The organism is Pseudomonas syringae group sp. J254-4 (assembly GCF_032586855.1).
Lineage (GTDB): Bacteria > Pseudomonadota > Gammaproteobacteria > Pseudomonadales > Pseudomonadaceae > Aquipseudomonas > Aquipseudomonas amygdali.
This window is the reverse complement of record NZ_JAWHOO010000033.1, coordinates 1-55448: the sequence shown is the minus strand read 5'-3', so window position 1 is coordinate 55448 and position 55448 is coordinate 1. Positions and strand designations below refer to the sequence as shown.

The window sequence follows — 55448 nt, the reverse complement described above, 5'->3', positions numbered from 1 at the left end:
CCTTCCTGGGCCTGCAGCGTAAAAACAGGCAAGAAAGACAACGTAATCACCAGCAGGCTGAAAAACACAGCCGGCCCGATCTCGGCAGCGGCTTGAGCGATTACGTGCCAGTGAGCCTGGCCTTCCAGCGGCTCCCCAGGATGCTGCTGCTGCCACGCTTCGATGTGTTTGTGCGCATTTTCGATCATCACTACTGCAGCATCGACCATCGCTCCGATGGCGATCGCAATCCCCCCCAGTGACATGATGTTGGCATTGACGCCCTGGTAGTGCATCACAAGAAAGGCAACCAAGATGCCCAGGGGCAAGGTCACGATGGCCACCAGCGAGGAACGTACGTGCCAGAGGAAGACTAGGCAGATCAGCGCGACCACCCCAAATTCTTCAAGCAGCTTGAAACCCAGATTGCTGACGGCGCGATCGATAAGCTGTGAGCGGTCATAGGTCGTGACTATTTCAACCCCAGCCGGCAGGCTGCTGCGCAAGTTTTCTAGCTTCTCCCTAACGGCAATCAGGGTATCGCGTGCATTCTTGCCGGAGCGCAAAAGAATGACCCCGCCCACAACCTCACCTCTGCCGTCCAGCTCAGCAACGCCGCGCCGCATTTCAGGCCCAAGCTGGATATTGGCAACTTGCCCGAGCAACACCGGGATGCCATTGCGAGAGGTCCGAAGAGGAATGTTGTTGAAGTCCTCCAGGCTTTCCAGATAGCCGGACGCCCTGACCATGTACTCCCTTTCGGCCATCTCCAATACCGCACCACCCGCTTCCTGGTTGGCGCCCTGGATGGCCTGGGTCACTTCCTGTTGGGTTACTCCGTACGCTGCCAGCTTCAGGGGATCGAGTACCACCTGGTACTGTTTGACCATGCCGCCGATTGTCGCGACTTCAGCCACGTTAGGGAGGGACTTGAGCTCGTACCGAAGGAACCAGTCCTGGATCGACCGTAACTGAGCGAGGTCATGGCTACCCGAGCGGTCAACGAGCGCATATTGGTAAATCCAACCCACGCCCGTTGCATCAGGCCCCAGACTAGGCGTAACGCCTTTTGGCATGCGCGCCTGCGCTTGGCTGAGGTACTCCAACACCCTTGATCGCGCCCAGTACAGGTCAGTCCCGTCTTCAAAGAGCACATAGACAAACGAGTCGCCAAAGAACGAGTAACCTCGGACCGTCCTTGCGCCTGGCACCGAAAGCATCATCGTGGTCAGAGGGTAGGTCACCTGATTCTCCACAAGCTGTGGAGCCTGACCGGGATAGCTGGTTCGAATGATGACTTGGGTATCAGACAAATCAGGCAGCGCGTCCAGTGGTGTGTTGCGCACGGCCCAGAGCCCTGCGGCTACCACGACGAGCGTAGCTAGCAACACCAGGAATCGGTTGGCGATAGACCAGTAGATCAGCCGGCGAATCATTGGCCAGTCTCCTGCTTGGAGAGCTGTTCAACGATAAGCCCAGCGTCGCTTTGGGAAATTCCAATGGCGACGTGATCACCCACCTTGAGCCCTTTAGCCACGTCCGGCCTCGCCAGTGGGAAGGTCATGGTCATGCCGGGCATGCCAAGACTTTGGAACGGGCCATGGGCCAGTGTGACGGTCTCGCTGTCCAGGTCAATGATCTGACCCGTACTTGTGTGCCATTGCGCTCCCTCTGAGGGGCCCTCACGCGCGAGCAGGCCTTGGAGGCTCGCTTCCGAATCAAGCAGAAATTGCCCTGAACTGACTACCTCATCTCCTTCGGCCAGGCCCTTGACGATTTCTGCTTGTCCCCCAGATTCTTTGCCCAGTTCGACCACCTGCGGTCGATATCGCCCCTCGGGTAACGCAACCATGACGAAGGACCGCTTACCGCTGCGGATTACGGCTTCGCTCGGGGCTAGGAGTACAGAGGGCTGCTCTTCACCCTGCAGGCGAACCTGAGCGTACATGCCTGGACGAAGCTTCCCGTTTGCATTGGGTAGTTCAGCGCGCACCGTGACCGTCCGCGTTGCGCTGTCAGCGGAGGGCAACATGGCAATGATCTTTCCCTGTATAGCTTGGCCAGGCCAGGCGACGAAAAAGGCAGAAATGGGGTTGCCCACCGCCACACTGGATGTCAGAGCCTCAGGTACGGAGATGTCCAGCCATACCCTCGAAAGCCCATTGATCCGAGCCAGGTCCTGGCCTTTGGAGATAGCCATTCCGGCCTTGGCGTCGAGGGTCAGCAGCTCACCGGCGATGGGCATCACGATAGTTTGTACGGCAGCCGCTCGGCCGGTGCGGTCTACAGCTGCAATGGTGGATCCGGGCATTCCCAGCAAGCGAAGGCGTTCTTTCGCAGCGGCAGTGAGCTGAGAGTCTCCGGTCTGTTTTACAGCCAGGTATTCAAGCTGCGCAGCGGACCACTGAGGGATGAGCAGGTCTACAAGCGGTGTGCCGGCGGCTAATACGTCGCCCGGAGCCCGGCCGTAGACCTTATCAACGTAGGCGTCGGCACGGGCCTGGACCGTGGCCAGCTCCCGCTGGCTGTATCCCAAAGTGCCGGCGGCATCAATGCTTGATGGCAATGCCCCGCGTTGCACCCGCACGGTTCGAACACCCAGGCTTTGCACTGTTCCTGCCGCCAGTCCCAAGGATGTTGACGCTTGCTCATCGGCGTATTTTGGAACCAGGGCCATGTCCATGAACGGCGATCGACCGGGCTTATCAAAATGCTGGTCTGGCTTCATGGGGTCATACCAATACAGCGCGTTGCGCGCTTGGGTCGTGGTAGTGCCAGGTTCGACAGCTGTCGATTCGCTTGCCGTGCCGAGCCAAAAGCCAAGCAGAGCCCCCACGCCTACCAGGCAGGCGGCGGACAACGTACCCATCACGTATGAGCCCTTCATTGCGCGCCCTCCGCGTAGGCAAAGAAGAGTTTGGCGGTCAGAACCGACAGCTCTTCCTCCAACCCGACCTTGCGCAAAGTCGCTTCAATCAGCTGCCGGCGCGCAGAAACGACCGTGCCGATGTCAGCGCTGCCAGCCTTGTAAGCCACCATTTCCAAGGAGAACCTACGCTGGGCCAGCGGTATAGCGCTCTCGGTGCTTCGCCTGAGTACCGCACGTAAGCGATCCTGTTCAGCCAGCCCCGATTCCAACTCCATCTGGTGACTGCGTAACATCACTTCCTGTTCTTGCTCCATGCGCGAGAGGTTCTTTTCCCTTGATGTGATTCGCGGCCCTTGCCTTGCCCCGGTGAACAGTGGAAGGTCGAACGTCACCTGTAGGCTGACCATATCGCCGAATCGCTTGTCGCGGTTGCCATAACCAAGCTCCACGCCCCAGTCGGGCTTTTTCTCGGCGACTGCTTCGCCCAGCTCGGCCTTGGCCTCACCGACCCGAGCGGCGGCGGCCTGGATATCGGGATGATGGGCCAGACCATGCTGGCTATGAGTAGCTGACCACTCCAATACAGGCGCCGACCCAGCCAAGGGCTGGTCACCTTGCGCACCCAGGAACTGGCGCAATTGTGCCCTGGCGCCGGCTACACCACTGATCAGCTGATCGCGCCTGTCTTCAAGGTCCAACGTCTCTTGTTCGAGCGCCACGGCGTCAGCAGGCTTTGCTGTTCCCCCGGCAATCAGCGCAGGTACCGTGGAGCGTTGTAGGTTGAGCTGTTTCAACAGGTCATCAAAAGCGGAAAAGCGTTGCTGAGCATAAAAGAGCCTCAGCCAACTGGCGGCAACGTCCTGCTTGACCTTGATCAGAGCCTGGCGCTGCTCGGCTTGCGCAAGCTCAGCGAAGGCTTCAGCCGAATGGCGCCGTGCACGGCGCTTGTCGCTGTTAGGAACTTCTTGCATAACCCCGATCCGACGCATCGTCATTGAGTCGTCGTCCAATGAGTAGCGCTGCTGCCCTTCTACGGGCAAGTTATCGATGCCCAGAAAGAGCTTGGGATTAGGTAGCGCATCAGCGGGGCGAATGGCGGCATTTGCCGACGCGACCTGAGCGGCCCTGGCTAGATTTTCAGGGGCCATTGTCTCTGCCAGCTTCAGCGCATAATCGAAAGTAAGGGCGTCAGCCAGGGCCGGCTGGGCCGCAGTTACAAGTAGCAAGAGTGCAAGCGCGCTAGATATGCCAGCGGCAAAAGCGGGACGAACAGGCATGACCTGCCTCCATGCGAAACCAATGTATACGCAGACCCGGCGGTATTGCGCCGTTGGTAATGCGCTCGGACAAAGGAATTACACGAAGCGTGGTGGACGCCAAGGCGTAGCGAAGGCCTCTTGAGGCGCTGGCCTAGCTACGCAGGCGTGAACTGGCAGGGGGCCCGGCTTTGGGATTTGTAGGATGAACAGGCTGATCAGAGAGCTGGTTTTGCAATCCTGTCCCCATTTGCATGGCGCTGTCTGGCTATCCTTGACCTTTTTCTCCATATCCGCACACGGTGTCTGAGCGCGCTTTTGGACTACTTGCATTGGACATGGCTCCGCTGGCAGCGGCCCGCCACCCTGGCCATAAGCGGGGAGAAGAAGACTTAGAATAAGCGCAAGTACAAAAACCACGCGAGCCATAGGATTCCATGAAGCGGGCCAAACCATTGGCTGTCACCGAGGCTGATTATAGAGCGAAACGCTTGCTGGGCCAGCTATAGCGCGCCTTGCTTACAGCATTGTAATGGGGTCTAGGCAGCTTCGAAGATATCCTTGAAGTATTCCATTCCAGGTGACTATTCCAGCAGCCCCTTGCCAAAGGGCCTGGCTTCAATCAGGAGCAACGATGAAAAGAAAGACGATCATGACCTTGGCGGCCCTGCTTATCGCGAGTACCGCTCAGGCGGCGGAGACGCTTGAGGTCGATGTCCACCGTGATGCCAATTGCGGGTGCTGCAAAGGCTGGATCAAGCACCTGGAGGCTGAGCGCTTCACCGTAAATGACCAGGTGGAGCAAGACATGACTGCTGTGAAGGGGCAGCTTGGTGTGCCGCAGGGACTGCGCTCGTGCCATACCGCTGTCATCAACGGGCGCTTCGTGGAAGGGCATGTGCCGGCAGAACAGCTCAAAGCGCTGAACACGCGTACAGACCTAGTGGGGATTGCGGTCCCAGGCATGCCGCCGGGTTCTCCGGGCATGGAGCAGGGCACTGCCCGGCACGCTTACAAGGTCATCGGGGTAACTGTTGCCGGACAGCAGGAAACGGTCGCAGCGTACGATGCCAGGCCTTAAAGGGTTCCATACAAGCCACTCCGCAAGAGGAGTCGCCTGGCTCTTCTTAGCATCTGAGCCAGGCTTAATGCACAGCCAGTAGCGCAAACTATTGCATCGCCATCTCCACCTCCGGGCTGAGCGTACCCAGCCAGGCGATCAGCCCAAGAACAACCACCGCTGCAGCAAGCTCTGTGGCCATACTCCAACGCAAGGCCTTGGCGGCCCCGGTGTAGTCCCCGTGCCCAATGGAATGCTCAAGGTGAGGGCTGAGCCGAAAGCGGTTCAACGAGGCCAAACCAATCATTGCCGTAAACAGCACCAGTTTAGCCATCAGCAACCACCCGTACGTGGTATCAGCCAGGCTGTCCAACTGGGGGCCAACGATGAACAGGTAGTTGACTATCCCTGTGACCAGGATGGTCGCGACGATGACACCACCTGCTGATTCAAAGCCGGTTAGCGTCCGCGCCAGGATCTTCACAGAACCGTGGTTATCTACCTTTTTAGCTCGCAGCAGTAAGGCAAAGGCCACCAGAGCACCTACCCAGCCGCCTGCGGCAAACAAATGCACGATGTCGGTCGCAAAATGCCAGAAACGGCGACTTCCTTCATCCATAGCACCGTGGCCCGTCCAGGCCAGTGTGGCCAAGGCAACCCCGCTGAGTGCTGTGACCACCCAAAGACTGCCTGTCGGGCTGCGGCTGGTTAGCAGACCAGCGACCGCTATCATGGCAAGGGCCGCCATGCGTACGTTCCAGGAAAAACCCACCTCGGTTTCTGCCAGCATCATTTTGATATGAGGGAAAAGCTCCTCCCACTCAGTAGCACCACTCATTGCCTTAGTCATCTGCAACAGCGCGGCAAGGGACAGCAACGCTCCCAGCACGGCTGTCCCGGTGAGTAATAGCTTGAAGTTCAGCACCGCGCCTGACTGGCGCTCCGTTCCCCTCAAGCTGTACAGGCCGAAAAGGGCCAAGCCAAACAACACCATCAGGTCGGTATAAAGCGCAAAACGAAGCGCGATGCTGAGTGGATCGGCCATGCTTATTTCACCTTGAAGGTGACGTTGCCTGTAATGGGATGGGTATCGGACGAGACCGCGCGCCATTCCACCTTATAGCTGCCCGTCGTGAGCGGCGACGCTGGGGTAATGACCATCGTCTTAGGATCGCTGCCAGCGGCCACGCTTGCTTTTACCGACATAGGGGAATTAGGCATGCCAGGCATGTCCGTCATGATCAGCTTGGCACCGGAAAACTGGGTGACCAAGTTTTCCGAGAAATGAAGCTCGACCTTCTCCGGCGCAGCACCATCAGCCCCTTGCGCAGGCGTGGAAGACACAAGCTTCGGATGGGCTTGAGCCAGGGCGCTTGCCAGCATGCCGGCAGCAAGAAGGGTGGCGATACCTGTGGACTTCAAGAGAGACATAAAACGCTCCTCACAGCGGATGGCTGTTCGATTGGGGTAATTACTGGGTGAATGTAGCGGTTAGAACCACAGGCGCACGCCGAGAACCAGGCGGGCTTCACTACGATCCTCACCCTCGTCGCGGGCATAATCGGCCGTGTTCCCATATGACCGGTTCCAGGTCACACCAATGTAGGGGGCAAACTCGCGGCGGATTTCGTAGCGCAGTCGTACGCCGACTTCACTCTCGGCCAGACCCGCACCGGTACCCCTCTGTGGGTCATTCTTGCCGTAGAAATTGACCTCGGCAGTAGGCTGCAGGATGAGTCGATTGGTCAGAAGGATGTCGTAGTCACCTTCAAGGCGCATGGCTGTTTGGCCGCCTTCGCCAATAAAGACCGTAGCCTCGGCTTCGAAGTTGTACAGCGCCAGGCCTTGAAGACCAAAAGCGGCCCAGGTCTGCGGATCTCCTGGCTTGAAATCCTGGCGAACGCCTGTCACAACATCCCACCAGGGGCCAACAGCATGGCCCCAGAGGGCCTGAACTTCCGCTTCTTCGGTTTTGCCATTGAGCCGCTCACCTTCCGAGCGCACCCACAGTCTGTCGATGTCGCCACCAGCCCAACCGGTGAAATCCCAGTTCAGCGCGCTGCCGCCGTCAGCGTCCTGCCATTCAAGCTGATCGAACAGGAGCATGTAGTTGATCGACTCATCATGCACCGTGTGGCCCGCGTCCGATTTATAGACGGCGGCGCGGTCCGCTGCGTTAATCGCGGGGATGGGCGTACGGCTCTGAGTCGGAGCAGGCTTTTGGGGGGACGAGGCCATGCTCGTCATGGAGTCATCCATACCCTGCATCTGGCTGTGGTCCATACCCTGCATCTGGCTATGATCCATCCCCTGCATGGTGTCTTCCGCTGCCGCATAGGCAAATGGGGCCAGCATCAGGCTCGTTGTGATCGCCAGACGCTTCCCATTGCGGGCTAGTAATGTGTCCATACCTGTCATTCCTCTACCCGGACTTCACGGAACATGCCCATCTCCATGTGGAACAGGAGATGGCAGTGATAGGCCCAACGGCCAAGCGCATCCGCGGTGACTCGATAACTGCGTTTGGAGCCAGGAGGCATGTCAATCGTGTGCTTGCGCACCATGAAGTTGCCGTTCTCGTCCTCGAGGTCGCTCCACATCCCGTGCAGGTGAATGGGGTGGGTCATCATGGTGTCGTTTACCAGTACCACGCGCACTCGCTCGCCATATTTCAATCGCAGGGGCTCAGCATCAGCGAACTTGACCCCATTGAATGACCAGGCGAATTTTTCCATATGGCCTGTCAGGTGCAGCTCGATTGTTCGCCCGGGCTCTCGGCCGTCCGGGTCTTCAAAGGTGCTTCGCAAATCAGAATACGTAAGCACCCGACGACCGTTATTGCGCAGGCCTAATCCGGGATCATCCAATTTAGGCGTAGGACTCATGGCCTGCATGTCAACCAACGGGTTGTCCTTCTCGGTAGCCGGGTGGGCTTGCATCGGCATGTCACCCATGCCTGACATCCCCGCCATGCCGGCCATGTCTCCCATGGACCCGTGGTCCATGCCTGACATTTTGCTATGGTCCATGCCCTGCGTCTGCCCGCCGTCCATGCCCTGCATGGGTGCGCCAGACATACTGTCCATGCCCTTGTCCCCTGCGCCCATTGCGCCGTGGTCCATTCCCTCCATGCCTTGCATGCTGCCCATGTCGCCCATCGAACCGTGATCCATACCGCCCATACCCATGTCCGCCATGGTCACCAGTGGTCGAGGATCAAGGGGCGGTACGGGCGCTAAGAGGCCTTCACGAACCGCCAGGGTGCCGCGCGCGAAACCAGTACGGTCCATCGACTGAGCAAACAAGGTGTACGCCTGCTCGGTAGGCTCAACAATGACGTCATAGGTCTCGGCCACCGCGATGCGCAGCTCGTCAACGGTGACAGGCTTCACGTACTGTCCATCCGAGGCGACCACCGTCATTTTCAGGCCAGGGATACGCATGTCGAAATACGTCATGGAGGAACCATTGATAAAGCGAAGCCGAATCTTTTCACCTGGACGGAAAACGCCCGTCCAGTTCGTGTTCGGCGCGTGGCCATTCAGGAGATAGGTGTAGGTAGCCCCGCTCACATCGGCCAGGTCAGTGGGGTTCATCTTCATTTCAGCCCACATTTTTCGGTCAGCCATGGTCGCTGACCAGCCTTGCTTGTGGACGTCCTCGATAAAATCGCCAACCGTGCGCTTGTTGTAGTTGTAGTAATCCGATTGTTTTTTCAGCTTTCGCATCAACGAAGCGGGGTCTTCGTCAGTCCAATCGGTCAGCATCACTACATAGTCGCGGTCATACGCAAAAGGCTCGGGATCCTTGGCTTCAATCACTAATGGCCCATAAACGCCAGCCTGCTCTTGGAAACCGGAATGGCTGTGGTACCAGTAAGTGCCATTCTGCTTGACGTGGATTTTATAAACGTACATCCCGTCCGGCTCGATGCCGGCGAAGCTTAGTCCTGGTACACCATCCATATTGGGGGGCAAAATAATACCGTGCCAATGGATCGATGTGTGATCGCGCAGCTTGTTGCGCACCCTAAGGGTTACAGTATCGCCTTCTTTCCAGCGCAATAGGGGCCCCGGAAGCCCACCGTTAATAACCATTGCCGTACGCGGTTTGCCGGTGATGTTTACAGGCATCTCACCGATTGAAAGATCAAAATCAGTGCCGGTAAGCGTGTTCAGTTGACTAGGCCCTGAAAGCGCCCACGACGGGTTTCGCCAGAGACCCAGGCCACCTAGAACCCCCATGGCCGTCAGGCCCTTGACGAAAGTGCGTCGCGACGTTTTCGATTGCATATTTCTGCCTGATAGTTGGAAAAATCTACTGCGGTTGCGCTTGAAAACAATACTTGAACGAATTCGTCTCAAAGAGTGGCACAGCCTAACCAACACGGCGATTACATTTCTGTAAGCTTGCCAAGGAGGTTAGCAGTGCTTTGGCTTCGCTTCTGGACCTTCTTGCGCCACTTCAGTTGCCTCCTGCGAAGCGGCTTTTGCGTTGTAGGCTGACATAGCCGTTTCACGGGCTTCGGCCATGCGAGCAGACAAACGGTCACCCCCACCTTCGGCAAGTGCCAAGGAAGATGCGCCCAGCGCGAGGGTAACGAGAAGAATTTTGGCAGCGTTCATAAGTAAATCCTCAGTTTTAGGTACCCGGTAAAGGGTTGGCCCATTCAGGTGGAGCGCGTTTGGCGCTGAGGTAAATACTAAGGGCCTGTACCTTTCAGGTAGCTGAGGGGAAGATTACAGTTTGGACAGCTACTCTCGGCGCGCTTGGCAGACTGAAATGGATAGTCGCCTTCAACGGCTGCGCTTTTGTTCCCGTAAACCTTACAGAAATGTAATCGTGGTAAACCCTACCAGTGTCGTTTTCTGAGCTACCCTTCGGAAGACACAGGATTTTTTTACTGTTGAAGCCGGTAAAAACATCAATAAAATAACGTTCCCAAGAGGTCTACTATGCTTAATGAATATCTAAGGGGTGTCACTATTACAAGCATTCTTTTATTAGGTTCCGTCTCTTTGTCGTACGCTGACAACAATGATTCACATGCTGCGTTCAGTGAAAGAAACGGTACTAATAGCACGGCCCCATCTACGATGGGTGGAGATGCGTCCACCGCATACATGCAGGCGATGGAGAAGATGAACAAAGGGATGATGAGTGGTATGGCGTCTGACCCATCGAAAAGCTGGGCTCAGATGATGGTCGAGCATCATCAAGGCGCCATCGACATGTCCAAGATTGTGCTTAAAAACACTCAAGACCCTGCTATTAAACAGATGGCTGAAAAAAATATACAAGAGCAAAGTAAAAGTATTGCGGAACTAAAATCTTGGCTAAGCAAAAACTGATGCGACAGGTTTGTGTCTATCCAACCCCAACTGCACAATGACTGCACATGTAGCTGGTGCCACCGTCAACTTTAGTAAAATAAATGCACGTGTAGAGTTCCCATGAAATGAGCAGCAAGCTCCTAACCACCTTCGCAGCAAAAAACCGCCCCGTTAAGGCGGTTTTTTGCCCTGCTGCGCTGTAAGGAGGCTGACACGGTCATGCTGCGGGTAGGCAACCTACTCAATGCTGCCGCCTCTACTTCCACCTCCAGACACTGGCACATCATCATCCTGCCGCAGAAAATTGACGGTATACCAGGGCTGAGCTTCGCGGTCATCGAGCCGTCCGGCGTGTACGTGTGCCGGTTCAAGGTCCAACAGAATGGAACATACTGGTATCACAGCGACTCCGGGTTCTAGGAGCAGGTGTGTGTATAGCTCTGGTCATTGAGGCGAAAGAGCTCACGCCTTTCAAGTACGATCGTGTCTACACTCCACAAGCGCACAGTCGGTGACTTCGTCAAAGATGAGGCTGATGAAGCACGATCACGGCGATGGAACTGCCAATCGACGTCGCCCCTTCGGCAAATTCCACCCTTGAATCATTAGTAGAAAATCCCGTGGCGCCGTGCCGAGCGTGTTTGAAGACCCGGTGCCGAACCAACAGAACAGCGCTCCCGCAGTACTGGTAATTCGATGCACTGATAGAGAATTTCCGCTGCGGTGCAATAAGAAGAAAGTTGCGGTCAGAAGGGCTATCAACGTTGCGGAGCCGAGCGTAACCCGTACCGACTGCGAACCATGAAGTCCGACATGGTAGTGCCGGCTGCGCTGGGATTTCAGGTGGAAAAGCGGTGTGGCTAGCGGAGCCACAGCGATGCTATCTCGGCACCACTGGTGTCGAATTAGCTGGTTAATACTTCACCTTGTAGGTCGGTGAGTCCTCAGGCCTGTTCTCCCGGCGATCATAGATCTTGGTTGTGCTGATATTGGCGTGACCCAGCCAGGCCTGGACCTTGGCGATATCGGCTTCATGCTCCAGGGCGTTGGTGGCGGCGGTGGCTCGTAGTCCGTGGACTCCTAGACCGTCGACCTGAATCCCGGCTTTCTTCGCGTAAGCCGCCACCACCATATAGATGCCGTTGGCTGTGATGCCGGCACCGGTTAGCTTGCCGCGCAACGGTATGAACAGCGGTACCTTCCTGTCCGCCCAATGATGCCCTGAGCTTTCCAGGTACTGATGGATGCGCCCGGCCGCCACCGGGTGCAACGGCAGGTAGCGCACCTTGCCGCCTTTGCCGTGTACCTTGAGGTGTTGAATCCCGCGGCGGTCTTGGATGTCGCCGACCTGCAGCAGCGCCGCTTCTTCGCGGCGCAGTCCGTGATAGAGAAGAACAGCCATTAGCGCCCGGTCGCGCAGCCCTTTAAGGGTCGTTTCGTCCGGGGCCTCAAGCAGCGCTTTGGCCTGGTGATCGCCCAATGCCGGCGTCTTGCCTTCGTTGCTCTCGATCTTCGGTCGTTTCACTCCATGCACGGGATTGCCGCCGGCGATCGCATTGCTCTCCAGGAGGTGATCAAACAGGCTGGCCAGCGCCGCCAATTTGCGTCGAATCGTGGCGCCCGCCAGACCGCGATGCTCGAGCTGGGCGCGCCAGGCCAGAACATGCGATCGGGTCACCACGCGAAATTCATCAGCGGAGGCCAGCCCGACAAATCCGCAAAAATCTTCCAGGTCATTTTGGTAGGCACGTCGTGTTCGAGGGTTGTCGAGGTTGGCAAACCACTCGACCGCGGCCGGAACCTGGGCCAGCGTCTGAAATTCGACTGACGTGAGCCGACGCTGATCGTTCTGATGGGCTTTCGTCAGTTCCTGCATATCATTCTCATTATTGGCTCGCGTGAGATCACTGGCTGTGTATCTGGTCACAAAAGCAATGCCGATTAGGTCCGCCGTCGCCGAAACCGATAAACGGCAATAATTGGTGATAACCTATTTTATCACCACTTTGCGCTGTTGCTGTTCTTAGGTGCTCTGGTCCGGGGTAGATATTGATTTTGGGCCAACCTACGTCGTTTAGTCGTTACAAACGGAACTATGTAGGGCATCACCCCACCCGTCATTGCGGCACCTAACGCCACTCCGATGAAAATGCGTATTTCGGAAAATTCATCTGGCACCAAGCTGAGCAGCACAAGAGACGCAAGCGTGATGCCTAGCGAAATTTGCCAGACACGGTGATCAATCTTTACATCACGCAGATCGAATACTGCCGTTCGCACTGACTCGTCCTTAAAGTTCTGAGTGGCTACCACCGTTTCCAGGTCTACTACTGCTTCATCCCCGAATTCTGGATTTCCCAGTGGTGAAGTAATGCCTTTGGGCATAAAAAATGCGAGCTGCACCTGCTTGGGTTCAGGAAAATCACTTGGCCAAGGCACCGGCCCCTTCACGCCATAGGCTTTCATTAAAGGTAGTGTCCAGCTCGGGTTGGGTATGTTCTCAACCCAGCGCCCGTCCAGTACTGCCCATGTCGCAGAGAAGGCACTTACCCGTATGCGATAGATTGTGATTCGTGTGGGTTCCGGGTAAGTACGCTCGTAGACTCTGGCTGGTATCGATTCGACGCCTTCTTCGCGGAAAAAGTCGACACGGTTCTTGCCCTCGCCAGGCACGAAAAGACCAAGTGGCTTAACCCAGGCATAGGTCGCGTCGTCTACCTTACCGCTTACCATCGCGACGAAGTCAGACAAATGTTCGCGACATTTCTCTGCCTCTTTTTCATCTAGGCTCTTACGTCGCCACCGCCAACTGCACCCAAGTGTGTTTGCGGTAGGTACTGAGGCAAACTGATAGGCCGGGCTGCCGTCATCTGTGCGTTCGCAGGCGCGGTAAAACGGCAAAACACAGCTTACGAACGACATCGGTACGTGAGGACCATAAGCGCCATCATGTAGATCGCGAGCAAGCATACTGGCGCCGTGATCAGCAACTGCACGGTCGATTAGGAACTTGTTGTATACGATAGATTGCACTGCACGATTCAGCTCTTGTGAAACGGCAAGATCAAGTGTGGAATGCGTCTTAGCTGAGGGGGGCAACGATTTTTCAGTCATATCTATACCTGACTGGCTGTTGTAATAATAAGTATGATAATGACGCTGGCATCAACTGATAGTGCTTTGGAAGAAGTAAGCAAAAAGTTCTGATTGCGATTTGATATTGAGCTTACTGTAAAAGTTTCTTCGATGTACTTTCACTGTTTCCGGAGATACTGATAGCTTTCCAGCAATTTCGCTATTTGAAAAACCACTCAAAGCCAGTTTTAAAACTTCAATTTCACGACCCGTGAGTTGTGGAGCAAGCTCTATAATCTTGTCCTGCCATTGCTGTGGGCGAGAGCTTTCTTTCTCTTCAATATCAGAAGCTATACGTTGCTTCATCAAAGCCAACACCCATGGTTTGATTAAGTCGAATATAGCAATATGCTCCTGAGTAAACCGACTTTTGCTACCCATGGATAAGCAAAGTGTTTTTTCAGAATTTAGCTGAACGTTATACTGAACTTCATCAACTGATACAAATTGTTCAAAATAAAGATGGTAATACTCTGTTTCCAAAAAGTGAGTCGGTGCAATATCCAAGAGATGAAAGAAACCGCTTTGCTGATTTTCTCGATTAGCTATGTAGAAGGGGTCAAGCATGTATAGCCCTTTGACATATCGGTTGAGCAGCCCATCAATTTCTTCCTCGTCAGCGGTATCAGGATAGCAAATTGCCTGTACCCCTTCGCTGCCAAACATCAGCACAACCCAGTTGTCGACTGGTGCGTACTCCTTCAGCAATCTGACTAGCGAATTCCAAAACTCAGGCCGGTTGAGCTTCTCGATTAGTTTCGCTATCGATCTGTGCCAAATTTGGCCCTGGAGCTGGTTTGGCATCGTCTACCCCTATTGGGTTATTTAAAACCTGACTTGATACGTTTATATTGCGCCCTCATGGATTCGGTACCTACCAATGGAGACTGACCAATGGCATGGAGTAAGCCTATGAAAAGCGTTCGTATGTTGACCATCATTACTGCCTCTTTGTTCAGCGCTGGGCTAAATATTGCGGTTGCGAGCCCACCCAGTGTGCATCTATACAACTGGTATGCCTTCATTGCACCAGACACCCCTAAAGAATTCGAGCACGAAACCGGCAGCCAACTGCTCATTGATTCCTTTGACAGCGCCGAGATCATGCAGAGCAAGGTCATGGCTGGGCGCACAGGGTATGACGTAGTGGTAGCTACCTCAAACGTGTTGCCGAGCCTGATTACTGCAGGAGTGCTCCAACCTCTGGATCGCAGCCAGCTCGGCAACTGGTCGCACCTTGATTCCGAAATACTGGCGAAGGTTTCTATTAATGACCCTGGAAACCGGTACGCAGTACCCTACCTTTGGGGGACTACCGGAATCGGATATGATGTCGATAAGATAAAGTCCGCACTCGGTGATGACGCTCCGGTGGATAGTTGGGATTTGGTGTTCAAGGAAGAAAACATTAGTAAGCTCCAGCAGTGCGGTGTAGCAATGCTCGACTCTCCGAGTGAAATTATTTCGATTGCCTTGCACTACCTTGGTCTGCCTCACAACAGCAAAAACCCAGACGACTATCAGAAAGCTCAAGCCTTATTGCTCAAGATTCGTCCTTATGTACGCTATTTTGACTCATCTAAAATTGATGCTGATCTGGCTGATGGTAATATTTGTATGGTTGTAGGATGGGCAAATGGTGCGCTTGCAGCGCAAGAGTTGAATGAGAAAAACAAAACTGGACGTCGGATAGCATACTCCATCCCTCGCGAAGGCGCTTTGGTATGGTCAGAGAATATGGTGTTGTTGAAGGATGCCCCTCATCCACAAGAAGGCATGGCGTTTATAAACTACATGTTGCGCCCTGATGTGATTGCTAAAACTTCAAATCACACCCTTTACCCTAGTGCTAATAAAGATGCAAAGCAGTTTGTTGAGCCAAAACTTAGAGATAACGCTTCGGTTTATTTGGATAAAGATACTATTAGTAGGCTTTTCCCTTTAGAGCCCCTTCCGTTGAAACTAGAGCGAATTCGCACACGCGCTTGGGTCAAAGTGAAGAGTGGTATTTAATCCGGAGATTTTTGCCGTGAATATTGAGCGCGTATTACCTAGATTTGTCTAAGTAGAAGTGCTCAAGTGATGGTATAGATTCGAGGACAGAATCAGCTATGACTACTCCAGTTGCTGTACTAGAAAAACCACACCGGGATGAAATCAAAGAGCTGGTGCAACTCGTTCGAATGGATGAGAAATATGCTGCGTTGGTTGCAGACGGTTTCTTACCTCTAGATGTGCAATCGAGTATATATAACTTTCAGAGAAAAAGCCGTATAGCGGAGTTATCTCAAAAATATGGCCTGATCTAACGAGTTTTCATCTAATCAGACTGTGTCTTTTTGGACGGGTTATTGTATGCGATGAATTTATCAGTGAGACGGATGATTTCTTCAAGACTTTCAGGAGAATCGACCTGGTTGATTTTTTCTGAAAGTTCTTGTCGCAGCGATATCAATCGCGTGCGGAGAACATCTTGGCCACCAGGCAGTAGCTCTCCTGGAGCGACGTTGAATATGGTTGCGATTCTTATCAACTGCTCGATGCCAGGCAGGGTTATGCCTCGTTCGTAACGTCCTATCAGCGGAGCCTCGCAGCCAATCTTTTCCGCCAAGTCCGCTTGGCTCAACGTAGAAGACTTCCGAAGGGCTTTGATTTTTGCTCCTACCACGCTCCTGACAGTGTCCACAGTGTCTCCAAAAAAAACCAATAATTTCATCTGCTTGCGCCTTCACAAAGTCACAAATATGTTTAATAGACACAAAAGTGTTTACTTTTTTTTCTGTTCCATCTATTTTGTTTCCTAGAAATCCGTTCCCTGATTGAGCTCATTCGATCCAGAAGCGGATAGAGCCGGCTCTCTATGGCTCATGATTCTCCCCTGGGCCCAGCGGTTCCGGAATTCGAAAGAGCGCCTGATCGAAAGGTTCTGATTATGAAAAACTGGCACGTTTTGATGCACAATTCTGCCGTTTATCAGTCACTTATGACATTGATAGAACGGTTAGACGTTGAGGTGTATTCCCCCGTCAGAATCACCTCTCGCAAACGTACGGATCGCCCTTCGTCGATAGAAAAGGAGGTTCGTTTGTTTCCTGGCTATCTGCTGCTACGGTTCGATCCCGAGGTGACACACACCACAACCATCACAGCGTTGAATGGTGCCCATGGGTTCGTTCAGTTCGGCGGTCGAACCTGTGTTTTGCAGGACTCTACGGTAGAGGAATTAAAGGCTGCTGCGCTGATTCGATCTAACCGTTCACTCGATTGCATCGAGTTTCGCAATGTGCCGACAGAGCTAGAAAAAACGCTCCGTCTGATCATCGACATGAAATCTGAAGCTGCCCGCAGGGCGGCTTTCTTCGCGCTTCTGTCGCAGAACGCCGCGCTGGAGCGTCTTGTCGGGCGTTCTGGGACCGTTTTCTATTCGACGGTGAATGCCGCCTAGGCATTACCTATTTCCACGATTTCCCATTTCACCGCCAGGTCTCGCCTGGCGGTGTTTTTTTGCGTTCTCACAGCCCTTAGGAGTTCCCATGGCGTCATCCGAAGATGAAGCAACCACCAAGACATCAAGCGTATATATCCGACCGATTAGGGTGGAGGCGCTGAATAAAGCTGCGATACGGGTGAGCTATGAAACCCAAAGCTCCAGGCAGATTTCACCCTCGGAGCTCGCTCGGTATCTGATCGATAATTTTCTTGAAATGGCCGTTGGGCAACTGATTGAAGACTCCAAAAAACAGGTACCCGGCAAACCTCTTACGGCCCCAGATTAAAAGGAACCTGTAATGCTCACCACCAGTGCCTTTCTGGCCCTGGCTATGCAATGCGCTCCCTCGATACACCCAGACACGCTGACTCCCATCGTCAAGACAGAGTCTTCCTTCAATCCCTATGCCATTGGCGTGGTCGGCAAAGTGTTGCCGCGTCAACCGCAAAGCCTGGATGAAGCTGTTTTGGTGGTGAAGCAGCTGGTGGAGGAGGGCGCTAATTTCAGCATCGGCCTGGGCCAAATTAACCGGCAGCATTTCGATGTCAACCGACCTGAATCAGTATTTGAACCCTGCACCAACCTGCGCATGTCCGCCGCTGTTCTTGAACAGTGCTATGCAGTGGCCAGCGCCAAGGAGCCTAACCGGCAGGCCGCGCTTCATAAGGCTATTTCCTGCTACTACAGCGGCAACCCCAAAGGCGGATTCAAGGCTGAGGCAGCTTTTGGCGGCAGCAGCCATGTGCAGCGTGTGCTGGCCAACGCAGGCGGTACCACCGTGACCGTCCCTGCGCTGGAAGGCTCCGCTGAGCCAAGCCAGCTCCAGCGCGCTCAGGCCCCGGCATCCGCCGTTGAGCCGACCTATGAAAGCTGGGACGTGCTGCGCCAGTACCCGCGCTATCTGCCACCTGCACCACCGTCTGTTTCTGCTCCACCGGCTTCGCCAGCTCCACCAGCTGTATCCCCTGAAGAACCCTCAACTCTCCCTAAAGAGGATCAATGATGATCAAACGTACCCTTGTGCCCAACAAAGGCGAGCTGGGCATTCTGCTGGTGGCTCTGGCCTACCTGCCCGGTATCGCCTCCGCTGACTGGCTCAGCACGCTGAACCAGTGGGGCAGCAATATCCGCCTGGGCCTTTACACCCTGGCGGGCACCCTAGGCCTGATTTGCCTGATCTGGTCAGGTGCCAAATGGCTGATTGCTCGCTCCTCGGGCGATCGCTCGCACACCTTCATGGACTACCTGGAGCAGGTGGGTGTGCTGCTGGTCGTTGGTGGGTCTGTACTCCTCGGCACAGCGGCTTGGCAGGTGTTCGGCACCGGCGTGCCGGGTTGACCAGGAGCGTTTATGGCCAGTAACGAAGTACTCAAGAAACTGACCTTCGAAAGCTACAACGCCATGAGTCGGCCTGCGATGTTCTGGAACATTCCCATCATGCCGATGGTGGGGTTGCTGATGGGCGGCTTGGTCTTCGGTGTTGCCGCGACGTTCCTGCTGTCCTGGGTGTGGGGCCTGGTTGCTGCCTCCCCGTTCCTGATTGCCCTCATCGCCTTGAGGGTTGTGGGCCTGATCGATCCTCAGTATTTGCGCCGTATCCGCTTTGCACGGCGGCGTCTCTGGCTGAATCTCAAGTACGGCAAACCGTTATTGCTGACCCCTTTTAATCCGCAATGGAGTGAATTCTATGGCGCACGATTTTCACACAAGCGTTATGCCCCCGGAAAAGAAAGTGCCATTCATGCGCTATCCGGTCCACGAACACATGGTGACACTGCCCGGCAACCGCTTGGTGAGTCTTATCCAGCTGAAGGGGGTTTCCAGCGAAACCCGCAGTGATAACGAACTGATCCAACTGTTTCACAACCTCAACCGCTACTTCCTGGCCCTGGGCAAGAAGGAAGGCAAGCACCTGATGCTGCAAACCTACATCACCAAGACTGGCATCGAGCTGGACACGCAATACACCTTGCCACTGCCCGCGCTTCAGGACTTTGTGGACGCTTACACCGCACCGTTTCGCAACGGCACCTTCTTCCAGGTCGGGTACAGCATTGCCCTGATCCTCAAGTACCGAGAGGTGGATGAAGGGATCGAGCGTATGAGCGATCTGTTGTCGCTCTCCTCAACGTTGCTGGCCGAATATGACCCGGTCATCATGGGCCTTGAGGAAAACGAACACGGTGCATTGTTCTCGCAGATCGGGCGCTACTTCAGCCTGTTGATCAACGGGCACGAAAAAGACGTGCTGGTCAGCGACACCCGCTTGGGTGACGCGATCATTGATAGCGTCACCAACTTTGAAAACTACGATTTTGTCGAGAACCGGCCCAACCGGGGTGGTCAGCGTTTCGCGACTACCTTTGACCTGCGCGACTACCCCAGTGGCGGTACCTACCCCGGTATGTGGGACGAGGCCATCGAGCAGCAGTTCGAGTTCACCCTGGTGCAAACGTTTCTGTTCGAAGACCGTAACAAGGCCAAGGACAAATTCAAAAAGCACGTGGCGGATCTGGGCTCGGTCGAGCGTGATTCAAAGCAAACCGAGGAGCTTGAAAATGCCGTCGATGCCATCACCCTGGGCGACAAGGCGTTTGGTCGTTATCACGCCTCGCTGATCGTCTACGGCAAAACCCCGGACCAGGCCATCGAGAACGGCACGAAAATGGCGTCGGTGTTTACGGTGCGTGACGCTACCTTTGTGCGCTCGACCATGAGCAATATCGACACCTGGTACACGCAGTTCCCCGGTGTGACCGAGGCCATGTACCCGATGATGAAATCGACCGAGAACTTGGCGTGCAGCTTTTCCCTGCACTCTACCCCCACGGGCAAGGTCAAGGGCAACCCCATTGGTGACGGAACCGGGCTGATGCCCATGTTGACGGTCAACAAGGCGCTGTATGTCCTCAACGTTCATGACAGCCCGCCCGGCCAGAACAACCTCGGTGAAATGCTGCCAGGTCATGCGGTTTACACAGGCCAAACCGGGGTGGGTAAAACCACCGCCGAGGCCATCCTGCTGACCTTTCTCAGCCGCTTCGATCCGCTGATTTTCGGCATCGACTACAACGAGTCTTTGAGACATTTGCTGTGTGCATTGGGAGCCGAGTATTACACCGTGCAGCCTGGCCACTTCACCGGCATCAATCCGTTTCAGTTTCACGACCGTCCTGGGTTACGGCAAATGCTAATCGACCTGGTGCTGTGCTGCGCCGGTGGTCCTGCGAAGACCGATGAAGCCGAACAGCGCACGATCAAAGATTCGGTTGAAGCGGTCATGGCGCATACCAATGTGCGTCTCCGGGGCATGTCGCTGCTGCTGCAAAACATCCCCCTACGAGGTGGCAATTGCCTGCACACCCGGCTATCGAAATGGTGCCGTTTGGCCGGTGAAGGCCGCGAAGGGCAATACGCCTGGGTACTGGACTCGCCTGTCAACCAGTTCGATGCGCAGACCTACCGGCGTCTGGCCTTCGATTGCACGCAGCTGCTCAAAAACGGCTACGCCGAGAAGCACCCGGAAGTAATGGAAGCGTTTCTGAACACGTTGTTTTACATGAAACGCGAAATGCACGAAGCCCGCCCCGGCAATCTGCTGTTGAACATGGTGGCCGAGTTCTGGGCACCGCTGTCATACAAGAGTACGGCAGACGCCCTGCAGGAGGTCTTGCAGAGCGGTCGTATGCGCGGGGAAATCCTGATCATGGACACCCAGTACCCCGAGCAAGCACTGGCGACGCCTTACGCGGCAGCCGTCATTCAGCAAGTGACAACGCCTATCTGGCTGCCTAACAAGAAAGCCCAAGCCGAGAGCTACGCCAAGTTTGGTGTCACCGGCAAAGTTTTCGAGGCTGTGCGTGATATGGGGCCGCTGAGCCGAGAAATGGTGGTGCAACAGGGTCACCAGACGGTGAAGCTGAAAATGGAGCTGGACGGCCCGCTCAAGTATTGGTTGCCGCTGTTATCTGCCACCCAAAAGAACCTGGCGGTGGCCGAGCGTATTCGGCAACACCTGCGCACGACCGATCCCACGGTGTGGGTCGATGCGTTCCTGGTGGCCGAGGCGGTGCGCCAATGGTTGAACACCGACGATCCCGCCGTGTGGCTGCCTGCGTTTAACTATGCCGAGGGCTTACGCCAGTCCATGAACACGCGGGATGCACAGCGCTGGATGCCTGCCTTTCAAAAAGCCTGGAAAGCCCTTCAGGAACAGAATGAAGTCGAGGTTTCGTCATGAAAAAACACGCGATTGCTTGTGCGCTGAGCGCGCTCATGTTGACTACCGCCCTGCCTGCTGCGCATGCGGCAGTACCAGGCATTCCTGTCCTGGATCCATCCAACCTGCTTGTGCTGAAAGCGAATGCGCTGGCCCAGGCCAAGCAGGCGATGGACGCGCTTACCACGGCCAAGGACGCCATCACCCAGACCGCGCAGCAATACAACCATTACAAAAGCATCATCACCGGCAATGACATGTTGGGTGGGTTCCTGAACGACCCCGCCTTGAACAAAGTCATGCCCATGGGGGATTGGGCAGATATTTACAGCACGGGCCGGGACATCGCCAGTTTGCGTGACCGCTACGGCTTAACCTCGGATAATGCCAGCGTGCAGGCGAAATTCGACCAGATGATGTCGGTTGCCGATGCGCTGGAGCGCAATTACAACGCCAGCACTGAACGGGTCAAGAACGCCGAGCTGCTTCGGGCCCGGTTGAACGAGGTGACGACCCCACAACAGAAGGAGGATTTACAGCTGCGTTACCAGCAGGAGCTGATCGAGCAGCAAAACCAGCAGATGAGGCTGGCCAATATGCAGATGCTTAAACAGCAGCAAGAGAAAATGGAAAACGAAAAACGTGCACAAGACATAAGTGATTACTATTTTGGGAAGTCAACTGTGATGCCCCAATAGACAAGGACTAGTGATATGAAATATCTGATTATAGCGTTTTCAATGGCATCGATGATTGCGATCAGCGGTTGCGATGACCACAGTCAGCAAAGCAAGGTTCAGGCCGCACGCGATGCTCGATATGTGGAGAATAAAAAACGCGAAGTTCAGATTCAGGACTTTTTAACCGGCAAAACTAAAGAATATCCTGTTTTCAAAGACGAGGTTCCACCCGATAAATAGATGCTGTTGCTAAAAGGTGTTATGCAATGCACATTACACAACAAATGTATGATTTTTGGGACTTAGCACTACAAAGTGTGGTGCTAACCAAAATGTCCGTGGTTTTATTGGCTTTGAATGCGGCAGTAGGGACGTTTTGGTTGGTGCATTTCACATTCCGTAGCTTCAGTTGGATGTGGCAAGGCATGACTAGCACCTTCCAAGAGGTTTTTTTTGAAATTCTCAAGGTTGCGTTCATTTGCGGCTGTGCGTTCAACGTCCAATGGTACTGGAGCACTATAGTGCCGGTCATAACGGGCTTTCCATCATGGATGGGGGGTGTGCTTTCAGGGCAAGACGGTAGCCAGATGAACCAGATTGATTCTATGGTGGTCGTCTATCTTGAGAACTTAAATAAGCTGTTTGATATCTTCAAGGTTGATCTTTGGGATGTCGACCTCAAAACTATTTATCTTGGAGGGCAAGCGTTAGTTATTTATTTAATAGCTGGCATTCCATTCATGCTGACGGCCTCTGGCACAATCGTGGTGCTGAAAGCTGCCAGTACCGTCATATCAGCAGTCGGGCCATTGTTCATAGTCTTCGCTCTGTTTGCGCAAACGAAGCAATGGTTTTGGGGGTGGGTTTCAGTTATGGCAGGATTTATGCTGACCCAAGTGTTGTTCGCCGCGGTCATTGCATTGGAACTCAGCTTTATAAACTCGTACATCATAGTAAATGGCAAGATAGATCTGAGTCTTACAGGCAACTTTGTAATGCTTTTGTGCTTCTCGGCATTTACGCTTTTAGCCGTGGAACTGCCTAATTACGCGGCAACCATCATGGGAGGCACCCCTGTATCCGCTACTGGAATAGGAGGGATTATTGCAAAGGGTTCAGGACTTGGCAGTGCTATGAACAGTGCACGCGCAGCGAAAAGCATAGGTGAGAAGATCGCCGCCAAGATGAAAGGTCGTAACAAAATCTCTTAGCCCCTCGAACACAAGCTTTCAACTGCTCCCCCCTCTCTCGCAACAACGGGTAATCCAACTATGAATTTCAAACTTGCTTTGAGCGGGCTGCTTTCGGCTGCCTTGCTGTCAGGGTGTGGCTCTGCACCCAAACTGTCCGAACCGGAAGGGCAATGGGAAGACATGCCCTTCACCCATGCCCCCGTGCCTCGCGCTGCCCCCGTGACAACGCCTGCTCCCGTGCCTGGCCGGGTGCTGCCAGCAGCGAGCCCTTCGCCCAAGGCCCAGTTGCTCAATACCACCAGTCCAAAGCGTTCGGCAACCGCCCCCCCGGCAAAGCCCGCCGAGGCCCCACCCAACGAATCCAAATGCTCCGCGAACTGATCCGCGCAGCACGTGTTTGTCCAGGTTTAGGTGACTTATGAAAAAGTTTCGAAAATCCAAAGAGGACGTGATCGAGCAGGAGCGGCAACTGGCCGCCCGTACCAGCATCGACGCGGCCACCGCACAAGAAATCAGCCTGGTTGAACAGGCTTGGATTCATGCAGCGCGGTTCTTTGAAAAAAGCATCGCCGCCGATGAAAAGGCCAAGACCAAACGAGCAACGCGGTTGAATTATGTGTTTGGGTCCATTGCCGTCATGTCAGTTGCCGCCGTGATGGGCCTGACCCCGCTCAAGACCGTTCAACTTGGCCTGGTACGGGTCGACAGAAACTCCGGCTACACGGATGTGGTGTGGGCCGACGACAAAGGCAAGCCACAAGAGCAGATCGATGACGAGTTCTGGCTTTCCGCGTACACGCGATTCCGCGAGAGCTACAACTTTTCGAGTAACGATGCCAATTACGGCATGGTCAAGTTGATGTCCTATGACGAGACCTTCACGGAGTACCGCAACTTCCAATTGTCCTCCAAGGGCTATCTGGAAGTGCTGGGGACCAACCGGCAAATACGCACGGATATCAACAATATCAACTTTCTTGAGCGTAAAGATCGGGAAGGCACAGCCCAGGTGCGAATCACCAAAACCGTGCTGGACCGCAACGGCATCCCCGATCCTCAGCTGCACCCGGTGACCTGGGTGGCCACAGTGACCTACGACTACAAAAACCCTGCGAAAAAAGCCGGTGACCAGTGGCTAAACCCCCGTGGCTTCGGGATCAAGGCCTACACAATGACCCAGGAAGTGGGGGTGTCCAATGGTAAATAAAGCCGCTTCAGGCCTCACCGCTTTGTTGCTTCTGACGTCCGGCCTACCGGCCTCTGCCGAGAGCATGGGCACCGGTTCATCACTGGATCGGCGCGTACAGGCGGCCATTTACTCCCCTGACGAGGTATTTAGGGTGCAAACGACAGTTGGCCGGGCATCGCTCATTCAGCTCCAATCCAACGAGACGATCAACCAAGATACGGGCCTCATGATCTCGGGCGATCCGAAAGCCTGGTCTATTGGCCCAAACAAAGCGGGCAACATGGTTTCGCTTAAGCCGATCACTGATCAGGAGCCGGATACGAACCTGACCATTAACACCAATCGGCGTACATACCTGATTGAGCTGAAGCTGGTCAAGCGCAAACAAGACTCGACGTATCTACTGCGCTTCACCTACCCCGAGCCGCCGAAAAAGGCTGTCGCGGCTCGCCGTGACCCCAGCAACCCCTGCGACGGGCCGGTGCAAAACGGCCCCTATCAGAAGCGCTCCAATGCAGAGAGTCGATCCATAGCGCCCTATGAGGGCTGGGACAACGGCATGCTGACCTGCTTCCGCTTCACCGGCAATGGGCCGCGCCCGGTGCTGTACCAGGTTCTACCAGACGGCACCGAAACGGTGGCCGACATGCACAACGAACAGAACGTGGTCGTGGTGCATGGGGTCAGCCGATTGTTTCGGTTTCGCCTGAACGGTCTGCTTGTAGAGGCCCGGCCTACTGCTCAGGTGAACACGGGGTACAACTTCAACGGGACCACCACCGGCGAGATTCGGGAGCTCAAGCATGCAGAACAATGACAACGACCAGGCTCCGGAGAACACTCAAGGGCCGGACAGCATCGGGCCGCCCGAAGCAGCAGCGTCCACCGCAGCTTCTCCAGAACCGGCCCCGGTCTCCGAGCCTTCTAGCACACAGGCCCGTGGGGCCTTTGACGTGCGGGCCAAACGATCAGGCGATGCCCAAAACAAGAGAACGCTTTACCTGGGCCTGGTCGGGCTGGTGTTGGTTGGTCTGCTGGTGATAGGTGGACTCTGGTACTTCACCATTTCCCAGATGAAAACCACCGGCTCCGAGGTCGATGAAACCAACGTCAAGAAGGACGCGACCCTGGACGTGAATCTGGGCAGCGACGACAGCATGAAAAAGGCACGGGAAGCCAAGCTGGCCGCTGACAAAGCTGAGGAGGAAAAGCGAGCCCGAGCGGAAAGAGAGCGATTGGCCAAAGAGCAAAAGGATAAAGAGGATGCTGAACGCGGAAGAACCGGGCAGGACCACGCCGTTAGTGCGCCGCCACCGCCCGGCTCGCCCGGCCAGAAACCGCCTGAGGAACTGACCCCCCGGCAACGCAAACTGGGAGGTGAAATGTGGGTCACCTTTGAAGACGCGCAGGGTACTGGTGCTGGGAATACTCAGCCGCAACAGCCGTCCGGCGAGCAGCCATCACTGCCGCCTTCAATGTTGGGCGACATTCAGGGCGGATCGAGCAGCGGTCTGGGTGGTGAATCGTCCAGCAGAAAACGCAGCAGCCTGAGCAACCTGGGCGGTACCACCTTTGCCCCGGCCAAGGCGTACCTGGCACCGAACCGCAAGTACCTGGTCAGCCACAACACCTACACGCGCTGCGCGCTGTACACCGAAATCATCAGTACACACCCAGGAATGGTGGATTGTCGTCTGACCGATCCGCTGTATTCCGCTGATGGCTCCACGGTGATTGCGGCAGCAGGTGACAAGCTCACCGGTGAACAGACGGTTGAGGTTGGTCCAGGCGAAACCAGCGTGTTTACCACCTGGACCGAAATCGAAACCCAAGCGGGTGTGCGGGCCAAGATTGACAGCTTGGGTGCAGGCCCCATGGGAGCCAGCGGGACCGAAGCCTGGATCGATCGTCACTACATGCAGCGCTTTGGCGGTGCGGTGATGTTGTCGTTCATCCAGGACGCGCTTCAGGCCGCGTCCAACACGACGCAGAAAAGCTCGGGGTCTGGAGGTTACACGGTGAACAACAGCGAGCAGAACGTGGAGAGCATGGCCAACAAGGCGTTGGACAGCACCATCAACATTCCGGACACCGGGAAACTGCTGCCTGGCACCGTGATCACCGTCATCGTGGCCCGCGACATCGACTTTTCATCGGTTTTCGAGAACCGCTAAGGAGTATTCATGACTGAAGAGCAAGGACTTACCGAAGACACGCTGGTCCAAGACTTCCTCGACCAGGCAGGTGCCACCGAGCGCCTAAATCGTCAGGGCACCAAGGACGTGGCCATCAACCGGCCTTACGAGCTGTGGGTGGACGGTCCAAACGGCTGGGAACACGAAGAAGCGCCTTGGCTCACCTACAATCTGTGCTGGCGGCTGGCCAATGCGCTCTGTGCGCTGAGATACCGCGTACTGGCTCCTCACTCACCGATTCACACTGTGAAATTACCTGGCGGGGAGCGGGGCCAGATCGTCATGGCCCCGGCGTGCGAAGAGGGCACCTTGTCGATGACGTTTCGAAAACCCTCTTTGGATCGCTTCACCCATATGGATTACGTCAACAGTGGCCGCTATGACCGAGCCAGGGCCATCGCTTCACCGATACTGACCCTGAAAGCCTGGCAGCGCGACATGCAGGAAGCCCACGCAGCCGGCGAGTGGCACCGATTCATGGAAATCGCGATCGCTAATCGCCAGAACATCATCATTTTTGGCGGGCCAGGGTCGGGTAAAACCACTTACGGCAAGTCGCTGATCGACATGTTTCCGGTTAACCGCCGCATGATCACGATCCAGGAAATACTGGAGGACCCCATGCCCTTCCACCCTAACCATGTGCATTTGCTCTATGGCCATGTGGTGACGCCCAAAGCCCTGGTGGCCAGCGCGATGCGGATGAAGCCTGACCACCTGTTTTTGGCCGAGCTGACCGGTGACGAGGTGTGGCACTACATCGAGATTCTGAACACCGGCACCAAGGGCACCGTGACCACTGCGCATGCCAATGACAGTGAAGCAGGCTATGCCCGTGTGTGCGGCCTGGTGAAGCAGTCACCAATCGGACTCGGCCTGGATTACGCGTACATCGAGCGCCTGGTGCGCACCTCATTTGACGTGGTCGTGTACATGGAAAACACCTACATCGAAGAAGTGCATTACGAACCCGAACACAAGCTGGCCTTGCTCAATGGCCAGCGTCAACGAGCTGCCTAGGAGAACGCCATGTGGTGGAAAATCTTGCTATCAATCGTATTCATGATGGCTGTGTGCTTCGTGATCGGGCTGTACGCAGGGGGGGCTATGTATCTGCACCTGACCCAAGGTCACTTCGCGGGCTTGGCCTGGGACACGCTATGGGAGACCCGCAAGCTGGCCTGGAACGACCGGCGGATGCTGTACGTGCCCTGGTCATGGTGTGTGACCGCTGCCCTCACCTTCTTGCCGGTCGGCATAACGCTGATGGCCCTTTTCGTGCGTTTGAAGCCCAAGACCTCGCTACACGGTGATGCCCGCTTTGCCAACAACCGCGAGCTGCGCCAGTTCGAGTACCAAGGTGAGTACAAGAACACCAGCAAGTAGGTAGTGCACCCGCATCGCCCCCTGATACATCCGCATTTTCAAACCATCCCACTGCACTGCCACGCAGACGGCTAGCACCGCCTGACGTCGAGCAGTGCCCGGATCACAAGGAAATACATATGAGCATATTTGCACCCCGCAACCCGTTCACACTGCCAGAGCTAGAAGAAAACGAAGTGGTTTTCCCCGCATCGTTGGTGAAAAGCGCATGCACGTTAGCTGCGCACTACATCGCAGCTCGTGAGCAAACCGACTCCGAAAGAGCGTCGAGCGTTGACCAGGATATCGGTGCGTTCTTGACCGAGGAATTTGCTACTCGTGATAGTCAGGTCTTGTTCCGAACACGGTTCATGACGCTGTTCGCTGATTGCAACGCTTCGTTTGGTGCGCTTAATCACTGGCACAGTAAGTGGGCCTATGAAGATGACCGGATCTAGGAGAGTGACATGAACGTTCGTACCGCACTGACCCTGTCCGCTGTGTTCATGCTGCCCCTGACCGGCTGCGCGACTCAGTCACAGCTTGATCGACAGGCGAACCAGCTCGAAGTCATCAGCGCCTCGCTCAAGCAGATCCAGGCCAACCAACAGGTGTCCATCGCTCTGCAACACCAGCAGGCCGCGCTTCAGGCTCAAAGCAACGAAGCTCAGGCGATTGAGCGTCAAGCGGGGAGCCGCTGATGGGCAAAGCTAAATCCAAACCCATCAGCTCGACTAACCCCCAAGAGCGGATCGAGGAGTACCCTGCATTCCTCTTGGGCAAGCACCCCACCAAAGACGTATTTTTGGCCAGCTATGGCCAACAGTTTGTGATGTTGGCTGCGCCTCCAGGCTCGATGAAAGGCGTCAGTGCGGTGATACCCAACCTGTTGAGCTACCCCGATTCAATGGTGGTCAACGATCCGAAGTTTGAGAACTGGGACATTACGTCAGGCTTTCGTGCCTCTGCTGGTCACAAAGTGTTCCGCTTTTCGCCCGAGCGCCTGGAAACGCATCGCTGGAACCCGGTCAGTGCCATTAACCGCGATCCTCTGTATCGGCTAGGCGATATTCGTACCCTGGCCCGCGTGTTGTTCGTCTCCGACAACCCCAAGAACCAGGAGTGGTACAACAAGGCCGGCAACGTTTTTACATCCATCCTGCTGTACCTGATGGAAACGCCGGAAATGCCCTGTACGTTGCCCCAGGCCTACGAAATTGGCTCATTGGGTACCGGGATAGGGACGTGGGCTCAGCAGATTATCGAATTGCGCAGCATCGGACCTAATGCGCTCAGCTTTGAAACCCTTCGAGAGCTTAACGGTGTGTACGAAGCATCGAAAAACAAGAGCAGCGGTTGGTCAACCACCGTGGATATCGTGCGCGACGTGTTGTCGGTGTATGCCGAAAAAACCGTGGCCTGGGCGGTGTCGGGTGACGACATCGACTTTGCCAAAATGCGCGAGGAGAAGACCACCGTTTACTTCAGCGTGACGGAAGGCAACCTGAAGAAGTACGGCCCGCTGATGAACCTGTTTTTCACCCAGGCGATTCGGCTCAATTCCAAGGTCCTGCCTGAGCAAGGCGGGCACTGCGCAGATGGCACGCTACGGTACAAGTACCAACTGGCCCTGATGATGGACGAATTTGCAATCATGGGCCGCATGGAAATCATGGAAACCGCGCCAGCACTGACCCGAGGTGCCGGTCTGAGGTTTTTCCTCATTTTCCAGGGCAAAGACCAGATTCGTGCCGTCTACGGAGAGGAAGCGGCCAACGGCATCATGAAGGCGATCCACAACGAAATCGTGTTCGCCCCCGGCGACATCAAGCTGGCCGAGGAGTACAGCAGGCGGTTAGGCAACACTACCGAGCGCGTTCATAACCAATCGTTGAACAGACAGAAGAATGAAATCGGTGCTCGAGGTCAAACAGACAGTTACAGCGAACAGGCCCGGCCCTTGTTGCTGCCCCAGGAGGTAAACGAGTTACCTTTTGACAAGCAATTGATTTTTGTCCAGGGCAACAGGCAAACAGAGCCAATGAAGATTCTGGCGCGCAAGATCATTTACTTCGAAGAGGACGTGTTCAAAGCGCGACAGAAGATGACCCCTCCGCCCTTGCCGGTTGGAGACGCAACCAAAATCGACGCGCTCACCGTGCCGGTACGCACCATTGAAGCCAAGGTCGCAGTGGCAGACACCAAGCCCATGCAGGCCGAACAACGGCAGCGCTGGAATCCCAAAGAAAAGGCCGCTAACGCCGTTCCGGAACAGCCAGATGCGGCTCAGCCAGTTGATGTCGAGCCCGATCCCGAGCCTGCGCAGGCTGACGATACCCCCGAAACGATGTAACACCCCCATCGGCGCACCCAAGCGCCTGCAGGAGCAAAACATGAATACCTACAGCAAAACGGCTGACCGCCAAGGTCAGGCCGCTGGCAACGCCGTGCCTGGTCGCGGCAAAACGCGAGTCTGCGCGCTGTTCGCAGTGTGCCTCCTGGGCAGTGGCTCAGCCTTAGCCGGTGACCCGTGCAAGTCCGTGCTTTGCCTCTACGGCAAGTTCGCCGGCAATAGCGGTAGCAGCGAGTGCCGAAGCGCCGAGCAGGACTACTTCAGCATCCTGGTCAAGAAACACGGGAACATCAAATGGAGCGAAACCGCTTCGGCGCGCCAGGACTACCTCAACAGCTGCCCCGGTGCTGATCAGAGCTACACCCAAAAAATCAACGACAAGTTCGGCAAGGTCCAGGGCTAGGCCCAAGATCCTGACAAGGAGAACACCATGCGAGTATTCATTGCGGAAAAGCCTGCCCTGGGCCAGGTCATTGCCGAGGCGCTGGGCACCGTCATACGCAAGGACGGCTATTTCGAGTGCGGCAGCAACAATATCGTCACCTGGTGCGTTGGCCACCTGCTTGAACTGGCCCCGCCCGAGGTTCACAACCCTGCCTATAAAAACTGGGTTCAGGCCGATTTGCCCCTGAGATTGCGCCCGGCCAAGTACCAACCCATTGCCCGTACTCGCGACCAGCTCAAAGTGGTCCAGCAGCTGATCGGTCGCGCCTCGGAAATCGTTCACGCCGGTGACCCGGACGACGAAGGCCAGTTGCTGGTCGACGAGGTCCTGGTGCATTTCGGCAACACCGCGCCGGTCAAACGCATCCTGATCAATGACATGAACGCCAATGCCGCCCGCAAAGCATTGGACGGCCTGCGCGACAACAGCGAGTTTTACGGCCTGTTCCAGAAGGCCCTGGCCCGCAGCATCGGCGATCAGCTCTACGGGTTCAACATGACCCGCGCCTGCACCCTGGCCGGTAGGGCCAAGGGTGTCAAAAGCGTGTTATCAGTGGGGCGCGTGCAAACCCCTATCCTGGGACTGATCGTGAACCGCTACCTGGCCAACAAGAGTCACGCCAGTGCGTTTTACTACACGGTTGCGGCAAGCCTGGCCTTCGGTAGCAGTCGTACCCAGGCCCGCCTGGTGGTGGCCGCGGATGCCCCGCTCGATGACAAGAACCGGATCACTGACGAGGCCTACGCCACCCAGGTGGCCGACGCGTGCCGGATGAAGCCAGCAGACGTGACCGAAGCCCGGGTGGAGGAGAAGCAAACGCCCGCACCTTTGCCGTTCGCGTTGCTGGACCTTCAGGTGTACATGAGCAAGACCCACAGCATCGATGCGGAGAAAACCCTAGCCCTGACCCAGGCACTGCGCGAGAAGTACAAGGCCATCACCTACAACCGTTCCGATTGCAGCTACCTGTCCGACGAACAATTTGCCGAGGCTCCGGAGACCTTGAACCTGCTAAGTCAGGCCCTGCCGGATTTGGCCGGGATGTTCACCGAGGTGAATTCGGAACGTAAAAGCCGGGCGTTTGACGACAGCAAGGTCTCGGCGCACACCGCGATCATCCCAACGGCAGTGAAGATCGACATTGCCCAGCTAAGTGACGATGAACGCGCCGTGTACCTGGCCATCGTCAAACGCTACGTCGCGCAGTTCTTGCCCGAGAAACGCTACCTCAGTGCCGAGGTGCGTTTTGGCGTGAACGGACACTCCTTCGTTGCGCGCTCCACCAAAGTGACGCAGCCAGGGTGGACGGCGCAGGTCACTGAAGAAAACGAGCAAGACGAAGACGCGTCGGACGCCGCCGAGGTCGCGAGCCCCTTCGATGCTCTGGCGGATATGAAAGTCGGTGACGCCGGGGTATGCGATGGCATTACGGTGGCCAAGGAAAAGACCAAGCCCCTGCCGCTTTATACCGAAGCCACGTTGCTCAAGGATCTGCAGCGCGTGGCCAAGTATGTGAAAGACCCGCGCATCAAGCAGCTGCTGATCGACCGTGACCAGGGCAAGAAAGGCGAGAACGGCGGCATCGGCACCCCGGCGACCCGTGGTGCGGTACTGGCCAAGTTGCAGGAGCGTGGTTTCTACGCGGTAGAGAAGAAAAAACTGATCCCCACCGCGTTGGGGCTGGAGTTCATTGCCGCGTTGCCAGCGATTGCGACCACGCCGGACATGACCGCGCTCTGGCATGAACAGCAACAGATGATCGAGGCCGGTGAACTGACCGTGGACGCGTTCCTGGACGAACTGGAGGACTTCATTGCCCACCAGGTGCAGAACGTGGACCTGGGCAACGTGCAGGGTGACGGCAAGCCGGTGCTGGACAGCCTGAACGCCCAGTGCCCCATGTGCGGCAGTGAACTGGCTGTCACCCCGCGAGTGATCGGCTGTCGCGCCTGCGCCTTCAAGTTCTACCCGGAAGTCAGCGGCAAGATGCTGTCCCCCGGCCAGATCGAGGCGCTGCTGACTACGGGCAAGACCGGTGTACTGAAGGGGTTTCACAGCAAGAAAACCGGCAAGTCCTTTGAAGCGGCCCTGAAGCTCAACCACGAAGCCAAGCTGGAATTCGTATACAGCCGCAAACCCACGCGCGCATGACCCCTCTCCTCAACGGAGGCATTTGCTATGTCAGACGAGAAATTACCCAAGGGAGCGTATGCCGCCCTTGAAGCGCTTCAGGCCCAGGCTGTAGCAGTAACAGCTTCGATTCCAAGCAATGACCTTGAAGCTGTGGCATTGGGCCGCAAGGCACTTGCGGACGCTCAGGCACAAATGGCGAAACATCCGAATTGGGTGGCCAAGATCATCAAGGCGCTGCTGATAGCCCCATTCGACGAAGTCACCATCCTGACCGCAGACGCTGATTGGCTTGCACAGACCTTTACCGAACGTGTTGCTCAGTGGCCACCTGGTGACACGATGACTGCGTACTGCCCCAACTGCGAAACCCCCGCAACTGTCGATATCGTCAACGTCAGGAAGTGGGAAATGACTTGGCGTCCAGTGGATTGCGACACCTGTTTTGCCGAGTTTGAGTTGTCGGCAGACGGCACAACAGCCTTGATATTGGCCCCTGCTGCGCAGTCTTCGGCCCGGGGCCGCGAGCTGTTGAAAACGACAATCCATTTTGATCCCGACGCTAGTAAAAACGCCCCCTACACCACTGCCGTTGAAATCTTGCTTGGTGGTGTGGGCCGTCTGATGTTTCCCGATGGCACCGAGCAGTTTGTGGACGATGACGCCGAACCGGCGCTGATCTATTCGCCACGCCTTCAGCCCGACGCCCTGGAGCAGTTCTGCGAAGAACACATGGATCGCTACGAGCGTTTTCATGAGGAACACGAAGCGCAATTGGCAGGCTTCGAACGTATCGCCATGGACGCCTTTTGGTAAATCCATAGGTCTCGTAACACCCCCTCACATCCCTTTAAGCACTCATTGAAGAAGGAGCGCAATCATGGCGCGTGGCATCAATAAAGTGATCCTGGTAGGCACCTGCGGACAAGACCCTGACTGTCGATACCTGCCCAACGGCACTGCGGTGACCAACCTGAGCCTGGCCACCAGTGAGCAGTGGACTGACAAGCAGAGCGGGCAGAAGGTCGAGAAGACCGAATGGCACCGCGTGTCGCTGTTCGGCAAGGTCGCCGAAATCGCCGGCGAATACCTGCACAAGGGTTCGCAGGTCTACATCGAGGGCAAGCTGCAAACCCGCGAATGGGAAAAGGACGGGATCAAACGCTACACCACTGAAATCGTCGTGGACATGCAGGGCACGATGCAGCTGCTTGGTGGCCGTCCACAGGGCGACTCCCCACAAGGGCAGACCGGCCACGGCAGCGGCGGCAGTGATCACCAGGAACCTCCTCGGCAGCAAGCCCCCCAACAAGCGGCGCCTGAAAAATCGTCCGGCAAAGGCAAAGCCGCATCAAAACCGCCACGTGCATCAGGCAAGCAGGCACAGGCCAAAGTGCCCGAACCGCAACCCGCTGGGGATTTTGACGGCAGTGATGACAAAATCCCGTTCATGGACCCCTATCGGTTCAACAGGATGTTGGTCTGACCCATCCGCACAGCGATCTTGCCCACGTCAGGTGCCGCGCTCCCGGCTCGTCGTGACGCGCTTTATCGTCGCGGCGAACGGAAGCACGGGCGCAGCGCACACTTGACGCTACCTCTTTCAGAAAGGCTCACCTTGGGAGTGTGGGGTAGCTTCACCACCCCGCGCTCCCGAGGTCAACGCGGCCGTTGCGAGATGACAAGGGCCGCGCCCTTGGTGTTCAAACCGCCCAGCATCAACATTTTTCAGATCAAGCACACCGGGTGGTGTTTACCCGGTGCGAACCCCTCTATTCAAGGATTACCCAGATGAAATTCATCAAAAAGAAAGTCGTGGTCATCAATTACACCGGCACCGTTGGCAAAACTACCATCGCGGCAAACCTGCTGTGGCCACGTATGGGCGGTGCGCCGCTCTATGCCATTGAGTCAATCAACGAAACGGCTGAGAACCTTGGCCTTGATGTTGAGAAGTTGCGCGGCAATGCTTTCCGCGAGCTGTTCAAACGACTCATGCTTGAGGATCAGGCAATCATCGATGTTGGAGCGTCCAACGTTGAAGATTTTATGGCCAACCTGGAAGAGTTTGATGAAGCCCATGAGGAAGTCGACTACTTCGTGATCCCGGTCACTTCAGGCACCAAGGAGCAAAAAGAAACGGTCAGTATGATTAGTAGCCTGGCCACACTTGGCGTACCCCCTGAAAAAATTCTTATATTGTTCAACCGTGTCAAAAAGGACGTGAAAACAGAGTTTCCGATTATTTTTGCTTTTCACCAGCGCGCCAGTGCCTTCACGTTGAATACTGAATGTGCCGTGTTCGAGTCAGAACTGTTTGATGCTTTGTCTATTCACCGCATTTCAATGCAAAGCATTATGGACGATGACACAGACTACAAAGAACTTCTCAAGGACAAAGAGGCTAGCGCACAAGAGCGTGATCGTTGGTCTGATATGTACGGACTGAAGCTCTTGTGTAAAGGCGTAAACCGCAAGCTTGATGGGGTTTTCGCCGCTCTGTTTGGCCTTGAGGTGATCAAATGAGTGAACATGAAACTATTCCCTCTACAGCGCGTGATGCTCTGATCATTGAGCTTTTGAGTGATGTAGGTCGTTTGCACGATGATGTAAAACGTATTCCGAAGCTGCTTGAACTATCCATGAGGGAATCACTGGATATTGTGGCCGACGCTGTAGAAGATGCGGAAGACACCGCGTTGCTTTTGCAAGAAACGACGAAGGAAGTCATTCAAGCGACTGCCGCCAAAGCAGGTGTGGACGTCGCTCTTGAAATGTCCACGGCCATTCACCAGAGTTTAGAGCGAGTGTTCGAACCTGCTTTGCAGCGCGCAGCGATTAAAATCGATGGCTTGGAAAAGCGAGTCAGCGCTTTATCCGGCAATTTTCGTGACACCCAGGCCTCACGGTTCAACTACATTGTCCTGGCGGGATTTGTGGCTGTGAGTATCGCGGTGGTTTGTGCAATGGGGTGGGTAGCGATCAAGGCTCAGGATGTTAATGAAACCAATCGATGGTTTTATCACGAATACAAAAAACAGCAGGCTGTCATTGATACGCTACCATCTGCCATTAAAAAACAGTTTGCACAGTAACTACTGAGCCAACAACCATTCAACTGTCATGGCTTGGAAGTTCTGTTTGCGTCACTGATGACTTCGGCCCAGTTCGTGTTTTCCACCTCCTCCCTGATCTGCTTCATGCTTTGCCTGAAGTTGGCTTGTGGCGTGGTCTTCTCGCCATTCAGCAATGCGGGTTTGCTGACCTCTGCGCTGTCGCTTTTGTCAGGAAGGGGGTGTTTAACCTGTCCTGCTCGTTTGTGGCTTTTCCGAATTCTGTACAGCGCCTGGTCGAAGTGACGAAGGCTGATCTCTAGTCCGGTATCCAACAGTTTCTGATGAATCACCGTCCTGCTCACACCTGAGTTCAGGGCGTTTTCGATCACGTCATACAGATCGCGGATTTGCGCAGTGTACGACCTAGCCTTGGTGTCCTGGGCCAATTCTGCCAATGCTTCACGCCTGTTTTCGGTTTCTTGAGCCACGATTTGCCCCTTGCTGCGTATGAATTGATGTAAATGTGATGTAAAACAGTCGTATTCGAGCGTAACACTAATGTAGAAAAACGCAATGCAAAGCAATACTGACGTAATACTGAGCATTTCTGATGCAATTCTGATGTAACCCTCAGGTTCACCCTGCTGACCCCCTATCTCGAATTCGCTAAACAGGCACGTTACCGATTGTCTACAAAAAAGAGCTTCGCCTTTTTCGTATCCAATCGACGTGCCAAAGGGGATACCCCTTTGAAACCCCGCAGAGCGGGAAAGCGTTGTCGTTGTCGTTGTTGGTTGTTGTCATCCAGGTGCCCTCAGGAGGTGATTTTGTGGCTGTAAAAGTGAACAAGTCGTGCCCCGTGTCATGCCGTTTCACGGATGAACAGTTCGCTCGGTTTGCCGAGGACATAGCTCAATCCGGCCTGAAGCCAGCCCGATTCTTTCGTGACCTGGTGATCAGCCATTCGCCTACCTTCGAGCGGTCCGCAATCGACAAAAAGCGGATGCAGCAGGTATTCGAAAAGTCCGGACATGCTCTAAACCGAGTTGCCTACTCCGCAAACTCGGCACCTTACAATGGCACCGTTTATCAAAAGCAGTATCTCCACTGGCTTAATAAGCTGAATGCTATTCAACAACTGTTGCTCACCGTGTTGTCCGAGACTGACCCGCCAAAACCGGCAAGGCCAGTCCATAACGGCAACCGTGGTTCACCTAACGTATCTGGCAAAAAAGTTCATATCATCCGGTTTCGACTCACCCAAGACGAAATGACCCAGTTTGATGACATGATCAAACGGGCGGGCTGTTCTGCATCAACCTTTTTTAGAGAGCTGATTTTAAATCCAACTCCGGTATTCAGAGAGTTTACCGGGTTTAGGAGAAGAATAGTATTCATCGTCAACAAAGCCGGTAACAACATTTCGCAGTTGGCTTATATCGCTAAATCAGCCAATGACAGGGGCCTCATTACCGACAGTGTGAGAGACAAATGGTATGAAGCGCTGGTGGTCATCGAAACGATTTTATTAGCAGGTATTGAATATGCTGATTAGAGTCAGTGGCTATAACACCGGGGCGCAGGAGTATTTAGAACAAGGCAACAAATCAGGTCGAGAGTTTACGCGTGATGAATTGGACCATCGGTTGATCATTGAGGGGCAGCTCAGTGTGACCAGGGCCATCTACGAAAGTATCCCGGACCATGGCCAAGATCGCTACCTTACGTTCACGCTAAGCTTCAAAGAGGACACGGTGTCACCTGAATTGCTCAAGGCAGTGACGACCGAGTTCAAGAACTTCTTTATGCATGCGTACAAGCCTGAAGAATTCAATCTGTATGCCGAAGCGCACTTGCCAAAAATGAAGACGGTCACTAATAGGAAAACCGGCGAGGTGATTGACCGCAAGCCTCACATTCATATCATCATTCCGCGTATCAACCTGCTGAGCGGCAACGAGGCCAATCCGGTCGATGTTTATAAGAATCATGAGAAGTATTTTGAAGCTTTTCAGGAGCACATTAACCAGAAGTACGGTCTGTCTTCACCGCGTGAGAATGTGCGTGCGGACATTACCGATGCGGCCAGTGTTTTGTCACGTTACAAGGGCGACGACTTTTACGGCAAGAACCGCCAGTTCAAACAGCAGTTGGTTAAGCAGGTCATTGAGCGCGGCGTAAATTCACGCGCCGATTTTTATGCCCTGGTAGCTGAGCACGGTGAAACACGCATCCGTAATGAAGGCAAGGACAACGAATACATCTCGGTCAAATTGCCGGGTGACGCAAAGGGCACGAATCTGAAAGACACCATCTTTCAGGATGACTTCATTGTCAGGCGTGAACTGAGAAAACCACCGCTTGAAGCCAGTGTGATCCAGGAACGCTTGCTTGCTTGGCCGCAGCGCGCAAGGGAAATCAAGTACGTCAACAAGGCCACCCCCAAGTTTCGCAAACAGTATTCCCAAGCTTCCCCTGAAGAGCGTGTTCGGCTACTGGCCGAGCGCGAAACCAATTTCTACCGAGCACATGGAGATGATTATGAATCAGTACACACCTGGCAACGACAGAGAGATAACCAGCGAAGTCCTGCTGAAACTACAGGGCGACGCACTGCGGCACCTGCCGATGGCTTGCAAGACCTGTCCGTCAGCGATGTGGCAGATCACAGGCAAGCCGGACCGACCCGAAGCCGTGACGGTGCGTTGTTACTGCCCAGTGATGCACACGTTCACGTGGGACAGTCGCAACCAGGAGGAGATTCTGGATTGCGATCATCTGTACCAGGAGGAGGACGAGGAAGGCGGGCCGGGTCCACAGCTGAGCGAGGAAGAGGAGGAAGCCAACCTGCCGCCGTTTCTCAGGAAACAAAGGGAACAGCAACGCCTGCAGGCGCAACAGGCCGACGACGAGCCGGAGCTGGAAAATCCCGAAACACCCGAGTACGAGCTGGACGTGTAGTCCCACCTTATGCCCAGAACCCCCACCGTGTCGCCACCATCGCTGACATCGAGGAGCGGGGCCGACGCCTGTTTGACCCGCTCAAGCGGCCTTCTGACAACGCGCTGGTGTTCTATCGATCATCCAGCCACCCACAGGTGGCCGACCAGTTGCCCCAGGCGAGGGCTGCGACGACAACGCCTGTCCAATCTACTGCCGGACGCAGGCCCCGGAGTTCAGGCAAGCCCCGCCCTCCCCGTCAATGGCGGCCTGGTGCTGTCCCGCCTTACGCCAAGAACCCGCACCGGGTCGCGACGGTGGCTGACATCGAGCAGCGCGCCCGGATGCTGTTCGATCCGCTCAAGCGACCTGCAGACAAGGCGCTGGTGTTCAAGCGGGCTTCGATCAAGGCCCTGACCGTTAACAAACACGCCTCCACGGTGGCCGCGTATTTCACGCGGCAGGCGCAGCACAACCAGATCGCTCCGGCCCACCGCCGGGCCATACGCCGGATTGATCAGCAGTATTTCGCGCTCAGGCGCGCCGTGTTCTCCGATCAACGCTTAACCCGCCAGGACAAGGCGCAGCTGGTTTCCGTGCTGACCTTCGAACGGCTCAAAGCACGTGAACAGTTCCACAAACCCCAACCCAATATCGAGGTAAATCTCATGGGCAGTGCAGCCATACGCAATCTCCTAGATGATGAAAAAGAAGACCCAGGCTTCAGCATCAGCGGCGCGAGGGGCCCAGGCCGTGAAGGCGTGCGTGACCAGGTGAAGCGGATCATGGATCGCTTCGCCAAACAGGTTGATCCAGACGCCGCCACTGAGCGGGCTCGCGACCTAAGCGCCAAGGATCTTTACACGCGCAAGGCCAAGTTCAGTCAGAACGTGCATTACCTGGACAAACAGACCGACAAGACCCTGTTTGTCGACACGGGTACCACCATTTCCATGCGCCGCACGGGCATCACCGAAGCCGGGGTGTCCGTAGCCCTCCAGCTGGCCCGCGAAAGGTTTGGCAGCACACTGACGATCAACGGCACTGCCGAATTCAAAAAGCTGGTGATCGAGGCGGTGGCCAAGAATGGTCTGGACGTGCATTTTACCGACAAGGCCATGAATCAAAGCCTGGCGGACCGCCGTGCAGAGCTGGACATCGAACGTGATGGCCAGAGCATTGGTCCTGCCACCGACTTGCCTCGGCACGTTGATGATGCCACACGGGACGTGCGGGACCAGGCGGATCGCCTGGGCGTTACCGTGCCTATCGAAGCGTTGTATGGCCAAGGAAAAACGGCTGACCAGGTTAGCCAGGCGCTCACCGCGCAGCTGGACACCGTTCCTGAGTCGGAGCGCATTGCGTTCGTGGAGACGGTGGCCATCACCCTGGGCATTCCAGAACGCGGCCAGCCCAAGGGCGACCAGGCATTTGCACAGTGGCAGGCGCAGCGTGCGCAACCGGCTGCGAATTCCGCAGCATCAGCAACGTCTGAAGCGCAGGCCAATGTGCCGACGCCCTCAGACGCCGTGCCTGAACCGGTGATCCCAGAAGCCGCGAAGCCTGCGCTGGTCAACGACCCTGACCTGCAGAGCCCAAGCGAGCTGGTCCGGCTTGAAGCGCAATGGCGTCGTGATTTTCCGATGTCCGAAGCGGATGTCAGGGCCTCTGATACGGTCATGGGCTTGCGAGGTGAAGACCATGCCATCTGGATCATTGCGACGGATGACAAGACCCCAGAAGCGGCTGCCCTGCTGACGGCTTACATGGAAAACGACAGCTACCGCGAAGCGTTCAAAGCCAGCATCGTCGCTGCTTACAAGCAAGTCGAAAACTCGCCTCAGTCGGTCGATGACCTGGACCACCTCACGGCGATGGCTGCCCAGATAGTCAATGAGGTGGAAGAGCGTCTGTTTCCTTCACCTCAAGCAGCTACGGGCCAGACAGCTCCGTCTAGGAGCAAAGTCATCGAGGGCACGCTTATCGATCATGGGGAAGCACCGTATCAGCACAATGACGACAACCAGATGAGCTACTTCGTGACGCTCAAGCCCGAGGGCGGTAAGCCCCGCACGGTGTGGGGCGTAGGGCTGGAAGAGGCCATGAGCGACGCAGATCTGAAGCAAGGCGACCAGGTACGTTTGCGAGACCTGGGCACCCAGCCTGTCGTGGTGCAGGTCATCGAAGAGGACGGCACTGTCACGGACAAAACGGTCAACCGCCGCGAATGGTCAGCGCAGCCGGTCGCGCCTGAACGGGAAGTGGCCGAGACCACGCCCAAGGGGCAGGCCGCCGCAGCAGGCACACCGGAGCTGTCATCCCCGGATGAAGATGATGGTATGAGTGTGGATTGAACCGAGTGAGAACCCTCCTCCTTGTATGGGGGTGGGTCCCTTCCAGGAGACTCAGTAGATTCCTCGTAGCAAATTTTCCATAACTTATGTAAGTTATGTCACTTCAATAATCAGTATCAAGGGCAGTTCATGATCTTACTTTTAGGTGGTGAAAAAGGCGGCAGCGGTAAAAGCTGTCTGGCTCAAAACCTTGCCGTCTGGCTGCAGGCTCGCGGAGGTGACGTCCTGCTTCTAGATGCCGACCCTCAGGGCACAACCGCAGACTGGGCTGCTGAACGCTCTGCACAGGGAGACCTCCCTGCGATTCCTGTTGTGCAAGCACACGGCAATATTCGTCAAACGCTGACAGACCTTCGGGGCCGGTACAGGCAAATTGTGGTCGATGCTGGAGGATCTGATTCGGAGGCACTGCGGTCAGCTATGACGGTAGCAACTCATATGTTGATACCTTTCCGGCCCAAGCGACGAGATCTCAAGACCCTTCCAAAGGTCGATAACCTGGCACGACTGGCTACTGCAGTGAACCCAGCATTGAACGTGCGTGCAGTGATCACCCAATGCCCTGCCCTTCCTAGCCAGATACAGCGGATATTGGATGCCAAAGAAGCATGCCGCTCCTTCGGCATTCAACCTCTTGACGCGATTACTACAGCTCGCAATGTCTACGACGATGCGGATGAAGACGGATGTTCGGTCTTGGAGAGCAACTCTGACGCACGTGCTAAAGAAGAGATAGAGACGTTGGCAGCAGAGCTTTGGGGGGCTGCAAAATGGGATTGAAAGATTTGATTCGTAAGCCTGAGCAGGTCTCCCCGTCTTCGGAGGCCAACGACGAAGCAGCGCTGGCTTTCATATCTGCAGCGCCCGTTAGTGCCACGCCCGAGCCTAAGCGCAAGCGTAAGAAAGCTTCTACATTCGTACGTACTACTTTTTCCCTCTCCAAGGACGTGAACAGGCAGATAGATAAGATTTCTCTTTTGCCACGGACCTTCCGCATATCTAGATCCGATGTGATTCGGGCTGGAATCATGGCCCTCCAAGAGCTTGATAAGGCTGACCTCATTGCGCTGCTTGAGAATGCATCTAATGCCGAACCCATAACCGATTCTATGGAAGACGAGTAAGTGCTATAACTTACGTAAGTTATTACTGTTGCATAAATTACATCAGTGATTTCGTTGAAAGCCCCGTTACGCAAGGGTTATGGCCATGCGCACTAGGCTGAAAAGGTGGTGGAATATAAGCTTAAAAAAATGGCATTTTCATTGCGGATGGGGAATCCGGGTGATAGTGTTCACGCACTTTGCCTGCCCACCGTTGCTGGGATGCCATATTTTTCATGCTCGAATGAGCGTAGACGGGAAAATTTCTAACGATTTAGCCATATAGCAGAAACCAAAAAGCCCCGCTTGCCGGCGGGGCTTTTTGGAAAAACTTGAACAGGCCTTGCTTTTTTCGAGAGAAGGAGGCCTGTCCAACACACATAACGTGAGCTGATTATGGCGTTCACTGCGGCTTTGTGCAAGTCGTCAAAAGTGAAGCCATCAGTTCACCGCTGAACGGTGGACTTATGGAAAAGATTCTTCAGCGGCTGTGCGTTCTCGATGACCGCACCCTGCCCCCCCGGTTGACCCTTTGTGTCAAACACTTTCACGCCGTTGGCCAACCTGCTGGCCAAGGCGGTGAAGCATGAACCACGACAATGCGCTCAGCCTTTCCCTCGCGACCTCACTCATGGCCAACGCCGATCCGCTGGCCAGCAGCACTCACCTTCCGCCAGCGCGGTTTTTCGAAGACGGCACCGCGCTCAATCGGTTATTGCTGGAAGCGCCGTACATGGCGCGATGCAGCGATGACAAAACCGCGACCCGCGTTCGCCCTCGTGAGTACGCGCTTCGTTATCCCTATATGCAGGTCAATCGCCCCGGCATGGTGTCCTGGCTGGTGTTCGACCTGGACCACGCCAATGCCCTGGCCTGGGACGATGCCGGGTTGCCCGCGCCGAACCTGATGGTGCGTAACCGAAAAAGCGGCCATTCCCAATTGTTCTATGCCGTGCCGTCCGTGTGCACCACCGAGAACGCCCGAGCCAAGCCGATTCAGTACATGAAAGCGATCTATGCCGCGTTTGCCGCTCGCCTCGACGCGGACGTGGACTACCACGGTGGCCCTGTGGCCAAAACACCTGGTCACCCCTGGTGGGAGACGACTGAATTCCACAGCCACGTCTATGAACTGGGCGAACTGGCGAGCGCGGTAGAGCTGACCGTCAAGCCATGGGCCACTGGTCCCAAACTTGACCAGGTCAGCCATTCGCGGCACTGCATCCTATTCGAGCAGCTGCGTTATTTTGCGTACAGCATCGTCAATCGCGAGCGCGAGCTGGGGTCGTTTGAGTCTTTCATGCGCTCGCTCGATGCGTATGCGTACAACCACAACAGCTTTCAAAAACAGGGCTTTTCGGAAAACCTGCCGCTGTCTTCGATACGCGCCACGGTCAAATCCGTAGGTCGCTGGACGTGGGATCGGTACACCGGTGATCGTCGTTGCCATCGAGGCGCAATGCAGCTCGATGGCAGCTTGTCGCTTACCGAGCGGCAGAGCCTGGCTGCGAAGCGCACCAATGAGCTGCGGCACAAAGCCACAGAATCGAAGATCCGTGCCGCGTGCAGGCAGCTTCAAGACCAGGGCAAGGCATTGGTACGTTCTGCCATTGCGACACTCGCCGGCGTTTCGGTGAGAACGGTGGCCAGCTACACGCACATCCTTACCGAAGTTTTGCAACCGGCCACTGTGAGCGTTCTCAGGGCCAGCCGTAAGGCTGTGCCCGTACCACTTCGGCAAGATCGTTCACCCGCTACCCCACCCGTTCAGGCCCTCGTTGGTCAGCCTGCTGATGGCCGCGCCTCGGGTGTGCAATCCGGTGTACATCAGATATCTGCGGTCACGAAGGGGCCGCAAGCCGGAGAGCCCTTAAAAAAAGAACATGAGGATGGTTCATGATGGGGAGTGCGCGTATGAATTCAGTGCGTGCAGCGATGGCTTTCTGTGCTGCTGGTCGGCTTGAGTTGACGTGTTGAGGCTGTGAGTCGTTAACTGTACGCCCATACAGTTAACTCTGTTCCCAGCCAGGTTCGCTTCATGAACGTCAAAATACTCGGTCGGTTGTGCGGGTCCGGAAAGGTCATACCCTTCTACACTTTCAAAATCCCTGCCGGTTTTCCTAATCCTGCTGCGGACCACATCGAGCAGGACTTTTCATTCGACCGGTTGATGGATTTACGTGCGCCTCACATCTATGTGGCCAAGATCGATGGCGACAGCATGGAGGGTGCAAAGATTTTTCATGACAGCCTCGTTGTCGTGGATCGATCCAGAAAACCGTCCAGTGGAAGCATTGTCATTGCTGCCGTGAACAACGAGCCGCTGTGCAAAATCCTCATCCTGCAGGGTGACCATGTCGTGCTGAAGTCAGCCAACCCCGCCTATCCGCCTCGGCATATCCTGGAAGGCGAAGAACTGTCGATATGGGGCGTGGTGAGACATGGCGTCACGAGCTTTGAGTAACAAGCCAACGCCGGTGTTTGGCCTGGTCGATTGCAACTCGTTTTATGCCAGCTGTGAGCGGGTGTTTCGACCGGACCTGGCCAAGGTTCCCATAGTGGTTCTTAGCTCAAATGATGGTTGTGTCATTGCCCGCAGCTACGATGCAAAACCGTATGTGAAAATGGGTGCGCCTTATTTTCAGATCAAGGACTTACTGCGTCAGCACGGCATCCAGGCGTTCAGTAGTAATTTTGGGCTCTATGGCGACCTGAGTCAGCGCGTGATGGCCATCATAGAATCCATGGTACCTGCCGTTGAGGTTTACAGCATTGATGAGGCGTTCGCAGACCTGACCGGTATGCCTGGCAATTTGACCGAGTTAGGAAGATCGATTCGATCCAAGGTCTACCGCTGTACCGGCATTCCCGTGGGTGTGGGGATTGCACCGACTAAGACACTGGCCAAGCTGGCCAACCACACGGCAAAGCGTCTTCAGGCGCACACCGGCGGGGTCGTTGACATCTGTGACCCTGTAAAACGCGATTGGGTGCTGCGCAATACTTCTGTCGGAGAGGTCTGGGGCATAGGTCGAAAGATGAAAACGCACCTGGAGGGCATGCAGATCCGGTCGGCTAAGGACTTGGCCATGGCCGATCCTTGGATGCTGCGCAAAACATTCAGTGTTGTGATCGAGAAAACGGCACGCGAGCTGGCGGGCACCGCGTGCCTGGAGCTGGACGAAGTCGAACCACCACGTCAGGAGATCTGCTGCAGCAGAATGTTTGGTAAGCGGTTGACCGAGCTGGGGCCGATCAAAGAGGCGGTGGCCACCTACATGATGCGTGCCTCTGAAAAATTACGCGCCCAGGGATCGGTGTGTAAAAAGATCCGGGTGAGCATTCGCACCGGCATGTTCAATCCTGACGAAGCCAAGTATGCAAACGGCGCTCTGGTCCAGCTGCCCTACCCCACCAACGATGTGAGGGTGATGACCCAGTTCGCGACAGAGGCGGTTTCGCGGATTTTTCGACCAGGCTTCAGGTACAGCAAAGCAGAAGTCTTGCTGATGGATATCTGCCAGCCAGGCGAATTCACTGACGATCTGTTCACCATCAATCAGCCGGCGAGTTCAGATCGACTGATGGCTACTTTGGACATGATCAACGGCAAGTGGGGACGCGGGACGCTGCGTACAGGATCAGTACCAGTCGTTCCGGATTGGGGGATGCGCCGTGAGCTGATGAGCCAGAGCTACACGACGCGACTTGATCAGCTGTGGGTTGTAAAGGCTAACTGATCAAGTGCCAGGATCCCCAGGTCAGACAAGGAAAACCCTCGGCTACCCTGAAATTCCAGAGGTTTAATTGCTAGCTTAATCTCTGCGTTTTCCAACAATTACTGCGCCTCGCGTCAGCGAGAAGCCAACGTCTCCAACATAAGTTCCATTGGACTGATTGCAGTTCTCCGACGAGCCCATGGCCACTGGAACGACGTTGACCACGTCATAGCCTCTCTCATCAAAATTGTTATATGCCTCTTCAAGGCGCTGTGAAAACTCATCGAAATCCACAGAGCGATCATCGTAGATTTTCCTGAATTTGGTTCTGAAAATACCAACGTCTTGAGTTTCTGAGTGCTTAGATGCGTAAAACCACGTGGTTATGAATTTCTTCGACACTATCGACTTCTCCATTGTCAGCTCTTCCGAGCTTTTTTACCTGTTGCTTGGCACAGCTCAGGCAGATTAAGTGATGGATGCTGGAAATCAAATCACTTCTGGGTCGTAAAGGCTAAGTGATCAATTCCCAGCGCTCGTGCTGCCTTAAATATTAATTATGAATTAGTAATTAATAATTCTTGTTTTTAGGCCCATCTGGGCCTATTATGTCTTTGTTGGTGGCACGCAGAGAGCCACTCGAACCTGAGGGGGCTAGTCGTTGCCACCTACGAGGAACGAGATGAGACTTTCAGATGTAGCGACTATCCGGACGAATTTTCCAGAGGCTCATTTTTGGATAATTCGTCGGGGTTCAGCAGAACGATGCGGCGCACCAGGGCGAGTGTTCAATCCTGAACACATAGGTGTCCTGGTGAACCGAACAGACATCGTTCTACCTGACTACCTTTTCTACGCGTTGATGCATGTGCATCAGCAAGGCTACTGGGAAAGGTTGGCAACAGGGACGCTGAGCCTGGTCAACATCCGTGTTTCAGACGTTCAGCGTATCGAACTGTCACCACGGTGAAGAAGGGGCCGCAAGGCCCCAGTCTTTACGTTCCTCAATGTGTTTTATTAATTAGCAATTAATAATTATGATTTATTAATTAATGGGATGACAATGAAGATTGAGCTACCTGGTATCCCTGAACAGCAGAGATTGATTTTCGAGATGGCTACTCGCGAGGCGATAAAGCAGCTCGAAGCAAACCTGCACGCGCCAAGCATTCCTGGTCCAAAGGATCTGGACGAGGCCCTGTTTCCGCGTACTCACCTGTTGCGTAAGCACGAAGGATGGGAAGCACCTCACGCTGAAATAGTCAGGTCCTATTTCCGGCACTTTCAGGACCATTTCGACGCGTATGCGACGGATAAAAAGCTGGCGGGATTGCTTCGCATCGCATCAGACAGACGAATTAGGAAGTTCAAGGAGGGGAGCCAAGACGTGCCTTACGAGATCTGGCGAAATTTTCTAATCCTCACAGGCCGAGTGCCGCAGGACATCGTGCCGATTTTGGCATTCACGGGCTAATAGAAGGAGAAGGTAGTCAAAGAAGGTGCTGGGGATGGGTGCAACCACCCCCAGCGTGAACACAATAAACCTGGTGGAAAATCATGCTCAACATGAAATGTATCACAGCTCGTCCTTTGCTGTTACGTGACCTTGCAGACCCTAAATATCGCTATTGGATAAAACAGTTTGCCGGTGAGGTTGCAGCTCCCTGCATAGCCGAGTCGCTCATGTCGTTCCTTCGTAAGCATCCCCTTATCACCTGAAAGCTGTTTTTAGCTGCAGCGAATGGCCTCTGCGTGTCCGCTCGGATACGCAGGGTGCTGTGTCGTCCAATCTTGGGCTAAGGGAATGGCATATGACCTCTTATGCGCTTACTGGAGCGGTCATTGATGACGAGGGTGTTACTACGATCATCAACGAATTCACCACCAGTGCAGCACGTGCAGCTGAGTGGATCCGCTTCTACACAGGTAACAGCTTTACCGGCACGTTGATCCTTATAACGACTGACATCGACGGTATCAAAGCCAAGCGACGGGTCGTTCTAGATCGTTGAGAAGGGGAATGGACCGATCTGCGCTGGATCGGTCTTGACTAGAAGCCCCACAGAGCTGATTATTAATTGTTATTTGCGAATTATTAATTGCGAATTAATTTAGGAGGCCCACATGGGCACAATCGTGATGGTTGGCGGGAACAAAGGCGGCGTAGGCAAAACTACCACTGCCGTAAACGTATCCATTGGGTTGGCAATGGAAGGCTACGATGTCTGTTTAGTAGACGCGGATGCGCAACGCAGCGCCTCGAAATGGTACGCAGAGCGTGAAGCGGCACAACTGGAACCGAAGATCACCCTGATTGAAAAACGCGACAACATCACGGTTACGCTGCGAACACTGAGCGAGAAATTTGATTATGTGATTGTCGACGTCGCTGGTAGAAACTCGCGTGAATTGATCACCGGAGCAGTAGTTGCAGACATCATCATTGCTCCAAACCAATGCAGCCAGCTCGATCTTGACACCCTTGGGGAGCTGCAAGAGCAAGTCTTGCGCTGCCGAGATCTAAACCCAAACCTGCAGGCATATGCCTATCAATCTATGGCTTCCCCAAACCCTGCAGTTCGTGTCACGGAGAGGCGCGAATTCCTGGAATTTCTTTCCGAGTATCCTGAGATCAAGCCTTTGGACTCAGTCGGCTTCTATCGGAAAGCATACAAAGACTCGATTCCTTCGGGAATGTCAGTTTTAGAAGGGAAAAACCGTGAAGCTGCTAACGAGATAAAGAGTCTGTTGAAAGAGGTGTTCCATGGCAATTAAAAAGGCGAGTGAGACTGCAAATAGGAGGGAGCAGGTCAGCGAGGAAGCATCTGAACGCCTGGCCCGAGAGCTAGCTGACAAGCCTTATGACTCTACCCCGTTGGCAAAGGCACCGGATAAGCGGAAGCCAGTTCCCGTATCGATCAGCTTGCCCCCAGGCATACTGGAGAAAATTGAGGACGATGTGCGCGAAAATAAGCGCTCCGGAAAAGCACTCAGGACGGTCAGTGCGATAGTTAAGCATGCGCTGGAAGCGCAAGGTTACACGCTGGATTAATTGGTAATTATTAAATAATAATTACTGGTTTGCTCATTCTCAAATGGGCCGGGCACAGGGTGCCCAGCTCTTTGGCTACGAATAATAGGAAGAGGGTGCCTAAGGCACCTTTAATCGTTTTTGGCATTAGGCTGTAACGGGGCCGGCAGAGAAAACGGAGAAATCGTACGCTAAGCATTCGGCCTGTCAGGTTGGCAAAAATCATCATCCGGGGTCACCGGAAGTCCCGTAAACTCAAGGCCATTCATCAAATTTGGTTGACACAAGTGTCAACTTGTATATCCTTGGAATTGAGGACTGCAACTGCGCATTCGTCGGGACTGGGTACCAGCAAAGGCCCCCCCGCATTCTTGGCAGCAGAGAAAGCTGGTTTCTCTGAAGTAGTGACGACGGGCATAGCCGGTCGGATTCTGAACCCAAGGTCGTAAGACTCGGAGCTAAAGAATCGCTGCGACTACTCCTCAAGAACACTGAAAAGGCGCCCATAGGGCGCCTTTTTCATTTCTGCAGTGGCTCCGGTTCAGGTGCGACAAGATCAGGTTTCGGCGGTCGCGGAATCTGACCTACCAAGGTGCCGTGCGCTCGACGTTGGGGATACCACGTCACAACATAATAGCCAAACCCCGTAGCACGCTCATGGCGTGGCTCAAGGATGAGTGTTCCCGTGGACGTCCTGAGCACTGCAATGCGATTACCGCCACGTTGCTCTTTGAACTCACAGTAGATTTGTGCTCCTGGAACAATCATTTTGGCGATGTGCGCGGCCACACCGTCGATGGTGTCACAACCGTGCTTGAGCAAGTCCGGTTGATGAGCCTCCCAAACGTGAATCACACCAAAACCACTGTTTGCACGGCGGTGAACACCTACGCGCAGATACACATTCCCTCCCGGCAAACCAAATTTCGGCATGTCTGGAATTGTGCCAAAGCTAAACCCGCCACCAGGATGGGCCACAAGCGTGTTTTCTTTGAATTTGAGCAGTTCAGACAAGGGCGAATCCAGAGCCATGGGGACGGGGACTGATAGCCACTATTGTGGCACGCCCAAAATAAGGCGTGAGGAATAGCGCCACGCAACCGAATCGGCTTAGCGTACGATTTTTTTCCGAATTCTGCTGGCTTCCCTAACCAGTCGATTGAATGGAACGGCAGGGCAGGGCGGTGTCTCACATTAGTACATCCACATGCCCCCGTGAGCCATTATGTGTAGCCATTATGAAGCACCGTCACCCCACCAGGTCGCTGAAGTGTTCGGGGTCGCACTGTTCGACCAGTGCAGGCTCGATCTGTGGCCTGGCTACATCGGCCCATTCCTACGCCGCCCAGATGGCCGGGCAGATGAAAACGATTCTCCCGCAACCATGGAAGTGCTGACCGGGGTCGTTTGGGGGAGGGGGCGGATTCCTACGCTAAGGGTTTGGACAGCGTTATTCTCCGGTGAGTTTGATGTGTTCCCATCCGAGCGGCGAAACATGGGCCAAGAGATCGGGCGATAGCAGCTTTCCATCGCGTTTCTGGTTTGCAACGACCTCGCCGAGCTTCATGGTGTTCCAGAAGATGATGATGGCGGCGAGCAGATTCATGCCGGCGATGCGGTAATGCTGGCCTTCGGCGGAACGGTCGCGGATTTCACCGCGGCGGTGGAAGCTGATTGCCCGCTTCAGCGCATGATGAGCTTCGCCTTTGTTGAGCCCGATCTGGGCACGCCGTTGGAGTTCGGCATCCAGAATCCAGTCGATCATGAACAGGGTGCGCTCGACGCGACCGACTTCCCGCAGGGCTGTCGCGAGCTCGTTCTGCCGCGGATAGGAGGCGAGTTTCCGCAGAATCTGGCTTGGCGCGACGGTCCCGGCAGCAATGGTGGCGGCGATGCGCAGGATGTCGGGCCAATTGCGCTCGATCATGGCTTGGTTGACCTTTCCGCCGATCAACGCTCGCAGGTGCGCCGGGGCGGCCGACGGATTGAACGCGTAGAGCCGTTTGGATGGCAGGTCGCGGATGCGCGGAGCGAACCGGTAGCCGAGAATGGCACATGCGGCAAAGACGTGATCGGTGAAGCCGCCCGTGTCGGTGAACTGCTCGCGGATATGGCGTCCAGCATCGTTCATCAGCAGGCCATCGAGGATGTAAGGCGCTTCGCTTGCCGTTGCAGGAATCACCTGGGTTGCGAACGGCGCATATTGGTCGGAGACGTGGCTATAGGCTTTCAGGCCCGGGGTATTGCCATATTTCGCGTTGACCAGGTTCATGGCCTCACCTTGCTCTGTAGCGACGAAGAACTGTCCGTCGCTCGAAGCCGACGTGCCCATGCCCCAGAACCGGGCCATGGGTAACGCTGCCTGTGCCTCGACCACCATGGCCAGCGCCCGGTCATAGGCTTCGCCCTCGACATGCCACCGTCCAATGCGGATCAATTCCCAGAAGGTGTGGGTGTTTGTCGCATCCGCCATTTTGCGCAAGCCGAGGTTGATCCCTTCCGCCAAGATAACGTTCATTAGCCCGATCCGGTCAGCGCAGGGTGCTCCTGTGCGCAGATGGGTGAACGCTTCGGTGAAGCCGGTCGCCGCATCCACCTCCAGCAGGAGATCGGTGATGCGCGTGGGCGGGATCTGCTTGTAGAGATCGAGCACCAGATCTTCGGCGCCTGTCGGCGCGGCGGCTTCGAGTTTCTCGATATGCAGAACGCCGTTTTCAATCGACCCGCCCGGGATCGTGCCTGCGCGAGCGGCACGGCCAAGCTCGCGCAACCGCATGTCGAGGCGAGCTTGCCGGTCTGCCAGCCATTCCTCCGGCCGCAATGGCACAGCGAGACGACCGCCTTCCGCGATGGATTGTGCCGGAACGAGTGCGTGTTTCAGATCGCCATAGCGCCGGGACCTAGTAAGCCAGACATCTCCGGAGCGGAACGCATCGCGCAGATGGAACAGCACCGCGATCTCCCATAGGCGAGCGTCGCCAGCCCTCTGGGCCCGAAGGTGGCGATGCCATTTCGAGCTGGGCCGCAAGAAGCTGGTCATCGCGGCATCGTTCAAACCGGTACGAAGGGCCGTCACCGCTTCCAGAAGCGGCAGTGCAACGGGCGCAGCTCGCAGATCGAGCAGGCGCAACATGCGTGGAGCGTATCGGCGGAAGCGGTGATAACCGTCGAGCACATGATTGAGCGGATCGTCGGCCATGGTGGCGGTCAGCCTGGTTGCCATTGCAACAAGGGTTTTTAAGCCGTCCCACCCTGACCCACTCGCGATGACATCGCCCAGCGGCTGGCCATCATCCTGTGCATCGACCAGGGCGCCCCCGATCTCGGCGAAGGATTTCAGGGTGTCACGCACCACCCCCGCTTCGTCTGCGACCTTTGCATGGCAAATACGCTCCGAAGCACGGTAGAGACGGCCGACGATCCGGTCGTGGGTTTCGACCACTGCGTCGGCCAACATCGCCTGCCATTCCGAGACGCAAACAGCCAAGATCGCAAGCCGCCTGTCCTCCGGGAGATCGCGCATGCCGTCGGCATAATACCGTTCACCCTGCCTGCGCAGACGAGTCACCCGATGGGCAGGAACGCCGGCAAGCAGATCCTCGGGGAGATCGATGCGTTGCAGATATTCGAGCCGGTCGAGCAGCCGGTTGGCCGACGAAGAGTTCGAGCCAGGCTCGAACTGGCGCAGCCACACAAAACGGGTCACCCGATCATCAGCCGTCTCCTCGAGCAATGCCAGCAACTGTTCTCGGATCGACATAGGCAGCCGACTGGCGATCCTCGTCTCGATGCGTCGCTCGGCATCGACGAGAGCCGCGGCACAAAGCCGCTCGATCGTGGATGTCGCGGGAAGGACAGTGCGGGTGCGTCGGCACTCGGCTACGAAGCGACGGGCGATATCCTCGTTCGACACCGCCATCTCGGCTTCTCGGAACAACCATTCCTTCAGCTCGCTCGCACCACGTCCGGAGAAGGTGCGGAAGCCGTAGAGCCCCCGTAACTCGGCAAGATGCTCGTGCCGTGTTTCCTCGCGGGCAGCATAGTCTACGAGATCGTCGGCACCCAGGCCAAGCTGCGCTCCGATAAATTCGATGACCTCTGCAGGGATCAGTTCGCCTGGAGCCAGCACCCGGCCGGGATAGCGCAGGACACACAATTGCAGGGCGAAGCCGAACCTGTTGTGAGCGCGCCGACGCAGCCTGATATGCCCAAGGTCTTCATCACTCAGCGTATAGTGCTTGAGCAAATCCGTCTGTGAAGTCGGCAAGCGCAACAGCGCGTCTTTCTGCCGATCGGTTAGAGTGACGCGACGCGGCATACATGTTCCTTTTTCAAAATCTGATAGCGTTCAAGACGCTTTGTTTATGAAGCTGGTTGAGATACATTTCCAGAGGTCAATGCAATCGTGGCCGAAGCGCCGCCTCAAACCAACGTTTGTGATACATGCTGATCGGATATGCCCGCGTCTCCAAAGCCGATGGCTCGCAGTCTCTCGACCTGCAGCACGACGCCTTGCGCGCCGCAGGTGTCGAACGGGACAATATCTATGATGATCTTGCTTCCGGCGGTCGTGATGATCGCCCTGGCTTGACTGCCTGCCTCAAGTCATTGCGTGACGGCGATGTGCTGGTGGTCTGGAAGCTCGATCGCCTCGGACGATCGCTTGCCCATCTGGTCAACACGGTGAAGGAGCTGTCAGACCGCAAGATCGGCCTGCGGGTTCTGACTGGAAAGGGCGCTCAGATCGACACCACGACTGCGTCCGGTCGCATGGTGTTCGGAATCTTCGCCACCTTGGCCGAGTTCGAGCGGGATCTGATCCGAGAGCGCACCATGGCGGGTCTCGCCTCCGCGAGAGCGCGCGGTCGCAAGGGCGGACGAAAATTCGCGCTCACCAAAGCTCAGGTGCGTCTCGCGCAAGCCGCCATGGCCCAGCGCGATACTTCAGTTTCCGATCTCTGCAAGGAACTCGGCATCGAGCGCGTCACTCTCTACCGATATGTCGGTCCCAAAGGCGAGCTCAGAGACCATGGAAAGCATGTTCTCGGACTTACGTAGTGGACTTGCCTCGGTTTCGTTCCGGTCTTTTTGAGAGCATTATTTGTTATCAAGGAGACCATATATGTCATTAAAGCATAGTGATGAATTTAAGCGTGATGCAGTTCGCATAGCACTCACTAGTGGCTTAACACGCCGTCAAGTTGCGTCAGATTTAAGTATTGGGCTTTCCACGCTTGGGAAATGGATCGCATCAATTTCCGATGAAACTAAAATTCCTACCCAAGACACTGATCTTCTGCGTGAGAATGAACGTTTACGCAAAGAGAACCGTATCCTTCGGGAGGAGAGGGAGATATTAAAAAAGGCAGCAATATTTTTCGCAGTACAAAAGCTGTGAGATTTCAGTTTATTACGGATTACCGTGGCTCTCTCTCACGTTCACGCATATGTCGTTTGATGGGCGTAACAGATCGTGGTTTACGTGCATGGAAACGCCGTCCTCCATCACTGCGCCAGCGTCGTGATCTTATACTTCTAGCGCATATACGTGAGCAGCATCGGTTGTGTTTGGGGAGCTATGGTAGGCCGCGTATGACAGAAGAGTTGAAAGCGCTGGGCCTGCAGGTTGGGCAGCGTCGGGTTGGACGTTTGATGCGCCAGAATAACATTACAGTTGTTCGAACGCGTAAATTCAAACGGACAACGGATAGTCATCATACCTTCAACATTGCACCGAACCTATTAAAACAAGACTTTAGCGCAAGCGCACCCAACCAGAAATGGGCAGGCGATATCACTTATGTTTGGACCAGAGAAGGATGGGTCTATCTTGCTGTTATCCTTGACCTGTATTCCCGTCGCGTGATTGGCTGGGCAACAGGTGATCGATTAAAGCAGGATCTTGCATTAAGGGCACTGAATATGGCGTTGGCTTTACGCAAACCACCACCGGGTTGTATTCAACACACAGACCGTGGGAGCCAATATTGCGCTCATGAATATCAAAAGCTACTGCTCAAACATCAATTGCTGCCGTCCATGAGCGGGAAAGGCAATTGTTTTGATAACTCCGCAGTAGAAAGCTTCTTTAAATCATTAAAGGCTGAGTTGATTTGGCGCAGACACTGGCAAACAAGGCGAGATATTGAGATTGCAATCTTCGAATATATAAATGGCTTTTATAATCCACGCCGAAGACATTCAACACTCGGCTGGAAATCGCCGGTGGCATTTGAGAAAAAAGCCGCTTAAAATGAGAGATAGACCGGAACACAACCGGTGCAAGTCCATAGCAACTCGTTTCTTTTCGCAGGTTGAGCCACCTCCGCGCTTCATCATAAAACTGAAGGAACC

At 55.2% G+C, this 55448-nt stretch carries 61 protein-coding genes and 2 pseudogenes (1 of these 63 running past the window's edge); 45 read left to right on the top strand and 18 right to left on the bottom strand.

Going from position 1 to position 55448, the window contains the following annotated elements; translation table 11 throughout:
- The 3 genes in view from RYB09_RS25980 to RYB09_RS25970 are tightly spaced (each overlapping or abutting the next) and all read right to left on the bottom strand, a layout consistent with a single transcriptional unit that may run on beyond the window.
- On the bottom strand, positions 1-1415 hold the 5' end (the start) of the coding sequence (locus RYB09_RS25980) for an efflux RND transporter permease subunit (protein ID WP_005782517.1). It extends 1732 nt beyond the left edge of the window; the window shows 1415 of its 3147 coding nt (coding positions 1-1415); the start codon lies at positions 1413-1415; its stop codon lies off the left edge, out of view.
- Positions 1412-2866, bottom strand: a complete 1455-nt coding sequence (locus tag RYB09_RS25975) for an efflux RND transporter periplasmic adaptor subunit (RefSeq protein ID WP_005782516.1) — start codon at positions 2864-2866, stop codon at positions 1412-1414. The genes RYB09_RS25980 and RYB09_RS25975 overlap by 4 nt, the downstream gene beginning before the upstream one ends.
- Positions 2863-4125 (bottom strand): TolC family protein, encoded by a 1263-nt coding sequence (locus tag RYB09_RS25970; protein ID WP_005782515.1) that lies wholly within the window; start codon positions 4123-4125, stop codon positions 2863-2865. Before RYB09_RS25970 ends, RYB09_RS25975 begins: the two co-directional genes overlap by 4 nt.
- A gap of 613 nt (positions 4126-4738) precedes the next feature.
- On the opposite strand from RYB09_RS25970, the gene RYB09_RS25965 reads away from it, so the two are divergent.
- Positions 4739-5185, top strand: a complete 447-nt coding sequence (locus RYB09_RS25965; protein WP_005782514.1) for a DUF411 domain-containing protein — start codon at positions 4739-4741, stop codon at positions 5183-5185.
- An 88-nt stretch (positions 5186-5273) separates the two neighbouring features.
- Here RYB09_RS25965 and copD read toward each other — a convergent pair whose 3' ends face one another.
- From copD to RYB09_RS25940, 5 genes are all read right to left on the bottom strand, one after another.
- Positions 5274-6209, bottom strand: a complete 936-nt coding sequence (gene copD, locus RYB09_RS25960) for a copper homeostasis membrane protein CopD (RefSeq protein ID WP_005782512.1) — start codon at positions 6207-6209, stop codon at positions 5274-5276.
- A 2-nt stretch (positions 6210-6211) separates the two neighbouring features.
- Complete coding sequence (gene copC, locus RYB09_RS25955) at positions 6212-6595, bottom strand: copper homeostasis periplasmic binding protein CopC (RefSeq protein WP_005782509.1); 384 nt, start codon at positions 6593-6595, stop codon at positions 6212-6214.
- A gap of 60 nt (positions 6596-6655) precedes the next feature.
- Positions 6656-7519, bottom strand: a complete 864-nt coding sequence (locus tag RYB09_RS25950) for a copper resistance protein B (RefSeq protein ID WP_232505830.1) — start codon at positions 7517-7519, stop codon at positions 6656-6658.
- A gap of 59 nt (positions 7520-7578) precedes the next feature.
- A complete protein-coding gene (locus RYB09_RS25945; protein WP_005782505.1) occupies positions 7579-9456 on the bottom strand; it encodes a copper resistance system multicopper oxidase in 1878 nt (625 codons plus the stop codon).
- Between the two features lie 129 nt (positions 9457-9585).
- Positions 9586-9789 (bottom strand): co-regulatory protein PtrA N-terminal domain-containing protein, encoded by a 204-nt coding sequence (locus RYB09_RS25940; protein ID WP_005782502.1) that lies wholly within the window; start codon positions 9787-9789, stop codon positions 9586-9588.
- Positions 9790-10119: 330 nt separating this feature from the next.
- On the opposite strand from RYB09_RS25940, the gene RYB09_RS25935 reads away from it, so the two are divergent.
- Positions 10120-10515 (top strand): DUF305 domain-containing protein, encoded by a 396-nt coding sequence (locus tag RYB09_RS25935; protein ID WP_005782500.1) that lies wholly within the window; start codon positions 10120-10122, stop codon positions 10513-10515.
- A 171-nt stretch (positions 10516-10686) separates the two neighbouring features.
- Positions 10687-10988 (top strand): annotated as a pseudogene (locus tag RYB09_RS25930) (multicopper oxidase domain-containing protein); the annotation flags it as partial.
- Positions 10989-11410: 422 nt separating this feature from the next.
- Here the strand turns inward: RYB09_RS25930 and RYB09_RS25925 are convergent.
- The 3 genes from RYB09_RS25925 to RYB09_RS25915 all read right to left on the bottom strand — a co-directional run bounded on the left by RYB09_RS25925 (position 11411) and on the right by RYB09_RS25915 (position 14436).
- A complete protein-coding gene (locus tag RYB09_RS25925) occupies positions 11411-12373 on the bottom strand; it encodes a tyrosine-type recombinase/integrase (protein ID WP_005782496.1) in 963 nt (320 codons plus the stop codon).
- Positions 12374-12495: 122 nt separating this feature from the next.
- Positions 12496-13611, bottom strand: coding sequence for a hypothetical protein (locus RYB09_RS25920; RefSeq protein ID WP_005782495.1), 1116 nt, complete (start codon positions 13609-13611; stop codon positions 12496-12498).
- A 51-nt stretch (positions 13612-13662) separates the two neighbouring features.
- Entirely contained in the window at positions 13663-14436 is a 774-nt protein-coding gene (locus RYB09_RS25915) for a helix-turn-helix domain-containing protein (RefSeq protein WP_005782492.1), read from the bottom strand.
- Positions 14437-14544: 108 nt separating this feature from the next.
- Here RYB09_RS25915 and RYB09_RS25910 point away from each other — a divergent pair, with 108 nt between their 5' ends.
- Positions 14545-15645 carry a polyamine ABC transporter substrate-binding protein gene (locus RYB09_RS25910; RefSeq protein ID WP_010199864.1) on the top strand — a complete coding sequence of 367 codons (1101 nt, stop codon included), beginning with the start codon at positions 14545-14547 and terminating at the stop codon, positions 15643-15645.
- 98 nt (positions 15646-15743) lie between these two features.
- Positions 15744-15941 carry a hypothetical protein gene (locus RYB09_RS25905; RefSeq protein WP_005782488.1) on the top strand — a complete coding sequence of 66 codons (198 nt, stop codon included), beginning with the start codon at positions 15744-15746 and terminating at the stop codon, positions 15939-15941.
- Positions 15942-15952: 11 nt separating this feature from the next.
- Here RYB09_RS25905 and RYB09_RS25900 read toward each other — a convergent pair whose 3' ends face one another.
- Positions 15953-16348, bottom strand: coding sequence for a helix-turn-helix domain-containing protein (locus tag RYB09_RS25900; protein ID WP_005782487.1), 396 nt, complete (start codon positions 16346-16348; stop codon positions 15953-15955).
- Between the two features lie 216 nt (positions 16349-16564).
- Here RYB09_RS25900 and RYB09_RS25895 point away from each other — a divergent pair, with 216 nt between their 5' ends.
- The 24 genes from RYB09_RS25895 (at position 16565) to RYB09_RS25780 (ending at position 35986) form a co-directional block, all read left to right on the top strand.
- Positions 16565-17077 carry a transcription termination/antitermination NusG family protein gene (locus RYB09_RS25895; RefSeq protein ID WP_010199861.1) on the top strand — a complete coding sequence of 171 codons (513 nt, stop codon included), beginning with the start codon at positions 16565-16567 and terminating at the stop codon, positions 17075-17077.
- Positions 17078-17165: 88 nt separating this feature from the next.
- Complete coding sequence (locus tag RYB09_RS25890) at positions 17166-17408, top strand: hypothetical protein (protein WP_005782484.1); 243 nt, start codon at positions 17166-17168, stop codon at positions 17406-17408.
- 12 nt (positions 17409-17420) lie between these two features.
- The gene (locus tag RYB09_RS25885) at positions 17421-18125 is read left to right on the top strand and encodes a lytic transglycosylase domain-containing protein (protein WP_005782481.1); all 705 of its coding nucleotides are present in this window, start codon (positions 17421-17423) and stop codon (positions 18123-18125) included.
- Positions 18125-18460 (top strand): hypothetical protein, encoded by a 336-nt coding sequence (locus RYB09_RS25880; protein ID WP_005782479.1) that lies wholly within the window; start codon positions 18125-18127, stop codon positions 18458-18460. Before RYB09_RS25885 ends, RYB09_RS25880 begins: the two co-directional genes overlap by 1 nt.
- Before the next feature lie 12 nt (positions 18461-18472).
- Positions 18473-18961 carry a VirB3 family type IV secretion system protein gene (locus RYB09_RS25875; protein ID WP_005782477.1) on the top strand — a complete coding sequence of 163 codons (489 nt, stop codon included), beginning with the start codon at positions 18473-18475 and terminating at the stop codon, positions 18959-18961.
- The gene (locus tag RYB09_RS25870; RefSeq protein ID WP_223886542.1) at positions 18864-21362 is read left to right on the top strand and encodes a VirB4 family type IV secretion system protein; all 2499 of its coding nucleotides are present in this window, start codon (positions 18864-18866) and stop codon (positions 21360-21362) included. The genes RYB09_RS25875 and RYB09_RS25870 overlap by 98 nt, the downstream gene beginning before the upstream one ends.
- Positions 21359-22039 (top strand): P-type DNA transfer protein VirB5, encoded by a 681-nt coding sequence (gene virB5, locus RYB09_RS25865; protein WP_005782474.1) that lies wholly within the window; start codon positions 21359-21361, stop codon positions 22037-22039. Before RYB09_RS25870 ends, virB5 begins: the two co-directional genes overlap by 4 nt.
- Before the next feature lie 15 nt (positions 22040-22054).
- Entirely contained in the window at positions 22055-22261 is a 207-nt protein-coding gene (locus RYB09_RS25860) for a hypothetical protein (protein WP_005782472.1), read from the top strand.
- A 26-nt stretch (positions 22262-22287) separates the two neighbouring features.
- Positions 22288-23232, top strand: coding sequence for a type IV secretion system protein (locus RYB09_RS25855; protein WP_010199857.1), 945 nt, complete (start codon positions 22288-22290; stop codon positions 23230-23232).
- 60 nt (positions 23233-23292) lie between these two features.
- Positions 23293-23595, top strand: a complete 303-nt coding sequence (locus tag RYB09_RS25850) for a conjugal transfer protein (RefSeq protein WP_080034376.1) — start codon at positions 23293-23295, stop codon at positions 23593-23595.
- Between the two features lie 37 nt (positions 23596-23632).
- Positions 23633-24421 (top strand): virB8 family protein, encoded by a 789-nt coding sequence (locus RYB09_RS25845; RefSeq protein WP_010199854.1) that lies wholly within the window; start codon positions 23633-23635, stop codon positions 24419-24421.
- Positions 24411-25220 (top strand): P-type conjugative transfer protein VirB9, encoded by an 810-nt coding sequence (gene virB9, locus RYB09_RS25840; protein WP_005782466.1) that lies wholly within the window; start codon positions 24411-24413, stop codon positions 25218-25220. Before RYB09_RS25845 ends, virB9 begins: the two co-directional genes overlap by 11 nt.
- A complete protein-coding gene (locus tag RYB09_RS25835; protein ID WP_010199849.1) occupies positions 25207-26577 on the top strand; it encodes a TrbI/VirB10 family protein in 1371 nt (456 codons plus the stop codon). The genes virB9 and RYB09_RS25835 overlap by 14 nt, the downstream gene beginning before the upstream one ends.
- Positions 26578-26586: 9 nt before the next feature.
- Entirely contained in the window at positions 26587-27618 is a 1032-nt protein-coding gene (gene virB11 / locus RYB09_RS25830) for a P-type DNA transfer ATPase VirB11 (protein ID WP_005782462.1), read from the top strand.
- Positions 27619-27627: 9 nt separating this feature from the next.
- Positions 27628-27984 (top strand): hypothetical protein, encoded by a 357-nt coding sequence (locus RYB09_RS25825; protein WP_010217013.1) that lies wholly within the window; start codon positions 27628-27630, stop codon positions 27982-27984.
- A 119-nt stretch (positions 27985-28103) separates the two neighbouring features.
- The gene (locus RYB09_RS25820) at positions 28104-28421 is read left to right on the top strand and encodes a hypothetical protein (protein WP_005782454.1); all 318 of its coding nucleotides are present in this window, start codon (positions 28104-28106) and stop codon (positions 28419-28421) included.
- A 9-nt stretch (positions 28422-28430) separates the two neighbouring features.
- Positions 28431-28664: a hypothetical protein gene (locus RYB09_RS25815; RefSeq protein WP_005782456.1), complete on the top strand. Its 234-nt coding sequence runs from the start codon at positions 28431-28433 to the stop codon at positions 28662-28664.
- Positions 28664-30316: a type IV secretory system conjugative DNA transfer family protein gene (locus RYB09_RS25810; protein WP_010217011.1), complete on the top strand. Its 1653-nt coding sequence runs from the start codon at positions 28664-28666 to the stop codon at positions 30314-30316. Before RYB09_RS25815 ends, RYB09_RS25810 begins: the two co-directional genes overlap by 1 nt.
- Positions 30317-30356: 40 nt before the next feature.
- Positions 30357-30719: a TrbM/KikA/MpfK family conjugal transfer protein gene (locus RYB09_RS25805; protein WP_005782555.1), complete on the top strand. Its 363-nt coding sequence runs from the start codon at positions 30357-30359 to the stop codon at positions 30717-30719.
- Between the two features lie 27 nt (positions 30720-30746).
- Positions 30747-32912, top strand: coding sequence for a type IA DNA topoisomerase (locus RYB09_RS25800; RefSeq protein WP_005782553.1), 2166 nt, complete (start codon positions 30747-30749; stop codon positions 32910-32912).
- Between the two features lie 27 nt (positions 32913-32939).
- Positions 32940-33707, top strand: coding sequence for a hypothetical protein (locus RYB09_RS25795; RefSeq protein ID WP_010199959.1), 768 nt, complete (start codon positions 32940-32942; stop codon positions 33705-33707).
- Between the two features lie 64 nt (positions 33708-33771).
- A complete protein-coding gene (locus RYB09_RS25790; protein WP_005782548.1) occupies positions 33772-34377 on the top strand; it encodes a single-stranded DNA-binding protein in 606 nt (201 codons plus the stop codon).
- Between the two features lie 305 nt (positions 34378-34682).
- Entirely contained in the window at positions 34683-35417 is a 735-nt protein-coding gene (gene stbB / locus RYB09_RS25785) for a StbB family protein (protein ID WP_005782546.1), read from the top strand.
- Positions 35414-35986 carry a hypothetical protein gene (locus RYB09_RS25780; RefSeq protein WP_005782544.1) on the top strand — a complete coding sequence of 191 codons (573 nt, stop codon included), beginning with the start codon at positions 35414-35416 and terminating at the stop codon, positions 35984-35986. Before stbB ends, RYB09_RS25780 begins: the two co-directional genes overlap by 4 nt.
- Positions 35987-36012: 26 nt before the next feature.
- On the opposite strand, the gene RYB09_RS25775 is transcribed toward RYB09_RS25780, so the two are convergent.
- On the bottom strand, positions 36013-36435 hold the full coding sequence (locus tag RYB09_RS25775; RefSeq protein ID WP_232505829.1) for a hypothetical protein: 423 nt from the start codon (positions 36433-36435) through the stop codon (positions 36013-36015).
- Positions 36436-36776: 341 nt separating this feature from the next.
- Between RYB09_RS25775 and RYB09_RS25770 the strand changes: the two genes are divergently transcribed.
- Positions 36777-37502, top strand: coding sequence for a plasmid mobilization protein (locus RYB09_RS25770; RefSeq protein WP_005782540.1), 726 nt, complete (start codon positions 36777-36779; stop codon positions 37500-37502).
- Between the two features lie 202 nt (positions 37503-37704).
- On the opposite strand, the gene RYB09_RS27385 is transcribed toward RYB09_RS25770, so the two are convergent.
- Both RYB09_RS27385 and RYB09_RS27380 read right to left on the bottom strand, forming a co-directional pair.
- Positions 37705-37938: a hypothetical protein gene (locus RYB09_RS27385; RefSeq protein ID WP_005782538.1), complete on the bottom strand. Its 234-nt coding sequence runs from the start codon at positions 37936-37938 to the stop codon at positions 37705-37707.
- 192 nt (positions 37939-38130) lie between these two features.
- Positions 38131-38415, bottom strand: coding sequence for a hypothetical protein (locus RYB09_RS27380; protein WP_005782537.1), 285 nt, complete (start codon positions 38413-38415; stop codon positions 38131-38133).
- Between the two features lie 73 nt (positions 38416-38488).
- Between RYB09_RS27380 and RYB09_RS25760 the strand changes: the two genes are divergently transcribed.
- The 7 genes from RYB09_RS25760 (at position 38489) to RYB09_RS25730 (ending at position 46084) form a co-directional block, all read left to right on the top strand.
- Positions 38489-38908: a hypothetical protein gene (locus RYB09_RS25760; RefSeq protein ID WP_005782536.1), complete on the top strand. Its 420-nt coding sequence runs from the start codon at positions 38489-38491 to the stop codon at positions 38906-38908.
- Between the two features lie 323 nt (positions 38909-39231).
- Positions 39232-41241 (top strand): LPD7 domain-containing protein, encoded by a 2010-nt coding sequence (locus RYB09_RS25755; RefSeq protein ID WP_005782535.1) that lies wholly within the window; start codon positions 39232-39234, stop codon positions 41239-41241.
- Positions 41242-41370: 129 nt separating this feature from the next.
- On the top strand, positions 41371-42021 hold the full coding sequence (locus tag RYB09_RS25750) for an AAA family ATPase (RefSeq protein WP_003407061.1): 651 nt from the start codon (positions 41371-41373) through the stop codon (positions 42019-42021).
- Positions 42012-42365 (top strand): hypothetical protein, encoded by a 354-nt coding sequence (locus tag RYB09_RS25745; protein ID WP_003407059.1) that lies wholly within the window; start codon positions 42012-42014, stop codon positions 42363-42365. Before RYB09_RS25750 ends, RYB09_RS25745 begins: the two co-directional genes overlap by 10 nt.
- A 565-nt stretch (positions 42366-42930) precedes the next feature.
- Complete coding sequence (locus RYB09_RS25740) at positions 42931-44244, top strand: replication initiation protein (protein ID WP_005782534.1); 1314 nt, start codon at positions 42931-42933, stop codon at positions 44242-44244.
- Between the two features lie 138 nt (positions 44245-44382).
- Complete coding sequence (locus RYB09_RS25735; protein WP_005782533.1) at positions 44383-44808, top strand: LexA family protein; 426 nt, start codon at positions 44383-44385, stop codon at positions 44806-44808.
- A complete protein-coding gene (locus RYB09_RS25730) occupies positions 44801-46084 on the top strand; it encodes a Y-family DNA polymerase (RefSeq protein ID WP_010199916.1) in 1284 nt (427 codons plus the stop codon). The genes RYB09_RS25735 and RYB09_RS25730 overlap by 8 nt, the downstream gene beginning before the upstream one ends.
- A 75-nt stretch (positions 46085-46159) precedes the next feature.
- Here the strand turns inward: RYB09_RS25730 and RYB09_RS25725 are convergent, their stop codons facing one another.
- Complete coding sequence (locus RYB09_RS25725) at positions 46160-46480, bottom strand: hypothetical protein (RefSeq protein WP_005782530.1); 321 nt, start codon at positions 46478-46480, stop codon at positions 46160-46162.
- 265 nt (positions 46481-46745) lie between these two features.
- On the opposite strand from RYB09_RS25725, the gene RYB09_RS25720 reads away from it, so the two are divergent.
- The 5 genes from RYB09_RS25720 (at position 46746) to RYB09_RS25700 (ending at position 49115) form a co-directional block, all read left to right on the top strand.
- Positions 46746-47033 carry a hypothetical protein gene (locus RYB09_RS25720; protein WP_080034378.1) on the top strand — a complete coding sequence of 96 codons (288 nt, stop codon included), beginning with the start codon at positions 46746-46748 and terminating at the stop codon, positions 47031-47033.
- Between the two features lie 93 nt (positions 47034-47126).
- Positions 47127-47537 carry a hypothetical protein gene (locus tag RYB09_RS25715; RefSeq protein WP_005782529.1) on the top strand — a complete coding sequence of 137 codons (411 nt, stop codon included), beginning with the start codon at positions 47127-47129 and terminating at the stop codon, positions 47535-47537.
- A gap of 337 nt (positions 47538-47874) precedes the next feature.
- Positions 47875-48075, top strand: coding sequence for a hypothetical protein (locus tag RYB09_RS25710; RefSeq protein WP_003348581.1), 201 nt, complete (start codon positions 47875-47877; stop codon positions 48073-48075).
- Positions 48076-48187: 112 nt separating this feature from the next.
- Positions 48188-48838, top strand: coding sequence for an AAA family ATPase (locus RYB09_RS25705; RefSeq protein ID WP_003348583.1), 651 nt, complete (start codon positions 48188-48190; stop codon positions 48836-48838).
- Positions 48828-49115 (top strand): hypothetical protein, encoded by a 288-nt coding sequence (locus tag RYB09_RS25700; protein ID WP_005782528.1) that lies wholly within the window; start codon positions 48828-48830, stop codon positions 49113-49115. Before RYB09_RS25705 ends, RYB09_RS25700 begins: the two co-directional genes overlap by 11 nt.
- Before the next feature lie 498 nt (positions 49116-49613).
- On the opposite strand, the gene RYB09_RS25695 is transcribed toward RYB09_RS25700, so the two are convergent.
- The gene (locus RYB09_RS25695; protein WP_050512781.1) at positions 49614-50108 is read right to left on the bottom strand and encodes a hypothetical protein; all 495 of its coding nucleotides are present in this window, start codon (positions 50106-50108) and stop codon (positions 49614-49616) included.
- Between the two features lie 211 nt (positions 50109-50319).
- On the opposite strand from RYB09_RS25695, the pseudogene RYB09_RS25690 reads away from it, so the two are divergent.
- Positions 50320-50496, top strand: a pseudogene (locus tag RYB09_RS25690) (SOS response-associated peptidase); the annotation flags it as partial.
- A 48-nt stretch (positions 50497-50544) separates the two neighbouring features.
- On the opposite strand, the gene RYB09_RS25685 reads toward RYB09_RS25690, so the two are convergent.
- Positions 50545-53412: a Tn3 family transposase gene (locus tag RYB09_RS25685; protein ID WP_316890785.1), complete on the bottom strand. Its 2868-nt coding sequence runs from the start codon at positions 53410-53412 to the stop codon at positions 50545-50547.
- A gap of 125 nt (positions 53413-53537) precedes the next feature.
- Here RYB09_RS25685 and RYB09_RS25680 point away from each other — a divergent pair, with 125 nt between their 5' ends.
- Together RYB09_RS25680 and RYB09_RS25675 are read left to right on the top strand one after the other, a co-directional pair.
- Positions 53538-54152, top strand: coding sequence for a recombinase family protein (locus RYB09_RS25680; RefSeq protein WP_000904906.1), 615 nt, complete (start codon positions 53538-53540; stop codon positions 54150-54152).
- A 64-nt stretch (positions 54153-54216) separates the two neighbouring features.
- Positions 54217-55346 (top strand): IS3-like element IS1133 family transposase gene (locus RYB09_RS25675; RefSeq protein ID WP_085959879.1). Its coding sequence is split into 2 segments (ribosomal slippage): positions 54217-54463 and positions 54463-55346, totalling 1131 coding nucleotides; the frame shifts between segments, so codons are not numbered across the junction.
- Positions 55347-55448 lie beyond the last annotated feature (102 nt).

Bases quoted from the DNA above. Each gene is read 5' to 3' on its own strand.
- RYB09_RS25975 (WP_005782516.1), bottom strand. From the start codon at position 2,866: ATGAAGGGCTCATACGTGATGGGTACGTTGTCCGCCGCCTGCCTGGTA.
- RYB09_RS25970 (WP_005782515.1), bottom strand. From the start codon at position 4,125: ATGCCTGTTCGTCCCGCTTTTGCCGCTGGCATATCTAGCGCGCTTGCA.
- RYB09_RS25965 (WP_005782514.1), top strand. From the start codon at position 4,739: ATGAAAAGAAAGACGATCATGACCTTGGCGGCCCTGCTTATCGCGAGT.
- copD (WP_005782512.1), bottom strand. From the start codon at position 6,209: ATGGCCGATCCACTCAGCATCGCGCTTCGTTTTGCGCTTTATACCGAC.
- copC (WP_005782509.1), bottom strand. From the start codon at position 6,595: ATGTCTCTCTTGAAGTCCACAGGTATCGCCACCCTTCTTGCTGCCGGC.
- RYB09_RS25950 (WP_232505830.1), bottom strand. From the start codon at position 7,519: ATGCTGGCCCCATTTGCCTATGCGGCAGCGGAAGACACCATGCAGGGG.
- RYB09_RS25945 (WP_005782505.1), bottom strand. From the start codon at position 9,456: ATGCAATCGAAAACGTCGCGACGCACTTTCGTCAAGGGCCTGACGGCC.
- RYB09_RS25940 (WP_005782502.1), bottom strand. From the start codon at position 9,789: ATGAACGCTGCCAAAATTCTTCTCGTTACCCTCGCGCTGGGCGCATCT.
- RYB09_RS25935 (WP_005782500.1), top strand. From the start codon at position 10,120: ATGCTTAATGAATATCTAAGGGGTGTCACTATTACAAGCATTCTTTTA.
- RYB09_RS25925 (WP_005782496.1), bottom strand. From the start codon at position 12,373: ATGCAGGAACTGACGAAAGCCCATCAGAACGATCAGCGTCGGCTCACG.
- RYB09_RS25920 (WP_005782495.1), bottom strand. From the start codon at position 13,611: ATGACTGAAAAATCGTTGCCCCCCTCAGCTAAGACGCATTCCACACTT.
- RYB09_RS25915 (WP_005782492.1), bottom strand. From the start codon at position 14,436: ATGCCAAACCAGCTCCAGGGCCAAATTTGGCACAGATCGATAGCGAAA.
- RYB09_RS25910 (WP_010199864.1), top strand. From the start codon at position 14,545: ATGAAAAGCGTTCGTATGTTGACCATCATTACTGCCTCTTTGTTCAGC.
- RYB09_RS25905 (WP_005782488.1), top strand. From the start codon at position 15,744: ATGACTACTCCAGTTGCTGTACTAGAAAAACCACACCGGGATGAAATC.
- RYB09_RS25900 (WP_005782487.1), bottom strand. From the start codon at position 16,348: ATGAAATTATTGGTTTTTTTTGGAGACACTGTGGACACTGTCAGGAGC.
- RYB09_RS25895 (WP_010199861.1), top strand. From the start codon at position 16,565: ATGAAAAACTGGCACGTTTTGATGCACAATTCTGCCGTTTATCAGTCA.
- RYB09_RS25890 (WP_005782484.1), top strand. From the start codon at position 17,166: ATGGCGTCATCCGAAGATGAAGCAACCACCAAGACATCAAGCGTATAT.
- RYB09_RS25885 (WP_005782481.1), top strand. From the start codon at position 17,421: ATGCTCACCACCAGTGCCTTTCTGGCCCTGGCTATGCAATGCGCTCCC.
- RYB09_RS25880 (WP_005782479.1), top strand. From the start codon at position 18,125: ATGATCAAACGTACCCTTGTGCCCAACAAAGGCGAGCTGGGCATTCTG.
- RYB09_RS25875 (WP_005782477.1), top strand. From the start codon at position 18,473: ATGGCCAGTAACGAAGTACTCAAGAAACTGACCTTCGAAAGCTACAAC.
- RYB09_RS25870 (WP_223886542.1), top strand. From the start codon at position 18,864: ATGCGCTATCCGGTCCACGAACACATGGTGACACTGCCCGGCAACCGC.
- virB5 (WP_005782474.1), top strand. From the start codon at position 21,359: ATGAAAAAACACGCGATTGCTTGTGCGCTGAGCGCGCTCATGTTGACT.
- RYB09_RS25860 (WP_005782472.1), top strand. From the start codon at position 22,055: ATGAAATATCTGATTATAGCGTTTTCAATGGCATCGATGATTGCGATC.
- RYB09_RS25855 (WP_010199857.1), top strand. From the start codon at position 22,288: ATGCACATTACACAACAAATGTATGATTTTTGGGACTTAGCACTACAA.
- RYB09_RS25850 (WP_080034376.1), top strand. From the start codon at position 23,293: ATGAATTTCAAACTTGCTTTGAGCGGGCTGCTTTCGGCTGCCTTGCTG.
- RYB09_RS25845 (WP_010199854.1), top strand. From the start codon at position 23,633: ATGAAAAAGTTTCGAAAATCCAAAGAGGACGTGATCGAGCAGGAGCGG.
- virB9 (WP_005782466.1), top strand. From the start codon at position 24,411: ATGGTAAATAAAGCCGCTTCAGGCCTCACCGCTTTGTTGCTTCTGACG.
- RYB09_RS25835 (WP_010199849.1), top strand. From the start codon at position 25,207: ATGCAGAACAATGACAACGACCAGGCTCCGGAGAACACTCAAGGGCCG.
- virB11 (WP_005782462.1), top strand. From the start codon at position 26,587: ATGACTGAAGAGCAAGGACTTACCGAAGACACGCTGGTCCAAGACTTC.
- RYB09_RS25825 (WP_010217013.1), top strand. From the start codon at position 27,628: ATGTGGTGGAAAATCTTGCTATCAATCGTATTCATGATGGCTGTGTGC.
- RYB09_RS25820 (WP_005782454.1), top strand. From the start codon at position 28,104: ATGAGCATATTTGCACCCCGCAACCCGTTCACACTGCCAGAGCTAGAA.
- RYB09_RS25815 (WP_005782456.1), top strand. From the start codon at position 28,431: ATGAACGTTCGTACCGCACTGACCCTGTCCGCTGTGTTCATGCTGCCC.
- RYB09_RS25810 (WP_010217011.1), top strand. From the start codon at position 28,664: ATGGGCAAAGCTAAATCCAAACCCATCAGCTCGACTAACCCCCAAGAG.
- RYB09_RS25805 (WP_005782555.1), top strand. From the start codon at position 30,357: ATGAATACCTACAGCAAAACGGCTGACCGCCAAGGTCAGGCCGCTGGC.
- RYB09_RS25800 (WP_005782553.1), top strand. From the start codon at position 30,747: ATGCGAGTATTCATTGCGGAAAAGCCTGCCCTGGGCCAGGTCATTGCC.
- RYB09_RS25795 (WP_010199959.1), top strand. From the start codon at position 32,940: ATGTCAGACGAGAAATTACCCAAGGGAGCGTATGCCGCCCTTGAAGCG.
- RYB09_RS25790 (WP_005782548.1), top strand. From the start codon at position 33,772: ATGGCGCGTGGCATCAATAAAGTGATCCTGGTAGGCACCTGCGGACAA.
- stbB (WP_005782546.1), top strand. From the start codon at position 34,683: ATGAAATTCATCAAAAAGAAAGTCGTGGTCATCAATTACACCGGCACC.
- RYB09_RS25780 (WP_005782544.1), top strand. From the start codon at position 35,414: ATGAGTGAACATGAAACTATTCCCTCTACAGCGCGTGATGCTCTGATC.
- RYB09_RS27385 (WP_005782538.1), bottom strand. From the start codon at position 37,938: ATGATTCTTATAAACATCGACCGGATTGGCCTCGTTGCCGCTCAGCAG.
- RYB09_RS25760 (WP_005782536.1), top strand. From the start codon at position 38,489: ATGAATCAGTACACACCTGGCAACGACAGAGAGATAACCAGCGAAGTC.
- RYB09_RS25755 (WP_005782535.1), top strand. From the start codon at position 39,232: ATGCTGTTCGATCCGCTCAAGCGACCTGCAGACAAGGCGCTGGTGTTC.
- RYB09_RS25750 (WP_003407061.1), top strand. From the start codon at position 41,371: ATGATCTTACTTTTAGGTGGTGAAAAAGGCGGCAGCGGTAAAAGCTGT.
- RYB09_RS25745 (WP_003407059.1), top strand. From the start codon at position 42,012: ATGGGATTGAAAGATTTGATTCGTAAGCCTGAGCAGGTCTCCCCGTCT.
- RYB09_RS25740 (WP_005782534.1), top strand. From the start codon at position 42,931: ATGAACCACGACAATGCGCTCAGCCTTTCCCTCGCGACCTCACTCATG.
- RYB09_RS25735 (WP_005782533.1), top strand. From the start codon at position 44,383: ATGAACGTCAAAATACTCGGTCGGTTGTGCGGGTCCGGAAAGGTCATA.
- RYB09_RS25725 (WP_005782530.1), bottom strand. From the start codon at position 46,480: ATGGAGAAGTCGATAGTGTCGAAGAAATTCATAACCACGTGGTTTTAC.
- RYB09_RS25720 (WP_080034378.1), top strand. From the start codon at position 46,746: ATGAGACTTTCAGATGTAGCGACTATCCGGACGAATTTTCCAGAGGCT.
- RYB09_RS25715 (WP_005782529.1), top strand. From the start codon at position 47,127: ATGAAGATTGAGCTACCTGGTATCCCTGAACAGCAGAGATTGATTTTC.
- RYB09_RS25710 (WP_003348581.1), top strand. From the start codon at position 47,875: ATGACCTCTTATGCGCTTACTGGAGCGGTCATTGATGACGAGGGTGTT.
- RYB09_RS25705 (WP_003348583.1), top strand. From the start codon at position 48,188: ATGGGCACAATCGTGATGGTTGGCGGGAACAAAGGCGGCGTAGGCAAA.
- RYB09_RS25700 (WP_005782528.1), top strand. From the start codon at position 48,828: ATGGCAATTAAAAAGGCGAGTGAGACTGCAAATAGGAGGGAGCAGGTC.
- RYB09_RS25685 (WP_316890785.1), bottom strand. From the start codon at position 53,412: ATGCCGCGTCGCGTCACTCTAACCGATCGGCAGAAAGACGCGCTGTTG.
- RYB09_RS25680 (WP_000904906.1), top strand. From the start codon at position 53,538: ATGCTGATCGGATATGCCCGCGTCTCCAAAGCCGATGGCTCGCAGTCT.